Origin of the sequence: Thermosulfurimonas sp. F29, assembly GCF_019688735.1 — a bacterium.
Taxonomy (GTDB): domain Bacteria; phylum Desulfobacterota; class Thermodesulfobacteria; order Thermodesulfobacteriales; family Thermodesulfobacteriaceae; genus Thermosulfurimonas_A.
Genome location: NZ_JAIFYA010000001.1, coordinates 282,199 through 336,775 on the forward strand (window position 1 = coordinate 282,199; position 54,577 = coordinate 336,775).

60 protein-coding genes and 1 riboswitch (2 of these 61 running past the window's edge) are annotated in these 54,577 nt (G+C 60.6%); of the genes, 23 read left to right on the top strand and 37 right to left on the bottom strand.

Annotated features, from left to right (window positions below):
* Positions 1 to 27 carry the 3' portion of a haloacid dehalogenase type II gene (locus K3767_RS01395; protein ID WP_221171779.1) on the top strand. The gene continues 666 nt to the left of window position 1, outside the view, so 27 of the gene's 693 nt are visible here — the last part of the coding sequence; its start codon lies off the left edge, out of view; it ends in the stop codon at positions 25 to 27.
* Here the strand turns inward: K3767_RS01395 and K3767_RS01400 are convergent.
* Both K3767_RS01400 and K3767_RS01405 read right to left on the bottom strand, forming a co-directional pair.
* The gene (locus K3767_RS01400; protein ID WP_221171780.1) at positions 5 to 799 is read right to left on the bottom strand and encodes an ABC transporter permease; all 795 of its coding nucleotides are present in this window, start codon (positions 797 to 799) and stop codon (positions 5 to 7) included. The two genes, K3767_RS01395 and K3767_RS01400, sit on opposite strands and share 23 nt — an antisense overlap.
* Positions 792 to 1,532, bottom strand: coding sequence for an ABC transporter ATP-binding protein (locus tag K3767_RS01405; protein WP_221171781.1), 741 nt, complete (start codon positions 1,530 to 1,532; stop codon positions 792 to 794). Before K3767_RS01405 ends, K3767_RS01400 begins: the two co-directional genes overlap by 8 nt.
* A 125-nt stretch (positions 1,533 to 1,657) precedes the next feature.
* Here K3767_RS01405 and K3767_RS01410 point away from each other — a divergent pair, with 125 nt between their 5' ends.
* Together K3767_RS01410 and K3767_RS01415 are read left to right on the top strand one after the other, a co-directional pair.
* On the top strand, positions 1,658 to 2,308 hold the full coding sequence (locus K3767_RS01410; RefSeq protein ID WP_221171782.1) for a MarC family protein: 651 nt from the start codon (positions 1,658 to 1,660) through the stop codon (positions 2,306 to 2,308).
* 3 nt (positions 2,309 to 2,311) lie between these two features.
* Entirely contained in the window at positions 2,312 to 2,569 is a 258-nt protein-coding gene (locus K3767_RS01415) for an amphi-Trp domain-containing protein (protein ID WP_221171783.1), read from the top strand.
* A 14-nt stretch (positions 2,570 to 2,583) separates the two neighbouring features.
* Here the strand turns inward: K3767_RS01415 and K3767_RS01420 are convergent, their stop codons facing one another.
* From K3767_RS01420 to K3767_RS01450, 7 genes are all read right to left on the bottom strand, one after another.
* Positions 2,584 to 4,044: a carbohydrate porin gene (locus K3767_RS01420; protein ID WP_221171784.1), complete on the bottom strand. Its 1,461-nt coding sequence runs from the start codon at positions 4,042 to 4,044 to the stop codon at positions 2,584 to 2,586.
* Between the two features lie 50 nt (positions 4,045 to 4,094).
* Entirely contained in the window at positions 4,095 to 4,808 is a 714-nt protein-coding gene (cobI, locus tag K3767_RS01425) for a precorrin-2 C(20)-methyltransferase (protein WP_221171785.1), read from the bottom strand.
* Between the two features lie 12 nt (positions 4,809 to 4,820).
* A complete protein-coding gene (locus K3767_RS01430; RefSeq protein ID WP_221171786.1) occupies positions 4,821 to 5,768 on the bottom strand; it encodes a sirohydrochlorin cobaltochelatase in 948 nt (315 codons plus the stop codon).
* Positions 5,769 to 5,856: 88 nt separating this feature from the next.
* Positions 5,857 to 6,173, bottom strand: a riboswitch (cobalamin riboswitch).
* A gap of 41 nt (positions 6,174 to 6,214) precedes the next feature.
* Complete coding sequence (locus K3767_RS01435) at positions 6,215 to 7,510, bottom strand: IMP cyclohydrolase (RefSeq protein WP_221171787.1); 1,296 nt, start codon at positions 7,508 to 7,510, stop codon at positions 6,215 to 6,217.
* 65 nt (positions 7,511 to 7,575) lie between these two features.
* Positions 7,576 to 8,865 (bottom strand): DEAD/DEAH box helicase, encoded by a 1,290-nt coding sequence (locus tag K3767_RS01440; RefSeq protein WP_221171788.1) that lies wholly within the window; start codon positions 8,863 to 8,865, stop codon positions 7,576 to 7,578.
* 157 nt (positions 8,866 to 9,022) lie between these two features.
* Entirely contained in the window at positions 9,023 to 9,223 is a 201-nt protein-coding gene (locus tag K3767_RS01445) for a hypothetical protein (protein WP_221171789.1), read from the bottom strand.
* Complete coding sequence (locus K3767_RS01450) at positions 9,207 to 10,019, bottom strand: TlyA family RNA methyltransferase (protein ID WP_221171790.1); 813 nt, start codon at positions 10,017 to 10,019, stop codon at positions 9,207 to 9,209. The genes K3767_RS01445 and K3767_RS01450 overlap by 17 nt, the downstream gene beginning before the upstream one ends.
* A gap of 59 nt (positions 10,020 to 10,078) precedes the next feature.
* Here K3767_RS01450 and nadD point away from each other — a divergent pair, with 59 nt between their 5' ends.
* The 8 genes from nadD to ptsP are packed head-to-tail and all read left to right on the top strand — an operon-like array spanning position 10,079 to position 19,551.
* A complete protein-coding gene (nadD, locus tag K3767_RS01455; protein WP_221171791.1) occupies positions 10,079 to 10,672 on the top strand; it encodes a nicotinate-nucleotide adenylyltransferase in 594 nt (197 codons plus the stop codon).
* A gap of 33 nt (positions 10,673 to 10,705) precedes the next feature.
* Entirely contained in the window at positions 10,706 to 13,297 is a 2,592-nt protein-coding gene (gene mutS / locus K3767_RS01460) for a DNA mismatch repair protein MutS (protein ID WP_221171792.1), read from the top strand.
* The gene (locus tag K3767_RS01465; protein WP_221171793.1) at positions 13,294 to 14,970 is read left to right on the top strand and encodes an N-acetylmuramoyl-L-alanine amidase; all 1,677 of its coding nucleotides are present in this window, start codon (positions 13,294 to 13,296) and stop codon (positions 14,968 to 14,970) included. Before mutS ends, K3767_RS01465 begins: the two co-directional genes overlap by 4 nt.
* The gene (locus K3767_RS01470) at positions 14,967 to 16,145 is read left to right on the top strand and encodes an exo-beta-N-acetylmuramidase NamZ domain-containing protein (protein ID WP_221171794.1); all 1,179 of its coding nucleotides are present in this window, start codon (positions 14,967 to 14,969) and stop codon (positions 16,143 to 16,145) included. The genes K3767_RS01465 and K3767_RS01470 overlap by 4 nt, the downstream gene beginning before the upstream one ends.
* 3 nt (positions 16,146 to 16,148) lie before the next feature.
* On the top strand, positions 16,149 to 17,198 hold the full coding sequence (locus K3767_RS01475; RefSeq protein ID WP_221171795.1) for a bifunctional oligoribonuclease/PAP phosphatase NrnA: 1,050 nt from the start codon (positions 16,149 to 16,151) through the stop codon (positions 17,196 to 17,198).
* Entirely contained in the window at positions 17,185 to 17,562 is a 378-nt protein-coding gene (locus K3767_RS01480; protein ID WP_221171796.1) for a zinc ribbon domain-containing protein, read from the top strand. Before K3767_RS01475 ends, K3767_RS01480 begins: the two co-directional genes overlap by 14 nt.
* Positions 17,531 to 17,812 (top strand): HPr family phosphocarrier protein, encoded by a 282-nt coding sequence (locus K3767_RS01485; protein WP_221171797.1) that lies wholly within the window; start codon positions 17,531 to 17,533, stop codon positions 17,810 to 17,812. Before K3767_RS01480 ends, K3767_RS01485 begins: the two co-directional genes overlap by 32 nt.
* Positions 17,809 to 19,551, top strand: a complete 1,743-nt coding sequence (ptsP, locus tag K3767_RS01490) for a phosphoenolpyruvate--protein phosphotransferase (RefSeq protein WP_221171798.1) — start codon at positions 17,809 to 17,811, stop codon at positions 19,549 to 19,551. Before K3767_RS01485 ends, ptsP begins: the two co-directional genes overlap by 4 nt.
* Here ptsP and K3767_RS01495 read toward each other — a convergent pair.
* The 4 genes from K3767_RS01495 to selA are packed head-to-tail and all read right to left on the bottom strand — an operon-like array spanning position 19,529 to position 23,380.
* A complete protein-coding gene (locus tag K3767_RS01495) occupies positions 19,529 to 19,738 on the bottom strand; it encodes a hypothetical protein (protein WP_221171799.1) in 210 nt (69 codons plus the stop codon). The two genes, ptsP and K3767_RS01495, sit on opposite strands and share 23 nt — an antisense overlap.
* 3 nt (positions 19,739 to 19,741) lie before the next feature.
* Positions 19,742 to 20,503 carry an MBL fold metallo-hydrolase gene (locus K3767_RS01500; protein WP_221171800.1) on the bottom strand — a complete coding sequence of 254 codons (762 nt, stop codon included), beginning with the start codon at positions 20,501 to 20,503 and terminating at the stop codon, positions 19,742 to 19,744.
* Positions 20,494 to 21,990 (bottom strand): lipopolysaccharide assembly protein LapB, encoded by a 1,497-nt coding sequence (locus tag K3767_RS01505; RefSeq protein ID WP_221171801.1) that lies wholly within the window; start codon positions 21,988 to 21,990, stop codon positions 20,494 to 20,496. Before K3767_RS01505 ends, K3767_RS01500 begins: the two co-directional genes overlap by 10 nt.
* On the bottom strand, positions 21,983 to 23,380 hold the full coding sequence (selA, locus tag K3767_RS01510; protein WP_221171802.1) for an L-seryl-tRNA(Sec) selenium transferase: 1,398 nt from the start codon (positions 23,378 to 23,380) through the stop codon (positions 21,983 to 21,985). The genes K3767_RS01505 and selA overlap by 8 nt, the downstream gene beginning before the upstream one ends.
* A gap of 19 nt (positions 23,381 to 23,399) precedes the next feature.
* On the opposite strand from selA, the gene K3767_RS01515 reads away from it, so the two are divergent.
* The 4 genes from K3767_RS01515 (at position 23,400) to K3767_RS01530 (ending at position 26,641) form a co-directional block, all read left to right on the top strand.
* Positions 23,400 to 23,873, top strand: a complete 474-nt coding sequence (locus K3767_RS01515) for a 23S rRNA (pseudouridine(1915)-N(3))-methyltransferase RlmH (RefSeq protein ID WP_221171803.1) — start codon at positions 23,400 to 23,402, stop codon at positions 23,871 to 23,873.
* Positions 23,874 to 23,943: 70 nt separating this feature from the next.
* Entirely contained in the window at positions 23,944 to 24,423 is a 480-nt protein-coding gene (locus K3767_RS01520; RefSeq protein ID WP_221171804.1) for a hypothetical protein, read from the top strand.
* Positions 24,424 to 25,611 (top strand): bifunctional phosphopantothenoylcysteine decarboxylase/phosphopantothenate--cysteine ligase CoaBC, encoded by a 1,188-nt coding sequence (gene coaBC, locus K3767_RS01525; protein ID WP_221171805.1) that lies wholly within the window; start codon positions 24,424 to 24,426, stop codon positions 25,609 to 25,611. It begins immediately after the preceding gene.
* Positions 25,601 to 26,641: a Xaa-Pro peptidase family protein gene (locus K3767_RS01530; RefSeq protein ID WP_221171806.1), complete on the top strand. Its 1,041-nt coding sequence runs from the start codon at positions 25,601 to 25,603 to the stop codon at positions 26,639 to 26,641. Before coaBC ends, K3767_RS01530 begins: the two co-directional genes overlap by 11 nt.
* Here the strand turns inward: K3767_RS01530 and K3767_RS01535 are convergent.
* Complete coding sequence (locus K3767_RS01535) at positions 26,638 to 27,564, bottom strand: HDOD domain-containing protein (RefSeq protein ID WP_221171807.1); 927 nt, start codon at positions 27,562 to 27,564, stop codon at positions 26,638 to 26,640. The two genes, K3767_RS01530 and K3767_RS01535, sit on opposite strands and share 4 nt — an antisense overlap.
* A 78-nt stretch (positions 27,565 to 27,642) precedes the next feature.
* On the opposite strand from K3767_RS01535, the gene K3767_RS01540 reads away from it, so the two are divergent.
* On the top strand, positions 27,643 to 28,323 hold the full coding sequence (locus K3767_RS01540; RefSeq protein WP_221171808.1) for an HPP family protein: 681 nt from the start codon (positions 27,643 to 27,645) through the stop codon (positions 28,321 to 28,323).
* A 4-nt stretch (positions 28,324 to 28,327) separates the two neighbouring features.
* Here the strand turns inward: K3767_RS01540 and dnaK are convergent, their stop codons facing one another.
* From dnaK to hrcA, 3 genes are read right to left on the bottom strand one after another with little or no spacing between them, the layout of a single operon-like run.
* On the bottom strand, positions 28,328 to 30,262 hold the full coding sequence (gene dnaK / locus K3767_RS01545; protein WP_221171809.1) for a molecular chaperone DnaK: 1,935 nt from the start codon (positions 30,260 to 30,262) through the stop codon (positions 28,328 to 28,330).
* On the bottom strand, positions 30,252 to 30,851 hold the full coding sequence (gene grpE, locus K3767_RS01550) for a nucleotide exchange factor GrpE (protein ID WP_221171810.1): 600 nt from the start codon (positions 30,849 to 30,851) through the stop codon (positions 30,252 to 30,254). The genes dnaK and grpE overlap by 11 nt, the downstream gene beginning before the upstream one ends.
* 53 nt (positions 30,852 to 30,904) lie before the next feature.
* A complete protein-coding gene (gene hrcA / locus K3767_RS01555) occupies positions 30,905 to 31,930 on the bottom strand; it encodes a heat-inducible transcriptional repressor HrcA (RefSeq protein ID WP_221171811.1) in 1,026 nt (341 codons plus the stop codon).
* 156 nt (positions 31,931 to 32,086) lie between these two features.
* On the opposite strand from hrcA, the gene htpX reads away from it, so the two are divergent.
* From htpX to K3767_RS01570, 3 genes are read left to right on the top strand one after another with little or no spacing between them, the layout of a single operon-like run.
* Entirely contained in the window at positions 32,087 to 32,959 is an 873-nt protein-coding gene (gene htpX, locus K3767_RS01560; RefSeq protein ID WP_221171812.1) for a zinc metalloprotease HtpX, read from the top strand.
* Positions 32,956 to 33,942 carry a M48 family metalloprotease gene (locus tag K3767_RS01565; RefSeq protein WP_221171813.1) on the top strand — a complete coding sequence of 329 codons (987 nt, stop codon included), beginning with the start codon at positions 32,956 to 32,958 and terminating at the stop codon, positions 33,940 to 33,942. The genes htpX and K3767_RS01565 overlap by 4 nt, the downstream gene beginning before the upstream one ends.
* Position 33,943: 1 nt before the next feature.
* Positions 33,944 to 35,668: an ABC transporter ATP-binding protein gene (locus tag K3767_RS01570; protein WP_221171814.1), complete on the top strand. Its 1,725-nt coding sequence runs from the start codon at positions 33,944 to 33,946 to the stop codon at positions 35,666 to 35,668.
* 6 nt (positions 35,669 to 35,674) lie between these two features.
* Here the strand turns inward: K3767_RS01570 and katG are convergent, their stop codons facing one another.
* The 12 genes from katG to K3767_RS01630 form a co-directional block, all read right to left on the bottom strand.
* Entirely contained in the window at positions 35,675 to 37,861 is a 2,187-nt protein-coding gene (gene katG, locus K3767_RS01575; RefSeq protein ID WP_221171815.1) for a catalase/peroxidase HPI, read from the bottom strand.
* Between the two features lie 125 nt (positions 37,862 to 37,986).
* A complete protein-coding gene (locus tag K3767_RS01580) occupies positions 37,987 to 38,718 on the bottom strand; it encodes a 16S rRNA (uracil(1498)-N(3))-methyltransferase (RefSeq protein ID WP_221171816.1) in 732 nt (243 codons plus the stop codon).
* Complete coding sequence (locus tag K3767_RS01585) at positions 38,715 to 39,455, bottom strand: DUF364 domain-containing protein (protein WP_221171817.1); 741 nt, start codon at positions 39,453 to 39,455, stop codon at positions 38,715 to 38,717. Before K3767_RS01585 ends, K3767_RS01580 begins: the two co-directional genes overlap by 4 nt.
* A complete protein-coding gene (locus K3767_RS01590) occupies positions 39,452 to 40,501 on the bottom strand; it encodes an Mrp/NBP35 family ATP-binding protein (RefSeq protein ID WP_221171818.1) in 1,050 nt (349 codons plus the stop codon). Before K3767_RS01590 ends, K3767_RS01585 begins: the two co-directional genes overlap by 4 nt.
* Complete coding sequence (locus tag K3767_RS01595; protein ID WP_221171819.1) at positions 40,482 to 40,691, bottom strand: nucleotidyltransferase domain-containing protein; 210 nt, start codon at positions 40,689 to 40,691, stop codon at positions 40,482 to 40,484. The genes K3767_RS01590 and K3767_RS01595 overlap by 20 nt, the downstream gene beginning before the upstream one ends.
* Positions 40,681 to 40,836 (bottom strand): hypothetical protein, encoded by a 156-nt coding sequence (locus K3767_RS01600; protein WP_221171820.1) that lies wholly within the window; start codon positions 40,834 to 40,836, stop codon positions 40,681 to 40,683. Before K3767_RS01600 ends, K3767_RS01595 begins: the two co-directional genes overlap by 11 nt.
* A 79-nt stretch (positions 40,837 to 40,915) precedes the next feature.
* Entirely contained in the window at positions 40,916 to 41,167 is a 252-nt protein-coding gene (locus K3767_RS01605; RefSeq protein ID WP_221171821.1) for a DUF2283 domain-containing protein, read from the bottom strand.
* Positions 41,164 to 41,391 (bottom strand): DUF4258 domain-containing protein, encoded by a 228-nt coding sequence (locus K3767_RS12230; RefSeq protein WP_221171822.1) that lies wholly within the window; start codon positions 41,389 to 41,391, stop codon positions 41,164 to 41,166. Before K3767_RS12230 ends, K3767_RS01605 begins: the two co-directional genes overlap by 4 nt.
* A gap of 26 nt (positions 41,392 to 41,417) precedes the next feature.
* Entirely contained in the window at positions 41,418 to 42,224 is an 807-nt protein-coding gene (dapB, locus tag K3767_RS01615; RefSeq protein ID WP_221171823.1) for a 4-hydroxy-tetrahydrodipicolinate reductase, read from the bottom strand.
* A gap of 153 nt (positions 42,225 to 42,377) precedes the next feature.
* Positions 42,378 to 43,301 (bottom strand): 4-hydroxy-tetrahydrodipicolinate synthase, encoded by a 924-nt coding sequence (dapA, locus tag K3767_RS01620; protein WP_221171824.1) that lies wholly within the window; start codon positions 43,299 to 43,301, stop codon positions 42,378 to 42,380.
* Positions 43,302 to 43,319: 18 nt separating this feature from the next.
* On the bottom strand, positions 43,320 to 44,099 hold the full coding sequence (locus K3767_RS01625) for a glucose-1-phosphate thymidylyltransferase (RefSeq protein WP_370630426.1): 780 nt from the start codon (positions 44,097 to 44,099) through the stop codon (positions 43,320 to 43,322).
* Positions 44,096 to 44,956 carry a KaiC domain-containing protein gene (locus K3767_RS01630; protein ID WP_221171826.1) on the bottom strand — a complete coding sequence of 287 codons (861 nt, stop codon included), beginning with the start codon at positions 44,954 to 44,956 and terminating at the stop codon, positions 44,096 to 44,098. Before K3767_RS01630 ends, K3767_RS01625 begins: the two co-directional genes overlap by 4 nt.
* Before the next feature lie 76 nt (positions 44,957 to 45,032).
* On the opposite strand from K3767_RS01630, the gene K3767_RS01635 reads away from it, so the two are divergent.
* Positions 45,033 to 45,392 carry a PilZ domain-containing protein gene (locus tag K3767_RS01635; protein ID WP_221171827.1) on the top strand — a complete coding sequence of 120 codons (360 nt, stop codon included), beginning with the start codon at positions 45,033 to 45,035 and terminating at the stop codon, positions 45,390 to 45,392.
* Positions 45,389 to 46,153: an A24 family peptidase gene (locus K3767_RS01640; RefSeq protein ID WP_221171828.1), complete on the top strand. Its 765-nt coding sequence runs from the start codon at positions 45,389 to 45,391 to the stop codon at positions 46,151 to 46,153. Before K3767_RS01635 ends, K3767_RS01640 begins: the two co-directional genes overlap by 4 nt.
* Here the strand turns inward: K3767_RS01640 and K3767_RS01645 are convergent.
* The 8 genes from K3767_RS01645 to K3767_RS01680 form a co-directional block, all read right to left on the bottom strand.
* Positions 46,133 to 47,053 carry a diguanylate cyclase domain-containing protein gene (locus K3767_RS01645; protein ID WP_221171829.1) on the bottom strand — a complete coding sequence of 307 codons (921 nt, stop codon included), beginning with the start codon at positions 47,051 to 47,053 and terminating at the stop codon, positions 46,133 to 46,135. The two genes, K3767_RS01640 and K3767_RS01645, sit on opposite strands and share 21 nt — an antisense overlap.
* Positions 47,031 to 47,906, bottom strand: a complete 876-nt coding sequence (locus K3767_RS01650) for an HDOD domain-containing protein (protein WP_221171830.1) — start codon at positions 47,904 to 47,906, stop codon at positions 47,031 to 47,033. Before K3767_RS01650 ends, K3767_RS01645 begins: the two co-directional genes overlap by 23 nt.
* Positions 47,899 to 48,216 carry a hypothetical protein gene (locus tag K3767_RS01655; protein ID WP_221171831.1) on the bottom strand — a complete coding sequence of 106 codons (318 nt, stop codon included), beginning with the start codon at positions 48,214 to 48,216 and terminating at the stop codon, positions 47,899 to 47,901. Before K3767_RS01655 ends, K3767_RS01650 begins: the two co-directional genes overlap by 8 nt.
* Before the next feature lie 6 nt (positions 48,217 to 48,222).
* Positions 48,223 to 49,671, bottom strand: coding sequence for an Asp-tRNA(Asn)/Glu-tRNA(Gln) amidotransferase subunit GatA (gene gatA, locus K3767_RS01660; RefSeq protein ID WP_221171832.1), 1,449 nt, complete (start codon positions 49,669 to 49,671; stop codon positions 48,223 to 48,225).
* Between the two features lie 13 nt (positions 49,672 to 49,684).
* Positions 49,685 to 49,975: an Asp-tRNA(Asn)/Glu-tRNA(Gln) amidotransferase subunit GatC gene (gene gatC, locus K3767_RS01665; RefSeq protein ID WP_221171833.1), complete on the bottom strand. Its 291-nt coding sequence runs from the start codon at positions 49,973 to 49,975 to the stop codon at positions 49,685 to 49,687.
* Between the two features lie 70 nt (positions 49,976 to 50,045).
* A complete protein-coding gene (locus K3767_RS01670) occupies positions 50,046 to 51,362 on the bottom strand; it encodes a thiamine-phosphate synthase family protein (protein ID WP_221171834.1) in 1,317 nt (438 codons plus the stop codon).
* On the bottom strand, positions 51,359 to 52,519 hold the full coding sequence (locus K3767_RS01675; RefSeq protein ID WP_221171835.1) for a hypothetical protein: 1,161 nt from the start codon (positions 52,517 to 52,519) through the stop codon (positions 51,359 to 51,361). The genes K3767_RS01670 and K3767_RS01675 overlap by 4 nt, the downstream gene beginning before the upstream one ends.
* 1 nt (position 52,520) lies before the next feature.
* Positions 52,521 to 53,567: a DNA methyltransferase gene (locus tag K3767_RS01680; protein WP_221171836.1), complete on the bottom strand. Its 1,047-nt coding sequence runs from the start codon at positions 53,565 to 53,567 to the stop codon at positions 52,521 to 52,523.
* Positions 53,568 to 53,949: 382 nt separating this feature from the next.
* Here K3767_RS01680 and K3767_RS01685 point away from each other — a divergent pair, with 382 nt between their 5' ends.
* On the top strand, positions 53,950 to 54,198 hold the full coding sequence (locus K3767_RS01685) for a sulfurtransferase TusA family protein (RefSeq protein ID WP_221171837.1): 249 nt from the start codon (positions 53,950 to 53,952) through the stop codon (positions 54,196 to 54,198).
* Positions 54,199 to 54,200: 2 nt separating this feature from the next.
* Positions 54,201 to 54,577: the 5' portion of a hydrogenase iron-sulfur subunit gene (locus K3767_RS01690; protein ID WP_221171838.1), read on the top strand. It continues 10 nt past the right edge of the window; only the first 377 of its 387 coding nucleotides appear in the window; it begins with the start codon at positions 54,201 to 54,203; the stop codon falls past the right edge of the window.

A 54,577-nucleotide genomic window follows, 5' to 3' on the forward strand; every position in this document is an offset into this window, starting at 1 on the left:
CTTCTCACTCTCCTATCTTCGGGATGAGACCGTTTCTTCGGGCGTATTCGTACTGGCGGTAAAGAAACCAGATCCCGAAGGCGAGATAGACGACATTGAGACCCGCCGCCCAGAGGAGGTGTTTGGCCGGAAAGGTCCCCCGGGTGACGACCTCCCGCATCCCCTCAAAGACATGGGCCGAGGGAGTGAACCAGGCCCACTTCTGAAGGAAGTCCGGAAGCACCTCCAGGGGATAGAAAACCGCCGAAAGCGGTAGAAAAACGAAGATAAGGGCCCAGGCCAGGATCTCGGCCTCCTGGCCGAAGCGGAAAATGAGGCCCATGGTCACGAAACCGATACTCCATCCCAGGGCGAGAAGACTCAGGACGAAGGGAACGAGGCTCAGGCCCAGTCTGAAGAGATTGAAGCCGTAGAAAAGTCCGGCCAGCCCGCTCATGATCCCGAAGGCGAGACTCACCTTAATCAGGCTTACCAGGACGAGTCCGAGCACATATTCGGCCAGCGAGAGGGGAGCTACCATGACATTGAGAAGGTTCCGCGACCAGATGTCCTCCAGAAAGGAGACCGAGACCGCCAGCTGGGAACGGTAGAGGAGGTGCCAGAGGATAAGGGCCCCGAGGAAAAAGGAGACGAACCGGGGAGGCTGAAAGGAACCCCGCTCCAGGTAAAGGGTAAGGAATCCCCAGAGCAGGATGTCCATGGTGGGCCAGTAAAAGAGGTCCAGGATCCGGCTGAAACTTCGCCGGTAGAGGAATGCCTGGCGCGCTACCACTCCGAGAATACGCCTGAAACTAACCATGAGGATCCTCTTTCCGGTGAAGGGCTTTAAAGAAGACCTCCTCGAGATCCCGGCCCCCGAACCTGCGACAGAGATCCTCGGGGGAGCCCTCGGTGAGAATCTGGCCCTCGTTGAGAAGGATAACTCGATCCGAAAGGTCTTCCATCTCGCGAAGGTTGTGAGAGGTGAAGATGACCGAAAGTCCCCGTTTTCGCTGATATTCCCGGATAAGGCGGCGCACCTTTTCCGCCATTTCCGGATCGAGTCCGGCGGTGGGTTCGTCGAGGAGAAGGACCTCCGGATCGTTTATCAGGGCCTTGGCCAGACAGAGGCGCATCATCTGTCCCGAAGAAAGGTGACGGGTCTTCTGATCCCGCATTTCCCAGAGATCCAGAAGCCTGAGCAGTTGCTCGGCCCGGGTCCTTATTCCCGGGACCCCGTAGAGCAGACCGTAAACCAGGAGATTTTCAAAGACCGTGAGGGAAAGAGGGAGCCCCACATAATTTGAGGCGAAGTTGATGCGGGAGAGGATGTGCGTCCGGTGTTTCTCCAGCTCGAGGCCGAAAAATCGGATCTCCCCCTCCGTGGGAGTCACCAGGCCGAGGAGGCAGTTGAGGAGCGTGGTCTTTCCGGCTCCGTTCGGGCCGATAATTCCCAGGAACTCTCCCCGCCTCAGGCGGAAACTCAGGCCCGAAAGGGCCCGCTTTTCCGCAAATTCCTTGGAGAGACCTTTGACCTCGAGGACCACCTCCATGACCTTCCGGGAAGATAAGGAATGTATCGAACGATGCAAGATTTCCGGTTCGTCACCGATCCCACGGAAACGGAAATTTTTTAGTCCTTCTCAAAGTGGCGCGGAAGACTTACAATTTGGAGTTGATGGGAAAGGATCATTTCCTGGTCTTCACGCTGCAGGCCCTGGTGAGTTTTCTCGCCATCATGAATCCCGTGGGCAACACTCCCATTTTTCTTTCCCTCGTGGACGAATTTCCCGAGGAGGAGAGGATCAAGATCGCCCGCACCGCCACCCTCTGGGCCTTCTTCATCGTCACGATATTTACCCTGGGAGGCAACTTCATCTTTCGTCTATTCGGGATCACCCTTCCGGCCTTTCGGATAGCCGGAGGAATTCTGGTCTTCATGATTGCCTATCATCTGGTACGGGCCAAACGATCTCATCAGCATCATCCCACGGAGGAAGAGGCCGAGTCCGCGGAGGACATAGCGGTGACCCCCCTGGCCACGCCCATTCTGGCCGGGCCGGGGACCATCACCACCGCCCTTTCCCTGGTGGGGAGACAGACGGACCTCGTTCGAATCTTCACGATCATCGGTATTTTCGGACTGGTGTGCCTGGCCACCTACCTCTGTTTCGTTTACGGAGAAATCCTCACCAAGCGTCTGCGCCCTTACTGGATCGGGGTGATGACCCGTCTCATGGGGCTCATCCTGGCGGTGGTGGCGGTGCAGATGGTCCTGGAAGGGTTAACCGAGGTGGTCTCCCAGATAATCGTAAAAGGAGGAGGTTAAAGCATGAGCGAAAAGAAGGTCCTTTTCAAAAGCGAGGAACCCAGAACGCGGGAGGAGGTGGCGACCTTTTTCCGGGAGCTGGCCGACCGCGTAGCTTCCGGCACGGTAACCTTAAAGAGAGATTCGCAGGAGACCACCCTGACTCTCCCGGAAAATCTGATTCTTGAAATCAAGGCCGAAACCAAGACCAAACCGGGAAAGACCAAGTATGCACTGGAAGTGGAGATCGAGTGGCGCGAGGGGGAAAAAGAGGGGGCCTGAGCCCCCTCTCGAATTCAGTACTCCCACACTCCCCGGAGGGTGAAGACCCAGAAGCCGTCGTCGCGAAGACCGGCCGGGTTCCAGGTGTACTGAAGGTCCGGGGTCAGGGCCAGATGCTCCGCCGCCTTCAGACGATAATAGACCTCCAGGTGCCACTCGTCCCGGGCCTCGTGCCGGTGCATGTGCGGATCAAACCCCAGCCGCGCCGCATATACCCCCTTCGCCTCCCAGTAGTCCTCGTAATCGTCCGAAATCCCGAACCAGGCCACACCAAGCCCCAGCTCGTCCCCCTCGCGTCCCCATAACCTTCCGGAAACCGATATTCCTGCGCTCGCCGCCTGCTCAAACCCGTAGGAAAAGTCCAGATCCGTAAGATCCCCGTTCCAGTAGCCCGCAAGATCTCCACCCCGCCATCCGTAGCGCAAAAACACCCCCACGCCCTCGGCCACCTCCTGATCAAAGGACAACCCGAATCCCCAGGCCGCCTTGTCGTTTTCCGGGCTCCGGGCCCCACCGGAGGCAAAATAGTCCTCAAGCTCGTCCCACTCGAGGTGCTTCTCCCCCTGATACCACACATAGAACCGATAATTTCCCGGCCGACCCAGAAATTCAGTGCTTACCGCAAGCTGCCCCACCAGAAAGGGATAGTCAAAGAGGTTGTCCCAGCTCGAATCCGCGTCCTCGTAGCCCAGGGTAAGGGCCCACCTCTCCGTCTCGTAACTGGCCACCATCCCGAAGCTGTAGGAGGCCCACTCCACCGCGGCGTTGTTCACGAAGACCGGACTCATGAACTGCCCGTTCTCGTCGTTGGCGTAGGCGTTCTGGTCCACCTCCGTGGTGATGTCGATCTTCCCGAACCGGAACCTGAACCTCCCGCTCCCGAAGGCCCACTCCCTCTCGTACCAGGCCTCGCTCACCCGCACATCCCCGTCCTCGGTCTCCACCGGCACCATGGAAAGGGCCTCGTCCACGATCCCCGAAAACGACGGCACCTCGGAGTCCGGATTCTTACCCGAGCCCATCTCAAGGAGCACATAGGCCCTATCCCTTTCCGAAAATTCCGCGGAAAGCTCCAGATCCACCGCCGCGGCCCCGTAGGCCTTGTCCTCGTCGGTTATGACCGGCCCTATGTTCCCGGCCGGCTCCCGTCCGCCGTGGGCGTGAAGGTTGGCCGCCTCCCTGTCCACGCCCACCACCCCCTGCACCAGACCGGCCACCGAAAGCCCCACCTCCACCCTCTCGTACCAGGGTCTCTCGGCCCCGGTGGCCGCGGTCTCCGCCACCGGACTGCGCTCCCTCTCGTAGGCCGCAAGCCTGCGCTCAAGCTCCGAGACCCGCTCGGCAAGCCTCCGGTTCTCCTCCATCACCTGCCGGAGCATCCTCTTCAGCTCCTCCACCTCCGGATCCGCGGCCAGGGCCGCCCCTAAACTCAGCACCACCCAGAAAAGAATCCCCAGCAAAACCACTCTCCTCATAAAAACCCCCTTCCGGAAATTTTGTGTCACATTTTATAAATAAGTGTTACTCAGTCAAGGGACTCTCCGCCTACCAGGAGGAGGGTAAAGTAGGGTGGGGTTGAGGTGAGGAGATCCCGGGGGTCGGCGTAAACCTTTTCCTCCGGGAAGCCGCAGAAGGAAACGGCCCGGGTCTCGTCCAGGCGTCCCAGGTCTTCGATTATCCGGAGCACCTCCCCGGCCCGGCGATAAACCTTGTAGAGGGCGAAGGCGGGGAACTCCGTGGCCAATTTCCTGAGGGTAGCTTCCTCGGCCAGGGCGCTGGCGATGGCAAAGGCCCCCTCTCCTTCGGCCAGCAGGATCCTGAGGCGCGCCGCCGCCGCCTGAGCCGCGGTGATGCCCGGCACCATCTCTATCTCCGCCTCGGGGAGAATCTCCCTGACCCTGCGGGCCAGATGACCGAAGGTGGAAAAAAGGGCCGGATCCCCCATGGTGAGAAAAACCACCGGTTCCCGGCAGGAAAGGACCTCCGCCACACGACGGGCGTTTGTCTCCCAGGCCTCCTCCAGGAGACGACGCTCGCGGGTCATGGGAAAGGAAAGACGCTCCACCGGCACCCCTTTCTTCAGATGAGCCTCCGCCACCCGGAGGGCCAGCGAATGGTCGTTCCGGCTGGAGGAAGCCACGAAGACATGGGCCGCTTCCCCGAGCACTCTCACCGCTTTGAGGGTCAGGAGTTCGGGATCCCCCGGCCCCACCCCCACCCCGTAAAGCCTCGGGCGCATCCCCTCCCTCCCTCAGTACTTCTCCAGGATCTCCAGAGAACGCTTGATCTGGCGCACGAAAAACTCCTGCACCTCGGGATACATGCCCAGGCCCTTGTAGTAGGTTTTACCGTTCACCCTGGTGGTCACACACTCGGCCACCTTTCCGGCCTCCTCCACCACCTCGCGCCAGCTCTTCTCCTCTCCCTCGCCGCGACCCATGATGTCGTGCATGATGTGATCGCCGGCTACGAACATGAAGGGAATGAAGCGGACCCGTTTCCCGGGATACTTTACGGCTTCCCGGAGGACGCTCTCGGCATCAGGCACCCCCTCCACGGTGCCCACCAGCACATTGGACCAGTGATGACGCACCAGCCAGTCCAGCCCCAGATAGGTGATGTTGGCCCCGTTTATGGTCACATCCGTGCCGTGGGCCACCAGAATGTTCACCCCCTCCCCCGGGGGCAGGAACTCCCTGGAGAGCGCCTCCAGCACCTCCCTCACATATTCCCAGCGAAATAGAAGGGGCTCTCCCACTACGATCCGGAGATCGGGAAAACGATCGCAGATCTCCACCACATTTTCGTATTCCAGACCGGGGAAGATGTGGAGCGGTTGCACCACCACCCGCCGGTAGCCCTCGGCATGAAGTGCCGCCAGAACCTCCTGAAGACTGTGGAGTCTTCTATCGAGGCCCCGTTTGGCATAAATTCGATTCATCTTTTCCCGGATGACCTCCGAGGTAAAGGCCCACCGGATTTCGTAGCCGGGAAGTTCCCGCCGGACCCGTTTTTCCAGGAGATCAAAGGTGACCTGCGCCTTGGTGGAGGTTCCGAAGGCACACAGCACGATGGCCGGTTTCTCCCGGAGCTTCTGATGCCGGATCTGGGTGTAGGATATGGCCCCGGCCCGAATTGAGCTCACCATAGACATGAGAAAACACACCCCCATACCCAGTATCAACCAGAGGTTTTTCATAATAGCACCCCCTTTTTTGATTTTTCAGGGGGGCACGCGAGGAGGGACCGCTTCGTCGGCGGTCGGGTCGGAGTCCTCGCCGTACCCCGCCGCTCCTGCGGCCCCGGGCCGGTCTCCCGGCTTCCGGATCGTCCTACTCGCCGCGCCTTCCCGGGCGACCTACGGACCCTCCGGGCCCGTGGCCCACCCAGTGGCCTGTCACGGCCGGAGGCTTGCCCTCCGACCGCCCACCCGGAAACCCTCGGGGCCTTCGCCCCTTGAGCGCCCGGGCGAGGAGGCCGGGTAGCCGGCCTCCCAGCGGCTTTCGTCCCCGGTCACGGTTGCGGGCCAGCGCCGGATTCTCACCGGCTTCCCGTTTACCCCCGAGCCTTCCAGGCCCGAGGCACCCGGGACTCGACACCAAACTATCTTATTCAGTCCGCAATTGTCAACCTAAAATGTTCGTTTTAGTGCTTGAACACCCTCTGACCGGTAAAGACCATGGCCACCGGAGGATCGGCCTCATTACAGGCCTCGATGGACTCCCAGTCCCTTAGCGAACCCCCGGGCTGAATGATGGCCGAGATGCCCTCTCTTATGGCCACATCCACCGCGTCCCGAAAGGGGAAAAAGGCGTCGGAGACCATCACCGAGCCGGGAAGCCCCGCCCGAGCGGCCCTGGTCTCCTCGTCGATTTCTATCTTCTGGCTCTCCGGACGCTCTCCTCTGCGGATCTCCAATTCCAGTTGCTTGTAGGAAATTCCGTAGCGATCGTAACACAATAGATCGGCGTACTTGGTATAGGCCTTGAAAATAGCGATCTCGGTAACCCCCACCCGATCCTGTTCCCCGGTTCCGATGGCCACAGTGCACCGGTCCTTCACGAAGAGCACGGAGTTGGAGGTTACCCCCATTTCCACCGCCCAGCCGAAGATCATGTCCTCGATCTCGCGTTTGGTGGGTTCGCGTTTGCAGCGCACCTCAGTCCCGTCGGGCTTCGTGGCCAATGCGGGCCTGAGGTCCTCCGGTCCTCTGACCCTGTTGATCTGGGATTGCTGGATGATGATGCCCCCGTCCATGAGACTCTTGAACTCCACCACCGGAAGTCCCCAGTACTCCTCGAGACGATCCATGCGCTTTATCCGGATGATGCGCAGGTTGGGCCGTTTTTTCAGGATCTCCACCGCACCCTCTTCGTACTCCGGAGCGGCCACCACCTCGAAGTATTGCTCGCTTATGGCCTCGGCGCAGGCCTTGTCCACCGGACGGTTAAGGGCTATGGCCCCGCCGAAGGCCGCGATTCGATCCGCCCGAAAGGCCCGCACAAAGGCCTCAGCAATGCTATCCCCGTAAGCCACCCCGCAGGGATTATTGTGCTTCACGATCACGCAACAGGGATGACGGCTCAAATAACGCAACACATTGAGGGCATTGTCCACATCGGTAAGGTTGGTCTTGCTGGGGTGTTTCCCGAACTGCAGCATGTCCTCCTCGCGGAGGCTCGAGACCAGCCCCCGTCCCGGAGAGATGAACTCGCACTCCCCCAGCACCAGGTTTCCGTTTACCAGCTCGTAGAGAGCGGCCTCCTGGTCGGGGTTTTCTCCGTAGCGCAGACCCCGTTCCTCCACCACTCCCGGTTCCACCTCGATCTTCCAGGTCCTCTTCCGATAGACCAGCGTCTGATCGCCAAAGGTGATCCGGATCTCCGGAGGAAAATGATCTCCCCTGATGGTGCGATACATCTTCTTGAGATCTTCAGACACGACCGCACCCCCTCTCTGGTTTTTTGTCAAGGATAGCTCAGAAGGAGGGACTCCGTCAAATATTCCTAACGACGGCTGCGGGGACGAAATTTTCCCCGTCTGACCCGCGGAGCCCTCGCCGGGGGACGACCGGAGCCACCCAGTTCCTCCCGCACCTCCGCCGGGGAGATCAGCCATTCCTCCTCAGGCTCGGGGAAGATTACCCTCATGCGCTTTCCGATGAGTTCCTCAATGCCTTCCAGGAAAAAGGCCCCGGTTTCGTCGCAGAGCGAGACGATCTCCCCGGGGGCCTTACGCACGCGGGCCGCTCTCTGGAGAAAGTCGCTGGGGATCTCCGGAAGGTCGTAGTTTATGACCAGGTCGAGCTCCGGATCCTGTATGAAACGACACCCGGCATCGGTGGCCACCATGATGCGGGCCTCTCCACGGGCAAAGAGTTTCAGGAAGTTTAGCCGCAGTGGAAGCGGAAGTTCAGGCTTGAGAAAGACGGCCTTGAGGCCCAGAGCCTTGAGATCGTCGGTGAGCTTCTGCGCCTCGCTTTTTTCATTGACAAAAATAAGGGCCCGAGGCCAGCCCCTTCGCCTTAGCAATCCCAGAAGAAGAGAAAACTTCTCCTCCTTCGAGATATGAATCACCGAAAGATCCACCGAGGAAAAGTCCAGCCGCCCTTCCTCCACATAGATTTCCTCCGGTTCCCGGGTAATCTCCGCAGCCACCTCCAGGGCCGGATAGGTCAGATCCTCCATGAGAACCAGAGTCTGGCGCCTTTCCGGGGGAGGCAATTTTTGAAGAAGCTGCCTGGTGAAAGTAAGGCTTCGGGCCACCATCTTCTCAAGCTCGTCCACAATGAGGAGTTTTAATCCGTGAAGCTTGAGGAGGTGCCACTTCAGGGCCCGGTTGAGTCCGTCAGGGGTGATGATGAGAAGGTCTCCTATGTTTTCCAGAGCGCGGAGGTCCTCATCGGTTAGACGGTCCTCCGAGGAAAGTGCGGTAATCTCAATCTCTAGTCCCTCGCTAAGTCGCCGGGCCCATTCCCTCAGGAAGACAACCCTGGCTGCCTCCGGGGCAAGGATAAGAGCCCGGGGAAAGAATTCCCGATCCCCGTTTCCCCCGGAAAGACGATTGAGTGCAGCCACCACCACGAAGAGCCCCTTACCGCTTCCCCGACGGGCCTTGAGAATGAGATCCCGCCCCTTCAGCACCTCGGTGAGGGCCAGGTCCTGGAGGATGGTAGTGCGTTGAAGCCCGGTTTTTCCCAGATTCTCTTTGAGGCGCCTGGACAGGGGAAACCGATGCCACGGGCGTCCATGTAGACCTACGGTAAGCCCTACTGCACCGCCTGCACTGCCCTCCATGAAGAACCCCTCTTCCCCAAGTTAGCGAAAAGGAAGCGCCTCAAATCCGCTCCACCCGTTCTTTCATGCGGAGAAGGTAGGTAAATCCTAAAGGTTTGTCAAGTTACCAACTACCATGAAAAGGTTCAAAGATCTGACTAAAAAATTCTTCGCTTGGCTACTCCTCCTCCAGTTCGATTTCGGCAAAGGAATGCCCGCAATCGTAGCACTTTACATCCAGGATCTTTCCAAGCAGGGCCACATACACCTCGGAGGCCCCGCATTCAGGGCAGGGAGTCTCTATCTCTCCGCCTTCCACGATGTTTTTTATCTCCTCGCGCAGTTCCTCCGGCACCTCGGGATCAAACACGATCTTCACCGCCGACCTCCTCCTGGGACTTCTCCTGGCAAAATACCAACCCCTTCGATCCTTGTAAAGGAGAATTATCAAACAAAATGAAAAATTCCCGGTTTCCCGCCGGCCCCGGCACCGGGCTTTCGGCCACGCCCAGGGCCTTGAGCCCCAGTTCGTCCTCCCCGAAACGCCAGATTTCCTCGACGACCCGACGGTGTTTGGCGTGATCCCTGACCACGCCTCCGCGCCCAACCTCCCGCGGACCCACCTCGAACTGAGGTTTTACGAGGGCCAGGATGAACCCCCCGGGTTTCAGAATCCGTACCGCGGCGGGAAGAACCTTTCTCAGGGAAATGAAGGAGACATCGATGGTGACGAGGTCCATCCTCTCCGGGAGGTCCCCCGGGGAGAGGTAGCGGGCGTTAACCCCCTCGAGGGAGATCACCCGCGGATCCCGGCGCAATCTCTCGTGAAGCTGACCCCGCCCCACATCCACGGCGTACACCCTGGCCGCCCCGTGCCGCAGCAGACAGTCCGTAAATCCCCCGGTGGAGGCCCCCAGGTCCGCACAGACGAAACCCTTCACCGAAAGACCGAAGACCCGCAGGGCCCCCTCAAGCTTGAGCCCCCCGCGGGAGACATAAGGCAACCCCCGGCCCCGAATCTCGATCCCGGCCTCGACCGGCACCCTGGTACCGGCCTTGTCCACCCGCCGTCCGTCCACCCAGACGGCCCCGGACATGATGAGGGCCCGGGCCTTCTCCCGGCTCTCGCAAAACCCCCTCTGCACCAGCAATCGATCCAGCCTTTCCTTCTTCATCGTTGACTTTTGGGAACCAGCCCCTATTCTATTCGTAATCTCCGGAACGGAAAACGCAAATGCGCGTGGGACTTCTGGGCGGGACCTTTGATCCGATTCACCTGGGCCACCTGCGGGTGGCCGAGGAGGTGCGGGAGAAGCTCGACCTTTCCGAGGTCTGGTTCATCCCGGCCGGAGTCCCCCCTCACAAGCGATCGGAACCGCATCTTCCCTTCGAGGAACGCCTGAGGCTGGTTAGGCTTGCCGTGGAGGAACATCCGGCCTTCCGGGTCCTGGATCTAGAGGGACGGCGTTCCGGCCCCTCCTACACCGTGGACACCCTGGAAGAGTTGCGCCGCAGGCATCCCGACCACGACTACTTCTTCATCCTGGGACTCGACGCCTTTGTCGAGATCGAGACCTGGCACGAATTCCGGCGACTGCCGGAGCTGGCCACCTTGGTGGTGGTGAACCGGGGAGACCTCGACCTCGAATCAGCCCGGAACCTCAGTAAAAGACTCTTCCCGGGCCGGGAGGTCCTTTTTCTCCAGGTGCGGCGCCTGGACATATCCTCCACGGAGATCCGGCGTCTGCGGCGGTCCGGAAGGTCCATCCGGTATCTGGTTCCCGAGGCCGTACGACGACGGATCGAGGAACGCGGCCACTATCTTTAAGTAAGACCCGGTTTCAGGGTAAAGTTTAAGATCATGCGGACCAGACTCACCCCCATGTTCCGGCAGTACTTCGAGGTCAAGAACCGTTATCCGGATTGCATCCTCTTTTTCCGGCTGGGGGACTTTTACGAGATGTTCTTCGAGGACGCCGAGGAGGCCTCGCGGATCCTGGACATTGCGCTGACCTCCAGGGAGGCCGGAGGGGGGCAACGGGCGCCCATGTGCGGAGTCCCGGTGGCCAACGCCGCCCCTTACATCCGCAGGTTGATCGAAGCCGGAAAGAAGGTGGCCATCTGCGAGCAGGTGGAGGATCCCCGGGAGGCCCGGGGTCTGGTGCGCCGGGAGGTGGTGCGGGTAATCACCCCGGGCCTTTTCGTGGACCCGGAGGGGCTCTCCGACAAGGAAAGTCACTATCTATGCGCCCTGCGTCCGGGTAAACGCTGGGGGCTGGCCGTGCTGGAACTGTCCGCCGGCCAGTTCCGGGCCGCGATCTTCGAGGACCGCCGCGAACTCGTAAACGAGGTGTTCCGGCTCGAGCCCCGGGAACTGCTCCTTCCCGAAAACGCCCCCGAGGACCTGCGCCGGGAGCTTAGGGAGGGGCTCCCGGGCCTGGCCTTCACCCCGCTTCCGGCCGCGGCCTTTTCCGAGGCCAGGGCCCGGGAGCTTCTCTCCGAGCACTTCGGCGTGGAGGATCCGGCCGGCCTCGGCTTTGCGGAAATACCCGAAGCCCTTTCCGCCGTGGGGGCGGTTCTGGAATACCTCCTCGAAAACGAACGGGAGGCCCTGGGACGGATCTCTCCCCCCCGTCCCTACTTCCCCGGGGATTACCTCGTGCTGGACGAGGCCACCAAGAGGAACCTCGAACTCACGCGCAACCAGTTCGACGGTTCGGTGCGTCATTCTTTACTCTGGGTGCTCGACCGCACCCGCACCGCCATGGGAGGCCGCACCCTGCGCCACTGGCTCCTCTATCCCCTGAAGGATATTGCCGCCATCCGATCCCGTCAGGAGGCGATAACGACTCTTCTTGAGGACGCGACCCTGCGGGAGGGCCTGGCCGGCGCCCTTTCCCGCATCCCGGACCTAGAGAGGCTGGCCACCCGCTGCGCCCTGCGTCTGGCCGGCCCCCGGGATCTCGTCGCCCTCAGGGAGGCGCTGGCCGCTCTTCCCGAGGTCCGGGACCTCCTTGCCGGAAAAGAAGGGCTCATTTCCGAAATACGGGAACGGCTCTCCGACTTTTCTCACCTGGAGGAACGCCTCCGGAGGACCCTTCTCGACGAGGTACCGGCCACGGCCCGGGAGGGAGGGCTGGTGCGCCCCGGGGTGCATCCCGAGCTCGACGAACTGCGGGATCTCAAGGAGAACGCCCTGAGGTATCTCGCCGAAATCGAGGAACGGGAGCGCCGGCGCACCGGCATCCCCAACCTCAAGGTGGGCTACAACCGCGTCTTCGGTTACTACCTCGAGGTCACCAAGAGCCACCTTTCCCGCGTACCCAAGGACTACATTCGCAAGCAGACGCTCACCAACGCCGAGCGTTTCATCACCCCGGAGCTGAAGGAATTCGAGGCCAGAGTGCTTTCCGCGGACGAGAGGATCCGGGAGCTCGAGTACGAGATCTTTCTCGGGTTGAGGGAGGCCGTAAGCGGTGAGGCCGAGAGACTCCGGCAGGCGGCCCGGGCCCTGGGTGAGCTGGACGCCCTGGTTTCGCTGGCCGAGGTGGCCGAGGAGAACCGCTATGTCCGTCCCGAGGTGGTTCCCGAGCCCGGTATCGAGATCGTGGAGGGGCGACATCCGGTGCTGGAAAGGGTGCTTCCGGCGGGAAGTTTCGTGCCCAACACGGTGAGGCTCGATCCGGAGGAGGCCCGGCTCGTCCTCATCACCGGTCCCAACATGGCGGGAAAGTCCACCGTCCTGCGCCAGACCGCCCTCATCGTGCTTATGGCGCACACGGGGGCCTTCGTTCCCGCGGAATCCGCTCGCATCGGCCTCTGCGACCGCATATTCAGCCGGATCGGGGCCTCGGACGAGCTATCCCGGGGACGCTCCACCTTCATGGTGGAGATGGCCGAGTGCGCCAACATCCTCCACAACGCCACGGAGAGGAGCCTGGTCATCCTCGACGAGATCGGACGCGGCACCAGCACCTACGACGGGCTGGCCATCGCCTGGGCGGTGGCGGAATACCTCCACGAAAAGGGGGCCCTCACCCTCTTTGCCACCCACTATCACGAACTCACCGAACTGGCCCGGGAGCTCCCGGCAGCCAGGAACTACAATGTGGCGGTTAAGACCTGGGAGGACCGGATTATCTTTCTTTACCGGCTACAACCCGGACCGGCCAGCGAATCCTACGGAGTGCAGGTAGCGGCCCTGGCGGGGCTTCCCCGGGAGGTGGTGGAAAGGGCCCGGGAAATCCTTTCGGCCCTGGAAAGAAAGGCCGCGGCGGAACCTCCCCCTCGCCCCCCCGCCGGAAGGGATCATCCGCGCCAGCTTTCCCTTTTCGATCCCTATCTCCCCCTCAGGGAAAAACTCCTGGCGGTGGACCCCGAGGAACTCACCCCCAGGCAGGCCCTGAACCTGATTTTCGAACTGCGGGATCTTTTAGTAAAATCGGGGCTATGAGAGTCCTCCTTTCGGCCCTCCGGGCCTTTCTCTTCCTGTGGTTTATGGTCCTCTCCCTTTCCGCTCAGGCCCTGACCCCTTCGGAAAAGGCCTTTCTTTCGGCCAGGAAGGCCCTGGAGGAGTTCAGTCGCTCACCGAAGAAACAGCACTATCGCCGCTACTGGATCCGCGTGATCAATCGTTTCCGGCGGGTGTACCTGCGCTATCCCGAAAGCCCCGAGGCCCCAAAGGCCCTGATCTGGGCCGCCCGCCTCTATCGCAACCTTTACGGCTACTCCCACCTTCGCCGGGACCTCGAGGAGGCCCTGCGCCGTTACCGGATGATCTGGGAGCACTATCCCCGGAGCAATCTCGCCGACGACGCGCTCTTCGAGGCCGCCGAGATCTACGAGAAACTTCTCGGGGATCGGGTCACCGCCGAATACCTGCGGCGTCTCATCCTGAAGCGCTACCCCTCCGGCGACATGGCCGCTCGAATCGCTCCCCCGAAAAGGTCCCCTCCCGGAAAGACCCCCTCGAAAAACACCGCTCCCCCGGACAAGGCCTCCCCCCCGAAGGAAACCGCCACGGTGAAAAGGATCCGGCACTGGTCCGGCGAGGACTACAGCCGGGTGGTGGTGGACCTTTCCTCCCGGGTAACCTTTAAGGACCACGCCCTGAAGGCCTTCGCCGGAAGACCTCCCCGGGTCTATGTGGACCTCTCTCCGGCCCGGCTCTCTCCCTACCTCAAACCGGAAATCCCCATCGAGGACGGACTCCTCACCCGGGTCCGGGTGGGACAGTATCGCCCCGGCACCGTACGGGTGGTGCTGGACCTGAAGAGCCTCACCTCCTATCGGGTCTTTTACCTGGGAGATCCCCCCCGGGTGGTCATAGATCTCCTGGGGGAAAGCCCTCCACGCAGTGCCCCGAAAAAAGAAACCGAACGGGAGATCCCCCTTAAACCTCCGTCCCCGAACCATTATTCCCTGGCTCAACAGCTCGGACTCAAAATAAGACGCATCGTGATCGATCCCGGTCACGGGGGACACGACCCGGGGGCCCTCGGCCTTTACGGACTAAAGGAAAAGGACATTACCCTCAGGGTCTCGCGGTACCTGGCCGAGGAGTTACGGCGCTGTCTGGGCTGCCAGGTCATCCTGACCCGGGATCGCGATGTCTTCATTCCTCTTCTCAAACGCGCGGCCATCGCCAATCTCAAGAAGGCGGATCTTTTCGTCTCCATCCATGTAAACGCCGCCCCCAACCGGCGCTCCCGTGGCATCGAAACCTATTACCTCAGCTTCACCACCGACCCCGAGGCCATGCGGGTGGCGGCCATGGAAAACGCCATCTCTCGCCTCTCCCTGTCGGAGCTTCAGGATCTGCTGAAAAGGATCCTCCGGAACGCCAAAGTCGAGGAGTCCCGGCGCCTGGCCGAGGAGATCCAGAGACATCTGGTGAAGCGTCTTTCCCGGAGATACCGGGGGGTGCGCGATCTCGGAGTCAAGAAGGCCCCCTTCGTGGTCCTGGTGGGAACGCGCATGCCCGCGGTGCTGGTGGAGATCTCCTTCATCACCAATCCCACCGAGGCCCGACGATTGCGCTCGGAAAAATACCTCCGGGAAATCGCCCGGGGCATCGCCGAAGGAATAAAGGCCTATGTGAACGAGATCCAGGTGGCCCGGCCATGAGGGTAAGGGTAGGGCTCGAGGTGCTTCTCAGCGATCCACCCCGCTGGCTTCGCGGGCGCCGGGTGGGGCTACTCTCCCACCAGGCCGCCACCACCGCGGATCTCCGCCCCGCCCACCTCGTGCTCCGGGAAGCCCTGGGGAAAAACCTGGTGCGTCTCTTCGCCCCCCAGCACGGGTTCTACGGAACCGCCCAGGCCAACATGATCCCCGGCGAGGACCACCGGGACCCCCTGACCGGAGTCCCGGTGGTGAGCCTCTACGGGCCGCGCCTCAAGCCCTCCCCGGAACACCTCGCGGACCTGGACCTCCTCCTGGTGGATCTCGTGGATGTGGGGTGCCGGGTTTATACCTACCTCTGGACCCTCTTCCTCACCCTTGAGGCCGCGGAGAAGGCCGGAGTGGAGGTGGTCGTCCTGGATCGTCCCAATCCCCTGGGAGGGTGGCTCGAGGGGCCCGTGCTCTCTCCGGACCTCTTTTCCTTCGTGGGCCTCTGCGAGATGCCCCTGCGCCACGGACTCACCCCGGCAGAAGCGGCCCTCCTCTTCAGGAAACGCCGGGGGCTCTCCCTTACCCTGAGGGTGGTAAGGGCCGAGGGCTGGAGACGAGATCAGCTCTTCGGGGAGACCGGCCTGCCGTGGGTGCCCCCCTCGCCGAACATGCCCTCCTTCGAAACGGCCCTGGTCTATCCGGGGCAGGTCCTCCTCGAGGGCACCAACCTTTCCGAGGGTCGGGGCACCACCCGCCCCTTCGAACTCTTCGGAGCCCCCTGGCTGCGACCCGAGCGGGTGCTTTCCGCCCTGGAAGAGAAACCACCCGGGGTTGTCCTGCGACCCACGGCCTTCCGCCCCGCCTTCGACAAGTGGAAGGACCGGACCTGCTTCGGTTTCCAGCTCCATGTGCTCGACCCCCGCATCTTCCGCCCCGTTCGCACCACCCTTCTCCTCCTCCGAGCCATAGCCCGCACCCACGAAGAATTCGCTTTTCGTCCTTCTCCGTACGAATTCGAAGAAAAGAAGTTGCCTATTGAGATAATCTTCGGTCATAGAGATATAGTGTATTTTATCGTCGGTAAAAGGGAATGGGGGGATCTTGATTTTTGGGAGAAAGGGGGCTTAACTTATTACGCAAACGAAACGGCCTCCCTGGCGCTTTACGAGGGAGGCTTTTTTTTGTAAATCATGGGCTCAAATCATTCTAACGGAAGGCGTCCCCGCTTTCGCTCCAACAGAGAGCGGCTTAAGGCCCTTCTTTCCCTTTTCAGCAGGGAGGATCGGGTCCTCATTCTTATATGGGCCGATCCGGACGCTCTGGCCAGTGCCCTGGCCCTCAGGCGCCTCCTGGCCCAGCGGGTCTCCCAGGTGGTAATCGCGCACATAAACGAGATTCGCCGCATCAACAACCAGCTCATGATAAAGCTCCTGCGGATACCGCTGGTGAAAAAGAGCCAGGTCTCCCTCGACGACTTCACCAAGAAGGTTCTGGTGGACGCCCAGCCCACGCACAACGCCACCTTCAAGGAAATTCGTTTCGATGTGGTGATCGATCACCATCCCGAGACCGACGGCTGGGAGGCCGACTTCGTGGACATCCGTCCCGAATACGGAGCCACCTCCACCATCCTTTCGGAGTACCTGCGCAGCGCCGGAATCAGGCCCTCGGTGGCGCTGGCCACGGCCCTGGTCTACGGCATAAAGACCGACACCGACAACTTTGAGAAGCACTGCAGCCTGCAGGATGTAATCTGTTTTCACCACCTCTTCAAACACATGAACCGGCACCTTCTCCACAAGATCGAGTCCGCGGACATCCGCCGTTCGGAGCTCAAGTACATGAAGCTGGCCCTGGAGAACATGAAGTTCCGCAAGCAGCGGCTCTTCACCCATGTGGGGCGGGTGCCCAATCCCGACATCCTGGTGGTAATCGCGGACTTCCTGAACCATGTCCAGGAGGCGGGATGGGTCTTCGTATCCGGAGAATACCGTCAGAAACTGGTCATCATCATCCGGTGCGACGGGTACCGGAAGGACGCCGGAAGGCTGGCCTCCCGGGCCTTCGGACACCTGGGTTTTGCCGGGGGGCACCGGGAAAAGGCCCGGGCCGAAATCCCCCTCAGCAACCTGAACGGAAACCGCAATCAACCCATCGACACTCTTTTCATCATTCGTCTCCTCAAAAAATACTTCCGGGATCTCCGGGAGGCACGGAGGGTAAGGCATGCCTCTTTATGAGTATCTGTGCCTTGAATGCCGGAGGATCTCGGAACACCTGGTCTTCCGGGAGGAGGACTTTGAACCCTACTGCCGGCGGTGCGGCTCCCGTCGGGTGAAGAAGCTGGTCTCCCGGGTGCGGGTGCGGCTCTCGCTGGACACCCGACTGGAACGAATGACGGATCCGGCCCTCTGGGAGGGGCTGGACGAAGAGGACCCCCGTAGCGTGAAGCGCCTCATGGACAGGATGGGGGCGGAATTCGGGGACGAACTGGGGGACGAGTTCGAAGAGGTCATGAGCGAGGCCGAGGAGGAGATGGAGAAGGAGCTTTCCGGAGAGAAAAAGGACGAGGATGGAGACGGCGGAGGAGACGAAGAGGATTGAGGCGGAGGTGGAAATCCGGGGGGCACTGGGTCTTCACGCGCGTCCGGCGGCGCGACTGGCCCGGGCTCTCGCTCCTCTCCGGGCCCGGGTGTGGCTGGCCCAGGGGGAGACCCTGGTGGACGCCCGGAGCATTCTGGATGTCCTGACGCTGGCGGCCCGGACCGGAACCAGACTTAAAGTGGTGGCCGAGGGAGAGGAAGCGGAAGCCGCCCTGGAAACGGTAAAACGGATTCTCGAGGCTGAATCATGAAGACGCTTCGCGGAGTGGGAGTTTCGGCCGGGGTAGCGGTAGGGCCGGCCCATGTAATCTTTCCCGGGCACATCAAGGTCACCCGCACCCGCATCCCCCCCGGCGAAATCGAGGCCGAGGTGGAGCGACTCTCCCGGGCCATCCGGGAGGTGTCCGGAGAGATCCGCGCCCTTCAGGAAAAATTGCCGGAAAACCTGGGGGAAGTCCGGGCCATTCTCGAGGCCCAGCGCTTTCTGGTGGAGGATCCCTCCCTTTTTTCCGAGGCCTCCGGGATAATTCGTCAGGGTTTCAACGCCGAATGGGCCCTCCTCAAGGTACTCCGTCGTTACGAAAAAATCTTTTCCGAGCTTCCCGACGAATACTTCCGGGAGCGTTTTCGAGATCTGGAAGGGATAGTGGAAATGATCGTCGCCTCTCTCCGGGGTGATTCCCGTCTTTCGGCCCCGGAGCGGGCCGTAATCGTGGCCCGGGACCTCTCCCCCGCCGACACCGTAAACCTCAAACCGGAAAACACCCTGGCCTTCGTCACGGAAGCCGGAAGTCGCACCTCGCACACCGCCATCGTGGCCCGAAGCCTGGGTATTCCGGCGGTGGTGGCGGCCAAGGGGGTGCTGGAGGAGGTCTCCCCCGGAGACCTCGTGGCCGTGGACGGCACCACCGGGGAGATCTTCGTAAACCCCGCCGAGGAGGTCATCCGGGAGTTTGAGGACCGGAGCCGGCGCTTCCGCAAACTCAAGGCCCGGCTCCACCAGGTAGCTCATCTCCCCGCGGTGACCCGCGACGGGCGCCGAATCGCCCTGCGGGCCAACCTGGATCTCCCGGAGGAAATCCCCTATGCCCGGGAATACGGGGCCGAGGGCATCGGTCTCCTTCGCACCGAGTACCTCTATGTATCCCGCCGGGAGCTCCCCCCCGAGGACCTCCTCTACGAGACCTATCGCCGGGTGGTGGAGGCCATGGCTCCCCATCCGGTAACCATTCGCACCCTAGATCTGGGGGGAGACAAGTTCGCCTCGGTGCTGGATCTGCCGGAGGAGATCAATCCGGCCCTGGGGCTGCGGGCCATCCGGCTCTGTCTCCGGGAGGAGTCCCTCTTCCGGACCCAGTTAAGGGCCATCCTGCGGGCCAGTGCCCACGGACGGGTCAAGATCATGTTCCCCATGATCTCCGGAGTGACCGAGTTTCTCCGGGCCCGCAACCTGGTGGAAAGAATCAAACAGGAACTGGCCGCCGAAGGCCTTTCCTTCGATCCCGAGGTGCCAGTGGGGGCCATGATCGAGGTGCCTTCGGCGGTGGCCGTGGCCGATCTCCTGGCCAGGGAGGCCGACTTCTTCAGTATAGGAACCAACGACCTCATCCAGTACACGCTGGCCATAGACCGGGGCAATCAGGAGGTGGCAGAACTTTACGAACCCCTGCATCCGGCGGTCCTGAGATTTATCAGGACCACGGTGGAAGCCGCCCATCGGGCCGGAATCCCGGTGGCCATGTGCGGAGAGATGGCCGGCGAACTCCTCTATGTCCCGGTGCTGGTGGGAATGGGGCTCGACGAACTCAGCATGAATCCGCAGAGCCTCCCGGAGGTGAAACTCTTCATCCGGGAGCTCTCCTTTGAACGCTGCCGGGAGGTGACCAACCGGCTCCTCCTCCTCACCTGCCAGGACGAGGTGCGCGAGGCCCTGGCCGAGGCCTTCGGAAAGCTTCTCTCCCGTTTCACTAGATCCCTTTGGTTTGAATGACCGAGAGTCGTTTGCGCATCTTCTCCATGAGAAGATTGAGCTCGCTCTTCAGTTCCGCAAGAGTCTGGTGCTTGCGACGGTAAACCCTTTCCAGCTCCGAGAGCCAGTATTCCAGGACCTCTCTTTCCCGGTTGACCAGTTCCTGCTGAACCTTCCGTTTGAGGTTCTCGAGAAGCCGGGGATCCATGGGCTAAATTGTAATCCGCATCAGGTCGCGGGCCAAGAGGATCTCCCCGGAGAAGAACTTTCGGGCCGGGGTGAGGAGGTCGGCCTCGTCGCAGGGGGGATAGAAGTGGGTAAGGAGGAGCCGTTTTGCCCCGGCCTCCGCGGCCATGCGAGCGGCCTGAGAGGGGGTGGAATGGCCGGGCACGGGGTTTTCCTCCGGCGAGGCGCACTCGGCCACCAACAGGTCCGCCTCCCGGGCCAGCTCCGCCACCTCCGGGCTGTATTCCGTGTCCCCGGTGTAGGCCAGGATCTTCCCCCCGGCCTCGATCCTCACCGCGAGACTCTCCGGATTGTGCCGGGCCGGAGCGGTCTCCAGAACCAGATCCGGAAGGACCAGGCGGCTCTTCTTTCCCCGCGGCCGTTCCAGGATCTCGAAGAGTCCCTCCGGGGGGTCAATCCAGGACCCGAAGGCCCCCTTCAGGGCCTCGTAAAAGGCCCGGAATCCCCGGGCGGAGATGAGACGCACCGGTCGCTCGCGGGTAAAACCCAGGCGGTAGCGGGTGGCGAAAAGGTAGGGCACCAGGTCCGCGACATGATCCGGATGCCAGTGGGAGACGAAGAGGTAGTCCGGATCGTTCAGGTCGTAGCCGGCCTCGGTGAGACGGCGCAGGGTCCCCGGGCCGAGGTCGAGAAGAAACACCCCGGCCCCCGTGCGGAGCAGATACCCCGCGGCATTTCGTTCCCGTCGGGGCCAGCCGGTCCCCGAACCCAGAACGATCAGTTCCACCTCTCCTCGACCTCCCTGAAGAGTTCCGCGATCTCCCTTCCGCCCCGGCGCAGGGCCTCCCGGGCCAGTACCTCAGCGGCCTCGGGTTCACCCTTGTAATGGCGATAAAGAAGGGAGAGGTAAGCCAGGGCCCGGGCCGGAGCCTCGCGGGAGCGAGCCACCTCCCGCAGGACCGCAAAGGCCTCCTGAAAATCCCCGGAACGATAGAGCACCTCCCCGTAGAGGGTTTTACCGGAGAGGGAAAGCCCGGAGCGGCCGCTCAGAACCTCCCGGGCCTCTTCGATCCGGCCGGAGAGGAGGAGTTCCCGGGCCAGGGCCTCGGCGAAAAGAGAGCGGCGCCCGGAAAGCTCCCAGGCCCGACGCAAAAGGGTCAGGGCCTCCTTCCTTTCGCCCCGTTCGGAAAGGACTTCCCCCAGGTTGTAATGGATCAGGGGATCGTCCGGGGACAGACGCAGGGCCTCCCGCAGGACCTCTTCGGCCCGATCCGGAAAACCCAGCGAGCGGCAGACCAGGGCGAGACTGTTCAGGAGATCGGCCGGCTGACGGGTCCCCTCCCGGGCCCGTTCGTAGGCCGCAAGCGCGGCCCCGAGATCGCCCCAGTCGGCGTAAAGATCCCCGAGCACATGGTAGGTAAAGAGATCGAAGGAGACCAGACCACCCCCGGCCCGACGGGCGTGTTCGCAGGCCGCGTACGCCATGGCCAGCGGCGGACCCTTCGGTTCCCCGGAGTAAAGCCCCCCGCAGAGTCCCCCTCCCCGGCCGAGGATCCGTCGCGCGGAGGCCCCGTACCGAAAGAGAAAAAAATCCCCCAGCAAAAGCCCCCTCAGCCCCCGGGGGGGTTCCCTGAGACGCAAAAGGGCCAGAGGACCTCCCCTCCGGAGGAATCGCTTTATACGCGAAAGGTCCGCCAGGAAAGGAGCGAGGTCTTTTTCCGCCCTGGGAGAAAGATAGGTCAAACCGAAGAGACGGGCCAATTCCAGTTTTCTTCGGGCCGTCTCCAGATCGTCCATCGCCGTTAGCTTCACCGGCACGGCCCGGAAAGCCCGGCGTCCACGCCAGAGTTCGCGCACGAAACCGCGCCCGTCCGTAACGCCGTCGGGAAGAAGGTACTCATCCCCGGAGAGCTTCAGGGCCCCGGCAGGAGGTTCAAGCCCCCGGCCCTTTATCAGGAGACCCCGCACCCCTCCTCTCGAAAGAAGCCGGGCCAGGACCCTCTCCCCGGGATAACCGTCGCAGGCCGAGGAAAGAACCAGGTTCTCTACCAGAAGACGGGCCAGCTCCTTAAGGGTCGGAAACCAGCGTTTGGCCTCGGGAAGGGGGGACCTTTCGGAAAAGAAGAGCGCGGCCGGCACTCGACCGAAAATAAGGATGTTCCCCTCCTCGGGACGCAACCTGGGAGAACCGTGCGGAGCAATACGCCGGAGTTCCTCCTCCGCCTCGGCCAGATACAGATCCAGATATTTCTCCCAGCCTCGGGGTTCAGGCACCCTGAGCAAACCTCCTGAAGGCTTCCACCACCAGGGGGAACTCCTCCGGAAAGACGGTGCGCACCTCGAGAAGAAATCGACCCTCCTCAACCCGGCCTACCACCGGGGGGCTACCGGTGCGCAGGTGCTCGTGCAGCTCCTCGGCGGAAAGGTCCCGGGCCTCCACCGCCACCGCCCAGGAGGGCAAATCCGCCACCGGAAGCGCTCCCCCACCGGTCCGACACACGGTGGGCACCACTTTAAAGGAAAAACCCGGAAGTCCGACCCGATCGAGGAGGCGTTTAAGTCTTCGGGCCTCCCGACGAACCTCTTCGGCGGGCTTCAAAATCATGCGAAGCACCGGAATCCTCTCCACGGCCAGCCTCTCGTCGAGATAGAGCCTCAGCGTGGCCTCAAGTCCGGCCAGCGTCAGTTTGTCTATCCTGAGGGCCCGATTCAGGGGGTTCTGCCGGATCCTTTCCACCAGCTCCCTCCGCCCCACGATGATCCCGGCCTGGGGGGCCCCCAGGAGCTTGTCCCCGGAAAAGGTCACCACATCCACGCCGGTCCTTACTATCTCCTGGACCGTGGGTTCCCGGCGCAGGCCGTAACGGGAAAAGTCCACCAGACAGCCGCTTCCCAGGTCCTCCACCACCGGGATCCCGTAACGCCGGCCCAGGGCCACCAGTTCCGCCCCGGAGACCTCCCGGGTGAAACCCACGATGGCGTAATTGCTCTTGTGGACCTTCATGAGAAGGGCGGTGTTCTCGTTGATGGCCTCCTCGTAATCCCGGAGGTGCGTGCGGTTGGTGGTGCCCACCTCCCGCAGCACGCATCCGGCCCAGGCCATGACCGCGGGCATCCGGAAGGACCCGCCTATCTCCACCAGTTCCCCCCTGGAGACGATCACCTCCCGCCCCCGGGCAAGGGTGTTGAGGGTGATGAGCACCGCGGCGGCGTTGTTGTTCACCACCAGGGCCTCCTCGGCCCCGGTTAGTTCCCTAAGAAGACCGGCCACATGCTCGTAACGGCTGCCCCTCCGACCCTCGGCCAGACGATACTCCAGATTGGAGTAACCACGAGCCACGGAGAATATCTCCTCCAGGGCCTCCCGGCAAAGCGGCGCCCGCCCCAGATTGGTGTGCACCACCACCCCCGTAGCGTTCACCACCGGACGGAGATGAGGAGAGGCCTCCCGCAAAAGGACCTCCCCGGCCAGAGCCAGGACCTCCCCCCTATCGAGGTGATCCCGACGGCCCTTAAGGATCTCCCCCCGCAGAAGATCCGCGGTCTTCCGGGCGGCACGGGTGTAAAAGACCTCCGGATAACCCGGATGTCTGCGGGAGAGCTCCTCGGCCAGAAGGTGAACCGCCGGTATCCTGGAAAGTAGAGCCTTCTCTTTTTCCTTCATCCCGGATACCCTTTATACCATGCGTTTCCCGGTTCGTCTCCTCCTTCTGGCTCCCGGTCCCCTGCGTTACCCCTTCGTAAAGGAAGGGCTTTCCTTTTACCGGGAAAGATTGCGTCCCTTCCTGGACTTTCGGGAGGTATTCCCCCGGGTCCGGGGGAAGGGGAGTCCGGAGGCTCGCCTCCGTGAGGAGGGAGAGGTTCTGAAAAGGCACCTTCCTCAGGGGGCCTATGTGGTGGCCCTCGACGAAAGGGGACGGGTGCTCGGAACGCGGGAATTTTCCGCCTGGCTCTCCCGGGTCTTTCTCGAAAAACGCGAGATAGCGGTGGTGTGCGGTGGACCGGAGGGGCTCTACCCGGAGATCCTGGAAAGAGCCGATTTCCGGCTGAGCCTTTCTCCCCTCACCCTCAACCACGAACTGGCCCTGCTGGTCTTTTGTGAAGCCCTCTACCGGGCCCTCACCCTCCTTTCCGGACACCCCTATCACCGGGAATAATCCGGTTTTCTTTGACAAGCCCCGGGGCCGAGGCTTAAAATGTAAACTAAACTGGTATAGGGGGGATTAGATGAGAAGAAGAATACTGATCGTTCCCCTGATAATCCTATTTCTTGCCGGCTGTGCGATCCAGGGCAGAGGGGCTAAGGTTAAGGCCCCGGTCTCCCCGGCCCCGCCGGCCAGACCGGTCCTTCAGTCCACGGATCTCCCGGATCTTGTTCTCCCCCGCGAGCTCAAGATCGTTCAAGAGAAGACCCTTCTCGTTCGTACCCCCTCCTATGTAGGGGGGCTCATCACCGCCCGGGGAAGAGTCACCCGGGATTCTCTGGTGACCTTTTTCCGCAAGCAGCTCTCCGCCCGGGGATGGAAGGAGATGGGCTACATAAAGTACAAGAATGTGCTTCTGGCCTTCAGGCGCCCCAACGGGAGCTGTTTCATCTACATCACCTCCTCGGGACTCGGGGGGCTTGAAGTCAGAATCTGGGCCAGCGAGAGTCTCCGGGAGACGGCTCCCTCCGCCGGAGGGGCCCCTCTTCCCTCCTATCCGTAGATGATCCTTTCCGGGCGCAGGATCCTTCTCGGAGTCTGCGGAGGGATAGCGGCCTACAAGGCCGCGGAACTGGTGCGCGTTCTGCGCCGCCGTGGCGCGGAGGTACAGGTAGTCCTCACCACCGGAGCCGAGGCCTTCGTTACCCCCCTTCTCTTTGAGGCCCTTTCCCGGAAAAGGTGCTTTACCCAGCGGGACTTCCTGAGCCCCCAGGGGGGATTCATTCCCCACACGGAGCTGGCGGCCTGGGCGGAGGTCATCGTGGTGGCTCCGGCCACGGCCTCCTTCTTGGCCAAACTGGCCCGGGGGGAACCGTCCGATCTCCTCACGGCCATCATCATGGCCTCTCGGGCACCGGTGCTTCTGGCTCCGGCCATGAACGCCAACATGTGGCGGCACCCGGCCACCCGGGAAAATGTGGAACGCCTGCGCGGCTTCGGGTACCGAATCCTTGAGCCCGAAAGCGGGGAGCTGGCCTGCGGGGCCGAGGGGCCGGGCCGGCTGGCCTCCCCAGAACGACTGCTCCTTTACGCGGAGTCCCTTCTCACCGAAAGGAAACTCTCCGGAAGGAGGGTGCTCGTCACCGGAGGGCCCACCCGGGAGCCGCTCGACGCGGTGCGCTTTCTCTCCAACCCTTCCTCCGGAAGGATGGCCGTGGCCCTGGCCCGGGCGGCCTGGCTTCTGGGAGCCGAGGTGCACCTGGTTCACGGGCCGCTTTCCGTCTCTCCGCCCCCCGAGGTCGGAACCTATCCGGTAAGGACGGCCGGAGAAATGCTCGAGGTGGCCGGAGGGCTTTTCCGGGAGAGCGATCTCGCCGTCTTTGCCGCCGCGGTCTGCGATGTGCGCCCGGAAACCCCCCTTACCGGAAAAACACCCAAGGAAAAACTTCCCCGAAACCTTCCCCTGGAACCCACTCCGGACATCGCCGCGGAACTGAATTCGCGCAAACGCCCCGGACAGGTCTCGCTGGGATTCGCCCTGGAGGAGCCGGAGAACCTCCTGGCCCGGGCCCGGGAGAAACTCGAACGCAAGAACTTCGACTTCGTCGCCGCCAATCCCCTCTCGGCCTTCGAGGAGGAGGAAACGGAGGTCTTTCTCCTGTCGCGGGAGTCTGAGGGGCCCCGGCACTTTCTAGGTCCCAAGGAGGAGGTGGCTCTGAGGATCCTCGAGGAGGTGGCCCGTGCCCTATGAGGCCCGTCTGGCCCGGGTTCGGCGGTGGCTCAGACGCCGCGGGGGCGGGGCCCTTCTGGTTTCCTCACCGGAAAATCGCCGGTATCTTTCGGGGTTCAGCCCCGGGGATGTGAGCCTCTGGGAGTCCTCGGGTTTCCTCCTCATTACCCTCCGGGAGGCCTTTGTCCTTACGGATCCCCGGTATGTAGAGGAGGCCCGGGAGAACCCCCTATTTGAGGCGATTATCTATCGCCGGGGGCTGGCCCGCACCCTGGCCCGTCTCCTCGGCAAACTCGGGATTCGCCGGCTCTTCTACGAGGAGGAGTACCTTTCCTGCGGACGACTCAAGGTCCTCAAAAAGGCTCTCCCCCGGGTGCGCCTTTCCGGGGTTTCCGGGGTGGTGGAGAGGTGGAGGGAGACCAAGGACCCGGAGGAGGTGGAACTCATCCGGGAGGCCGAGGCCCGGGCCCGGGAGATCCTCCGAATCCTTGAGAAAGAAATCCGCCCGGGACTTACGGAAAAGGAGATCGCCTGGCGCATCCTGGAACTCTGCCACCGCCTGGGAGAAGGGCCATCGTTTCCGCCCATCGTGGCCGGTGGTCCCAACGCGGCCCGCCCCCACGCCGAGCCCACGGAGCGTCCCCTCCGGGAGGGCGAGGCGGTAATCGTGGACCTGGGGGTGCGTTTCCGGGGCTACTGCTCCGACCTCACCCGGACCTTCTTTCTCGGTCCGGTTCCGGACAGACTCCGGGAGGCCCGGGCCCTGGTGAACGAGGCCCGGCGCCGGGCCCGTTCCCTTTATCGGGCGGGGCGTCCCGTCTGCGAGGCCGATCGGGTGGTGCGGAGGTTCTTCCGGGAAAAGGGCGTACTCTCCCATTACCTTCACTCCCTGGGACACGGCCTGGGGCTTGAGGTGCACGAGGCCCCCTCGGTCTCCTACCGGAGCCGGCGCAGGTTCCGCCCCGGGCAGGTGGTCACCTTGGAGCCGGGCCTTTACTTTCCGGAGCTGGGCGGGGTGCGCGAGGAGGAAATGATCTACATCACCGACTAGAGGCCGGCCTTAAGGGCCTCCACCACCTCCAGCGGAGGCCGCACCTCCACCCCCAGACAGGAAGCGATTTCCTCGAAGTTTTCCAGGATTCTTTCCGCGGCGGCGGCGATGGTGGCCGGAGAGAATCGCAGAAGCGGGGCCTCGGAGAGGAGCCCCGTGGCCCTGGTGGGAGCGCTCACCGAGGGAAGCCTGGAGGCCAGGGCCACCACCCCCACCGGCCCCTCCAGAAACCCGATCTCCGCTATCTCGGTAAGGGATCGGGTGTGAAGCCCCACGCAGCAGACCAGCACATCCGGAAGCTTCCAGTTGCGAAGCACCCAGGCCCCGGCCTGGGCGTGATCCCAGGAAAGGATCTCCCTTTCCACCTCGTGGAGGGGTCGGCCGCGATCCTCCTGCCAGGCCTCATAAACCCTTCGGTATCCCTCGTACCAGTCGGTAAGCAGCACCGGTAGGGCCACATCCGCAAGCAGCGCCCCGGCAAAGGCTTCCTCGGCGTCGAACTTCCTTTCCCGGGCCAGCTCCCGGGCAAAAAGGGCCCGAAAAAGAGAATCCGTCCAGAAGACCGCAAGGTCAAAGCCCTCTATTTTGGGATCCTTAAGGGTCCTTACCACTCCATAGGAGAGCACGAGAGTTTTTATTTGTTGTAACCCCAGAAGGGTGGTGGCCTCCCGGATGTTGGTGATGTTTCGGGAAAGACCGAAGAAGGCCGAATTGACCAGTTTGAGCACCTGGGTGGCCAGCGCCGGATCCTTTTCTATGAGAGGAGCTATGTCCGCCGGCGTGGTGTCGGCTTGAGCAATCCGGTCCAGGATGCGAAGCACCACCTGCGGCAGCGGCGGAGGGGAAAACTCCTTAAAGATTTTGGCAAAGTCTCCGGTAAGAAGGGTAGCGTACTGGGAGAACTTCTTTAGAAACCTGAGCACCGCCCTGGCACTCCTTTCCGATCTCTGCTACCCTATTCATAACAAAAAAGCGGGGACTTTGCAAAACCGGACCCGGGAATGTCGGAATTTCTGTGGCGCATAGCCCGTGTGGCCCGGTTGCGGTTCTTTTACCAGGCCGCAAGGGGCCGCACCTCCGTGGTTACGGCCCTCTATGTCCTGGTGGCGGGATTTATAAGCCTTTCCACCCTGGGCGTGGCCGCCTATGTGCTGGACTGGCCTCTGATTTTTCCGGTCCTGGGGCCCACGGCCTTTCTCATCTTCTACTCCCCGGCCCGCACCATGGCCTGGCCCCGAAACTGCATCCTGGGACACCTCACCGCCCTCCTGTGCGGGGTCCTCATACACCTGATTCTGGTTTATTTCTTTCCCGGCGCACTTTTCGGGGGCAAGCTCACCCTGGTCGAGGTAATAGGGGCCAGTGCCGCCATGGCCCTCTCCGCCCTGATCATGGTCTTTGCTCGCATACTCCATCCCCCTGCCGCCTCCACCGCCATGATGGCCGCCACCGGCTACTTCACCTCCGTGGATCGGGTTCTGGGGCTCGCCCTATCCCTGGTGGTCCTTTCCCTGGAAGGGGTGTTGCTTCACCGGATCGCCGGCGTGGAATACCCCTGGTGGAGGGAACCCAACGAGGAAGAGGATCTTCCCATCCGCACCAAACTGGGGGAACTGACCCCGCCCCCGGCGGAAGACCCCTACCGGCGGATGGCCCACCGCCTGGCCACCCGCCGGGATTGATTTTCTACTTCATCTCCTCGAAGTCGGCGTCAATGACCTCGTCCCCTCCGCCCTTTTTCTCCTCCCCGGAGGACCCGGTCTCCGCCGCACCGGAGGCCCCGCCGGCCTGAGATCCGGTTTGCTTGTAAACCATCTCCGCCAGGCGATAGGACACCCTGGTCAGCTCGTCCGTGGCCCGACGAATGGCCTCAGGATCGGTGCCCTCCATGGCCTTGCGGAGCTCGGCGATCTTCTCCTCCACCTGCTTGCGAAGATCCTCGGGCACCTTGTCCCCGAGGTCCTTAAGGGACTTTTCCGTGGAGTAGATGAGGCTGTCGGCCTGGTTGCGCGCCTCGGCCAGCTCCCTGCGCCGGCGGTCCTCCTCGGCATGGGCCTCGGCCTCCTTGATGATGCGCTGAATCTCCTCCTCGGAGAGCCCGGAGGAGGGCTTCACCACGATGGACTGCTCCTTACCGGTGCCCAGATCCTTGGCGGTCACATGGAGAATCCCGTCGGCGTCTATGTCAAAGGTGACCTCGATCTGAGGCACCCCCCGCGGAGCCGGCGGAATACCCACCAGCTCGAAACGGGCAATGCTCTTGTTGTCCGCGGCCATGGGGCGCTCGCCCTGCAATACATGGATGGTGACCGAGGTCTGGTTGTCCGCCGCGGTGGTAAAGATCTGGCTCTTGCGGGTGGGAATGGTGGTGCCCCGGGGGATGATCACCGTAAAGACCCCACCCAGGGTCTCGATCCCCAGGGAAAGCGGCGTCACATCCAGCAGCAGCACATCCTTCACCTCGCCCTTGAGCACCCCGGCCTGGATGGCCGCCCCCATGGCCACCACCTCGTCGGGGTTGACCCCCTTGACCGGTTCCTTGCCGAAGATCTCCTTGACCTTCTGCTGCACCCGGGGCATCCGGGTCATGCCCCCCACCAGGATCACCTCGTCGATGTCCTGCGGGGTCACCCCGGCATCCTTCATGGCGATCCGGCAGGGCTCCTCGAGTCGGTCAATGAGGTCCTCCACCAGGGCCTCGAGTTTGGCCCGGGTGAGCTTCATCACCAGGTGTTTCGGACCGGAGGCGTCCGCGGTGATGAAGGGGAGATTGATCTCGGTCTCGGTCACGGTGGAAAGCTCGATCTTGGCCTTCTCCGCGGCCTCCTTGAGCCGCTGGAGGGCCATGCGGTCCTGGCGCAGGTCGATCCCGTGTTCCTTTTTGAATTCCTCGGCAATGTAGTCCACGATGCGCATGTCGAAGTCCTCACCGCCGAGGAAGGTGTCCCCGGAGGTGGCCTTTACCTCGAAGACCCCCTCGCCGATCTCCAGGATGGAGATGTCGAAGGTTCCGCCTCCCAGGTCGAACACCGCCACCGTGCCCTCTTTCTTCTTGTCCAGCCCGTAGGCCAGGCAGGCCGCCGTGGGCTCGTTGATGATCCGGAGCACATTGAGGCCGGCGATACGGCCGGCATCCTTGGTGGCCTGGCGCTGGGTGTCGTCAAAGTAGGCCGGAACGGTGATGACCACATCCTTGACCGGCTGCCCCAGGTACTCCTCCAGGTCCTCCTTGATCTTGCGGAGAACCATGGCCGAGATCTCCGGCGGACTGTAGCGCTTGCCCCGCACCTCCACATGCGCGTCTCCGTTGGGCGCCTTAACGATCTTATAGGGCACCTTTTTCATCCACTCCTGCACCACGGGATCCTCGTACTTGCGCCCCATCAGGCGCTTGATGCCGAAGATGGTGTTCTCGGCGTTGGTGATGGCCTGCCGCTTGGCCAGCATCCCCACCAGGATCTCCCCGCTCTCCTGAAAGGCCACCACCGAGGGCGTGGTCCGGGTGCCTTCCCGGTTGGGGATTACCTCCGGCTCCCCACCCTTGAGGATGGCCACGCAGGAATTGGTGGTGCCGAGGTCGATTCCCACTATGGGTCCGGTCGCCTTTTCCTTATCCGCCATTTTCCTTTACCTCCTCCCCGGAATTATTCTCTTGTCTGGTCGCCGGGCGCTTGGCCACCGCCACCAGGGCCGGCCTGAGCACCCGGTCGTGAAGCCTGTATCCCTTCTGATAGACCCTCACCACCGTGCCCTCCGGATGTTCCTCGGTCTCCTCCACATGGAGGGCCTCGTGGTGGTGAGGATTGAAGGCCTCACCCAGAGCCACCTCGAACTGGGTGAGCCCGAACTTCTCCATGGCGGAGATGAGACCCTTGAGCGTCAGCGCCACCCCCTCCACCAGACTCCTGGCCTCGCCGGACTTCTCCGCCGCCTCAAGCGCCCGCTCCAGGTTGTCCACCGAGGGCAAAAGCTCCCGAAACACATTTTCCAGGGCGTACCGGTAAAACTCCTCCTTCTCCCGCTTGAAGGTCTTCTTCAGATTCTCCACCTCCGCCGCGTAGCGCAGGGCCCGCTCCTTCCAGGTCTTCACCTCCTCCTGAAGCCGCTCCCACTCCTCCCGCGGGACCTCGATCTTTTCCTCGCGTACGCCTTCTTCCGGAGTTTTTTCCGCGGTTTCCGTCTTTTCGGGCTTTTCTTCCACCGGTATCATGACTTCTCCTCACCTGAAACGAACTTTTTGTTTCGGCTAGGGGAAAGTTAAGTTCAGGAGGAGAGCTTGTCCAGTCTCCGGGAGAGTTCCCGGGCGGCGAAGTCCACGAGAGGAATGAGGCGGGCGTAGGCCATCCGCACGGGGCCCACTATGGCCACCCCTCCCACCGGCACCTCGCGATAGGTGTAGGAGGCCACGATGGCCCCGCACTTCCTGAAGGGACAGCGCGGACCGGGTTCTCCGATGAGAACCTGGGGGGTACGGGCCTCGAGACAGCGGTCAATGAGTTGAAGGAGTAGCCTCTTTTCCTCAAAGGCGTGAAGGATCTCCCGCAGACGATCAAGGTCCTGGAATTCCGGAAGGTCCAGCAGCCTCCCCAGACCCTCTACCACCGGTTCCTCGGAACTTTCCGAAAGCATCCGGAAGAGTTCCTCGAGCACGCCTTTCTCGTATTCCAGCTCCGAGGAAAGGACCTCCCGGAGCTCCCGAAGGGTAAGCCCGGGAAGTCTCTGATTGAGAAGTCCGGCCAGGGCCTCCAGTCTGCGCACCGGAAAGTCCCCCGGGACCCTGAAGACCCGGTGAATGACCATGCCCGAGGCGCTCACCGCCACCGCGAGCACCACCCCCTCGGAAAGGGGCACGAAGTCGATCTTCACCAGTTTCTCAAACTCGAGTTTGGGCGTGGTGACGATCACCGGAAACCCGGAGAGGTCCGAGAGGATGTTGCTCACGGTGCGCAGGAGCATTTCCCAGCTCTCGGTCTCCGCTTCCCGGGAGAGACGACTTTCAATGAGGAGGGCGGTCTCCTCGGGGAGGGGTTCCGGTTCGAGGAGGTGTTCCACATAGTAGCGGAAACCCTCCTCGGTGGGGATGCGTCCGGCCGAGGTGTGGGGCTGGGTGAGGAGCCCGAGATCCTCGAGATCGGCCATGACATTGCGAATGGTGGCCGGGGAAAGCGGGGGACGAAAGCGTTTAGCCACGGTGCGGGAACCCACCGGGGCCGCGGTCTCTATGTACTCCTCCGTTACCAGGGAGAGGACCTTCTCGTGGCGCTCGGAAAGACCGTAGGCCGCCTTCATCGCTTCCACTATGGCGCAGAGGTTCTGCCCGGTCAAGGTCTGGCGACAGCCGTCATCCTTTTTATAATTTTAAAACGAATTGTAAGGGATTGGACCCCGGGCCCTCCCGCGGGGGAAGGTCCGGGGATATCCTTACAGAAGGAGGTGATCGGAAACATGAGTACCAATACGCTTAAGACCTTCGTATTGCTGGCCGCGCTCACCGCCCTTTTCGTGGTGGTGGGTGATCTGATAGGGGGCCGTTCCGGGGCCACGGTGGCTCTCTTCATGGCCTTCTTCATGAACTTCTTCGCCTACTGGTTCTCGGACAAGGTGGCACTGGCCATGAGCGGGGCCCGACCCGTGGCCGAACACGAGGACCCGGAACTTCACGCCCTGGTGGCGGATCTGGCCCGACGGGCGGGTCTCCCCAAGCCCAGGGTCTACATGATCCCTACCGAAACCCCCAACGCCTTCGCCACCGGGCGCAACCCCTCGAACGCCGCCGTGGCGGTCACCGCGGGAATAAGAAGGCTCCTTTCCCGGGACGAACTGGAGGGGGTTCTGGCCCACGAGCTCGCCCACATCCGCAACCGGGACATCCTCATCTCCTCCATCGCCGCGGTGATAGCCGGAGCCATTTCCTACCTGGCCTACATGGGACAGTGGGCCCTCTTCTGGGGCGGGCTGGGGGGTGACGACGAGGATCGGGGGAATCCGCTGGCGCTGATCGGGGCGCTGCTGGCCATTATTCTGGCCCCTCTGGCCGCCACGCTGATCCAGCTCGCCATAAGTCGCAGCCGGGAGTACCTGGCCGACGCCACCGGCGCCCGGATCTGTCGCTGTCCCCTCTCCCTGGCCCGGGCCCTGGAGAAGCTCGAGGCCTGGAATCGGCAACTTCCCATGCAGGTCAATCCGGCCCAGGCCCAGATGTTCATCGTAAATCCCCTCTCCGGAGACACCCTGGTGCGGCTCTTCTCCACCCACCCGCCCATTGAAGATCGGGTAGCCCGACTCAAAGAAATGGCCCTGAGGAGTGAATACTATTGAAAAAACATCTGATTCTGGGCCTTCTGGCCCTCATTCTTTCGGCCTGTGCGGTACAGACCGGACCCCCGGTAGCCCGGGAGGAGCTCTCCCGGGCCCGGGAGGAGATTTGGCTGGTAAAGCTCAGGGAATACCTGCGCTGTGAAAGACGGGTGGGGACCGTCCTGGTGCGTCTCCTCCCCGTAACCGAACACCGGGCCCCCCATCCGTGGTTTCTGGTCAAGGTCATCGACCTGGGACACTCTCCTCCGGAGCTCGATCGCGCCCTTTCCCGAATTTACCGGGAAAACCTTCCGGAACGGGGCTACCTGGTGACCTTCGTGCATCCGGAAATAGCCCGCCAGGGACTGAGCCCCGGAATGATCATCCGGCGCCTGGAAACGCGCCGTCTGACCCTCGGCCGTCCGGTAAACCTCGTCCTCTCCGACGGACAGAACCTGGCCCTGGTGCCCCCGGTGGTCAACACCGACCCGGTGGACTTCCGCATCGTGGACGCCACCGAACCCAACGCCTGGGTGACCCCGGAGAACCGCATGTATGTGACCACGGCGCTCTGTCGGGTGCTTCCGGACGACGCGGAACTGGCCGCGGTGGTGGGACACGAACTGGCCCACCTCAAACGCGGACACCTCCGTAAAAAAATGATCCTTCTCAGCCTTCGCAATCTCCTGGGAATCGGAGTCCAGGCCCTGGGAGGTCCAACGGCCAGTGACATATACCGTCTGGGGGCGAACTTCGCCCTTCTCAAGTTTTCCCGGGATCAGGAACGGGAGGCCGACTTTTACGGCCTTTGGTATGTCTACAGGGCCGGTTACGACCTGGATCGGGCCGCACGGGTCTGGGTGCACCTGGCCGCGGTGCTCCCCCAGGGGCCTCCCTCCATTCTCTCCGATCACCCCTCCACCGCCGAGCGCCTGGCCCGGATCCGGAAGATCGTGGCGGCCATAAAGTCCGGAAAAACCTTCGAGGAACTCAAGGACCGTTGAGGTGACCTCTCCCTTTGCCTTCCTCACCAGGGTTCTGCGCTTCCTGAAACCTTACTGGTCCTATGTGGCCCTGGCTCTCCTTTTCTCCCTGCTGGCCTCCCTCACCTCCGGCGGGATCGCCTGGCTGGTCAAACCGGTGATGGACGAGGTCTTCATCGCCAAAAACTACCTCTACCTCAGGCTTTTACCCCTGGGGGTGATCGCGTTCTTCGGGGTTCGGGGAGTGGCCTCCCTGCTTCAGGCCTACTTCATGCGAGCGGCTTCCCTGCGCATGGTAAACGATCTGCGCGTGGAACTTTACCGGAAACTCATCCACCTGCCCCTGGCCCACTTCGAGCGGGACGGTTCCGGACGCAACCTCTCCCGCGTCCTCAACGACACCCTGGTCATAGAACCCATCCTGAGCAATGTTTTTCAGGTCTTCCTTCTCGAAGGGTTCAACGCCCTGGTGCTCCTTGCGGTGGCCTTTTCCCGGAGTCTTAAGCTCACCTTGGTTTCGCTTCTGGTGCTCCCGGCCATTGCTTACGGGGGGCAGTATCTTTCCCGGAAGGTGCGACGCCACCGCCGACGGGCCCAGCGGACCATAGGCGAACTCACCCATCGTCTCACCGAAACCTTTACCGGGCTCCGGGAGGTCAAGGTTTACGGACGGGAGTCCGGAGTCCTCAAGCTCTTTCGTCGGGAGATCGACCGCTACGCCGGTTTTCTTCTGAAGATCACCAAGTACCGGGAGGGTTCCAAGAGCCTGGTGGATGTGATGACCGGGGTCGGCGGGGCGATGATCATCGCCCTGGGGGGGTATCTCATCGTGAGGGGCGAGCTCAGCCCGGGGGCCTTTTTCTCGGTCCTTACCGCCATACTCATGCTTTTCACCCCCATTCGGAAGATGGCCCGGGCCTACACCGGTCTTTCCGATGCCCAGGCGGCCTGGGAGCGGCTGGAGGAGGTCCTGCGACTTCCCGAGGAAAGAGGCGGAACGCACCGGGCCCGACCTCTCCGGGAGGGAATCCGGTTCGAGGGGGTCTCCTTTCGTTATCCCGGGGCCGCGGAGTGGGCCCTTAAGGACCTCGATCTGGAAATACCCGTGGGGCGGGTCACGGCCCTGGTGGGTCCCAGCGGGGCCGGAAAGTCAACGCTGGCCGCCCTCATCCCCCGGTTTTACGATCCCACCGAGGGCCGCATACTGTGGGACGGGATGGATCTGCGGGAGTTCGACCTGGAGTCCCTGCGCGGTCACATAGGACTGGTATCCCAGGAGATCGTGATCTTCAACGCCACGGTGGCGGAGAACATCGCCTTCGGCGACCCGGGGGCCTCCCGCACGGCCATAGAAGAAGCCGCCCGTCTGGCCAACGCCCACGAATTCATCGAAAAACTCCCGCAGGGCTACGACACCCTTCTCGGGGAGGGCGGGGTATCCCTTTCCGGGGGGCAGAAACAGCGCCTGGCCATCGCCCGGGCCATCCTGAGAAATCCCTCCCTCCTGATCCTGGACGAGGCCACCAGCCAGCTCGATCCCCTTTCCGAGCGACTGGTTCAGGAAGCCCTTTCCCGTCTCATGCGGGGGCGCACCACCCTGGTGATCGCCCACCGGATCTCCACCATTACCGGGGCGGACAAGATCGTGGTGCTGGAGCGGGGAAGGAAGGTGGCCGAGGGACGCCATCAGGAGCTCCTCGCCACCTCCCCCCTTTACCGGAAATTGTACCGACTCTTTCAGGGATAACTTCCGCTACCACCACCTTAGATCGAAACGATCCAGGTTCATGACCTTGGTCCAGGCGGACACGAAGTCGTGCACGAACTTCTCCGCCGCGTCGTCGGCGGCGTAGACCTCCGCTATGGCCCGCAGTTGAGGGTGGTACCCGAAGACCAGATCCGCCCGGGTGGCCTCCCACTTCTTCTCTCCCGAGCGTCGATCTCGCCCCTCAAAGAGCGTGGCCTCCTCGTTAACCGGTAGCCATTCCGTGTTCGGATCGAGCAGGTTCACGAAAAATTCGTTGGTGAGGGTCCCGGGGCTCTTCGTGAAAACACCGTAGGGGGTCTCTCCCCAGTTGGCGTTAAGGACCCTGAGTCCGCCCACCAGAACGGTCATTTCCCGCGCGGAAAGGGCCAGCTGGGCCGCCTTTTCCACCAGCCATTCCTCGGTGGCCAGATCCGTGGGGTCGCGATCCAGAGCGTGATAGTTGCGGAACCCGTCGGCCACCGGTTCGATGAGGGTGTAGAACTGGACATCTATCTGGTCTTCCCGGGCGTCGGTGCGACCGGGATAAAAAGGTACCTCCACCTCGAATCCCGCGCGGCGGGCCGCCTCCTCCACCGCGGCCGAGCCTCCGAGAACGATAAGATCCGCGAGGGAGATTCGTTTCCCGTCCCTGCGGCCGGTGTTGAAGTCCCGCTGGATCTCCTCCAGCACCCCGAGCACCCGATCCAGCCTCTCGGGCATGTTGACCTCCCACTTCCGCTGAGGGGCGAATCTTATTCGGGCCCCGTTGGCTCCGCCCCGATAGTCGAAGACCCGAAAGGTGGAGGCCGAGGCCCAGGCCACATAAACCAGATCCGTCAGGGAAAGTCCCGAGCCCAGGAGTCGTTCCTTCAGCACCTCGAGGTCCTCCCTTTCCACGAGATCGTGATCCACCGGGGGCACGGGATCCTGCCACACAAATTCCTCCTCCGGGACCTCTGGCCCCAGGTACCGCGTGCGCGGACCCATGTCCCGGTGGGTGAGCTTGAACCAGGCCCGGGCGAAGGCCTCCTGAAATTCCTCGGGATTTTCGAGAAAACGGCGGGCGATGCGAGCGTAGTCCGGATCGAACTTGAGGGCCAGATCCGTGGTGAGCATCCCGGGGCGATGTTTCCTTTCGGGATCGTAGGCGTCGGGCACGGTCTCCGGGGCGTCCTTGGCCACCCACTGATGGGCCCCGGCCGGACTGCGGGTGAGCTCGTATTCGTAGGTGAAGAGGTTTTTCAGAAAAAGCATGGTGAACTTTACCGGTTGCTGGGTCCAGGTCAGCTCGAGACCGCTGGTGAAGGTGTCCGGGCCTTTACCCTCTCCGCAGGAGTTCTTCCAGCCCAGCCCCTGTTCCTCCAGGGAAGCCCCGCTGGGCGAAGGCCCCAGACAATCCGGTCGGCCCTTTCCGTGACACTTGCCCACCGTGTGTCCCCCGGCGATGAGGGCCACGGTTTCCTCGTCGTTCATACCCATGAGACCGAAGACCATGCGGATCTCTCTGGCCGCGGCCAGGGGGTCGGGGTTCCCTCCCGGTCCCTCGGGATTTACATAGATGAGCCCCATCTGGGAGGCAGCCAGGAACCCCTGAATTCCTCCGGTGTCGGTGCGTCTTCGGTCCTCGAGCCAGACCTCCTCCGGTCCCCAGTCGGTGTAGTCGTCCGGCTCGTAGGCGTCCACGCGCCCCCCACCGAATCCCAGCAGCTTGAATCCCATGGACTCCAGGGCCACATTGCCCGCCAGGATCAGAAGGTCGGCCCAGGAGAGCCGTCGTCCGTACTTCCTCTTTACGGGCCACAGAAGGCGAATGGCCTTGTCCAGGTTCACATTGTCAGGCCAGTCTATCCGCGGGGGAAGCCTCAGAAGCCCCCGATTGGCCCCTCCCCTTCCGTCTCGAAGACGATAGGATCCCGCGCTGTGCCAGGCCAGCCTCACGAAAAGCGGGCCGTAGTGCCCGAAGTCCGCCGGCCACCATTCCTGAGAACGGATCATGAGCTCCCGGAGATCCCTCTTAACCGCCTCGTAATCCAGCTTCTCAAACTCGGCCCGATAGTCGAATTCCGGCCCGTAAGGATTCTCCTCCGGAGGAAAAGCCCGCAATACCCGCAGATCCACCTGCTGCGGGAACATCTCCTTGAAGTACCGAACCCTCTTCCTGGGCCTTCTTACCTCGATCTCCTTCTTCCCCATGTGCTTCTCCTTTAAGTTAGATTAATTTTAATTTAAAAAAAATTCTGCCTCATGACACGACCGCTGTCAAGCTTGAAATATGCTGCGACGAAAAATTGTTCAAATTAAAGGAAGGTTATGCAAATTTAGGGGCGGAAATCTTCTCTTATCAGGCTGTGATAGCGCCATATACTCATGAGGAAGAGGGCCGCGGTCTCCGCCCTCAGGATGTAGGGGCCCAGGGTGAGGGGCAGGAAGTCGAAAGTCTCGAGCAGGGCGGCCTCCTCCGGCGAGAAGCCTCCCTCCGGCCCCACGGCCAGGGCCAGGTCTCCCGGGGGAGGCTCAAAGGCCCGGTGGAGAGGGGCTCCCCCCTTCTCGTAGGCGAAGAAGCGTCCCGAGGCCCCGGTCTTCGGAAGGAGTTCCTCCAGCGGAGCCGGGGCTTCCAGGAGGGGGAGCCAGAGCCTTCCGCACTGCTTCAGGGCCTGGATGGAGCGACGATAAAGTCTTTCCAGGGTGCGGGGAGAGGGTCGGGCCACGGCACGACGGCTTACGAAGGGGAATATCCTGGACACCCCCAGTTCGGTGGCCTTCTCCACCAGGAACTCCGTACGTCCCCCCTTTAGAAGAGGGACGAACATCTCCAGTCGCGGCGAGGGCGCGGGTTCCTCTCTGAGAAGCCCCATGGTAAGGACACGCACTCCGGTCCGGCTGACCTCCACCACCTCGGCCTCGAATTCGCGTCCCCGCCCGTCGATCAGCCGTACCCTTTCCCCCCGGCGAATGCGCAGCACATCCCGCAGGTGATGGGCCTCCTCGGGGGCGAGCTCGAGAAGGTCTCCGGGGCGGGCCTCCGGGGCGAAGAACCGGGGCAAGCTCATACCCGCACATTTACTTTTTCCACGAAGGCCTTTAACCCCGGAAACCCCCGGGCCTCGGCCACGGCCCGAAAGACCCCTTCGGAATCCCGGACCCTCACCCCCGAGAGAAGACTCACCGGAAGATCCCGGAAGACCTCCGGGGCAAGCGGCGTGCTCGGCCCGAGGAGAACCACCTCCCGGGCTCTTTCGATTCGGGAAAGGATGTCCTCAAGAGTGCGGTTGATGAGGGTTACCGAGGTGACGAAGACCAGACTGGCCCGGGGCAAAAACTCCGGCATCTCCGCCTCGGAAAGAAGCCCCGGCCCCAGACGCTCTCCCTTCTCAAAGACCCAGAGGTTTTTCACCCTGCCCGAAAGTTTCCGGTAGAGGGGCTCGAAGTAGCCCACTATGGCCACCTCGTCCTCCGGCTGGGGCCGTACCAGATCCAGTACATCCCCCGGCACCACGGGCAGTTCCCGATGATTGAGAAGGGCGTTGGCCACGGCGAGGGCCACGGTCCTTTCCAGGGGATGGGGCGAAAGAAGCCCCCTCAGGACCAGGTCCGCGGGACGGCCGTGAAGGACCACCTCCCGGGGAAGATACTCGCAGCAGCCCGCCTCAAACAGGGTGTAAGCCAGCCCCGCAAGCCCACCCGTGAGTTCCACCGCCGTGTAGCCCAGACCGACGAACACCCGTTCCAGGAGCCTGCCCCGGGCCGAAGGCAACGCCATCTCCATCAATCGGGCGTAGAGGTTCATGAGCCGAAGACCGCGGTGATCAGCTTCTCGGCCAGTTCCTCGAAGGCCCTTCCGGCTTCGCTTTCGGGACTTAGCACCACCGGCTCCCCCCGCCGATTTATCTCCGGCTCCAGGGGGATGCGGGAAAGAAGCGGCACCGAGAGCTCCCGGGAAAGCCTTTCCCCACCTCCCTCACCGAAGACCGGGATGGTCTGCCCCTCCACCCGCAGGTAGGCCATGTTTTCCACCAGTCCCAGAATGGGCACTCCCAGGTCCTCGAACATCTTGGCACAGCGGCGCACATCGGCCACCGAAAGCTCCTGCGGAGTGGTTACCAGGATGACCCCTCTGGGCTGATAGGTGTGACAGACCGAAAGGGGGGCGTCGCCGGTGCCGGGGGGAAGGTCCACCAGGAGGAAGTCAAGCGGCCCCCACTCCACCACCTCGGCCATCTCCCGCAGGGCTTTTCCCACCAGCGGCCCGCGCCAGATGAAGGGCTGGCCCGGCGGGGCCAGAAAGGCGAAACTCATCACCTTGACCCCGTGACGCACCGGGGGCTGGATCTTCCCCGCCACCACCTCCGGTCGCTCCTCCTCGAGAAATCCCATGAGAAGGGGGATGTTGGGGCCGTAGAGATCCGCGTCCATGATCCCGGACTTGAAGCCCCTCCGGGTGAGCGCCACCGCCAGGTTCACCGTGACCGTGCTCTTGCCCACCCCGCCCTTGCCGCTGGCCACCGCCAGCACGAATCGCACATCCCGGATCCCCAGGTGTTCCTTTTTGGGCCTGGTCCCGAAAATTCTGGCCCTCTCCTCGGGGGTCATTACGGAAAGCTCCACCTCCACCCCGGAGACCCCCTCCACCGCGTCCACCGCCCGTTTCACCTCCTCGGCGATCTGCCGCTTCAGCGGACACCCTCCGGTGGTAAGGGCCACCACCATCCTGACCCTGCCCTCCGGGGAGACCTCCACCTCCCGGATCATCCCCAGAGAGACCAGATCCCGGTTGAGCTCCGGGTCCTTTACCCGTTTGAGGGCCTCGAGCACCTTATCCCTGAGTTCCGACATAATCGGGCCTCCCTTTTAGCCACCTGATCTTCCAACGCAAGCGGCCTTTCATCCTCCGCCACTCCTCCAGGGAATATACCACGAGATCCACCGGCACCGGCAGATCCTCCGCCGGAAAGTCCCTCCGTCTCTCCGGGAAGGGACGCCCGGTCTCCCGTACCAGCACCACCACATCTAGGTCACTTCCCACACCCCATCGTCCCTCGGCCAGGGATCCGAAGTACTACCTCCGGTCGGCGGAGAAGAAGTTCCCCGGCCCGGATCCGCAGGGCCTCAAGGACCTCTTCCGGCTGTGGCCAGCGCATCACGGACGAACGCAAGGATCTCACCGGCATATCTTACGGCCTCCTCGGCCTGAAGCCGTCCGAAGTGTTTAAAAGGCGCTCCCTAATACCCAATTCCAGCGACCGGTAGTTATGCCGGCCGCTGGAGAGGTCTGTTAGACAGAATTTGCAACAAATCTTTCCGGCTTACAGACAAGGAGTAATTCAATATCGTTTTTAAATCTATTTTTTGAGAAGCATCCAAAATTTCTATCCCTACAATCTTGCCATCTTCCGTAGTGTCAAGATTTATTCCTTCTATAATTTCTATCACACCATCCGGTTTTTTATTACTTAATTTGATATAAAGAGTATCTACATCCTTATCGTAATAAATTTTCATCTTTTTCTCCTTTTCTTTAAGGGATAATTAGTGATTACTACTATCGTATCATTTTCTACACTGACTACAATTTTTAGGGGGAACTTTTGACCTGGCACTTCCTGGATGATTTCGTGCTTCCCCGGACATAAATTTTTCTTTTTCAGGATATTTTCAATTGTCGATAAAGAAATCCTGTATAATTTAGCTCTTCTCTTTGCATGACGAGAAAATTTTATTTTCATACTACAATGTCACAGAATCGGCCATGTCACTTAAGCCCCAGCACATCGTGCATGTCGTAAACCCCGGGAGCCCTGCCAACCACCCAGAGGGCGGCCCGCACCGCTCCCCGGGCAAAGGTGTCCCGGCTTGCCGCCCGGTGGGTGAGCTCAATCCGTTCCCCGGGCCCGGCAAAGAGCACCGTGTGTTCGCCCACGATCTCCCCGGCCCGGATGGTCTGAATGCCGATCTCCCTCCGGGGACGCTCGCCGATGATCCCCTCCCGGCAAAAACGAAAAGTGGAATCGTCCCAGCCCAGGGTCCGGGCGATAACCTCGGCCAGGGCCAGGGCCGTGCCGCTCGGGGCGTCCTTTTTCATGCGGTGGTGAGCCTCGACGATCTCGATGTCGAAGTCCTCGCCCAGGATCCTGGTGGCGATCTCCACCAGTTTGTAAAGCAGGTTTATGCCCAGGCTCATGTTGTAGGCCTGAACCAGAGGGAAACTTTTCCGGGCCAGCTCGTGGACCTCCGCCAGTTCCTCTTTGGTAAAGCCCGTGGTCCCGATCACCATGGCCTTTCCGTAGCGGGCATTGAGGCGGGCGTGCGCGAGCGAGGCCGTGTGAAAGGTGAAGTCTATGATCACATCTCCCTTCTCGATGACCTTTTCCAGGGAGTCCTCCACCACTATTCCGGTCTTTTCGGGGAGCCCGGCCACCTCGGCCACATCCTTTCCCACCGCCGGGCTTTCCGGACGCTCGAAGGCCGCGACCAGTTCGATACCCCCGGTCTTCACGATGTTGCGGATTATGGTGGATCCCATCCGTCCGGCCGCTCCGGCCACTATGGCTCTAACCATCTCCTTCCCTCCTCAATTTTTTCTTTCATAGATCACCCGAAAAGCAGGGCCCGCTTCACCCCGGGAAACCCCTCAAGGCTTGCCGCTATTCGGCGCAACTCCTCTTCCAGAATCTTCCGTCTTCGACGGGAAAGATCGGCCCGAAAAGGCATCTCAGCTTTCCACCAGCTTGTATTCCGCAAGCACGGTCCGGAGCTTTTCCACATTGGCCTCGCTCATGGGAGCCAGCGGCAGCCGTACCTCCGGGCTGGCGATGCGTCCCATGAGAGACAGCGCGGTCTTAGCCGGTACGGGATTGGTCTCAAGAAACATGGCCTTGAAGAGGGGATAGAGCTTGAAGTGCATCTTCCGGGCCTTGTCCCACTGCCCCTTGAGACAGGCCTCCATGAAACGGGACATCTCCCGGGGCACCACATTGGCCGCCACGGAGATGACCCCGTGCCCCCCCAGGGCCATGAGGCTGAAAGCCGTAAAGTCGTCCCCGGAAAGGATCCGGAACCTGTTTCCGGTAAGGCGCATGATTTCGGTGGCCTGCCTCATGCAACCGGTGGCCTCCTTGATCCCGACGATGTTCTTTATTTTGGCCAGCCGGGCCACCGTCTCCGGAGCGAGACTCACCGAGGTCCGGCCGGGGACATTGTAGAGGATGATGGGGATGTTTACCTCCCTGGCCACCGCTTCGTAGTGGCGATAAAGCCCCTCCTGGGTGGGCTTGTTGTAGTAAGGGGTCACCATGAGCACCGCGTCGGCCCCCATCTCCTTGGCCATCCTGGTGAGCTCAATGGAGGCGGCGGTGTTGTTGGTCCCCGTGCCCAGGATCACCGGGACTTTACCCTTGGCCTCCTCCAGGGCGATCTCAAAGAGCCGGGCCTTTTCCTCCTTGGTCAGGGTGGCCGACTCCCCGGTGGTGCCCACCACCACCAGACCGTGGGTCTTCTCCTTGAGGTGCCAGCGTACCAGCTCACGGAACCCCTCCTCGTCCACGGCCCCGTCGCGGAAAGGGGTTACGATGGCCACGATGGAACCCCTGATGTCCTCCGGCCCGAAGGTCTTACACCTTTTTCTACCACACGGCATGGGTGACCTCCTTATCGCTTATTTTCGCACGATGCTTCGCGGGGGAATCACTCCCGGCCCCGCGGTGACATTGGGGAGAATGTAGCTTCCCGGCCCCACCAGGGTGCCGGGGTTGGTGACGCTGTTGCATCCGGTCTGCACGCCGTCGCCGAGCACCGCCCCGAACTTGCGAAGCCCGGTGTCGTAGACCTCCCCCTCAAGACGCACCTTTATGTGGCCCCGGGCCAGTTTCAGGTTGGCCAGTTTGGTGCCGGCCCCCAGGTTCACCCCCCGGCCCAGGAGGCTGTCCCCCACATAGGCGAAGTGGCCGGCCTTGGCCCCGTCCAGGAAAACCGCCCGCTTCACCTCGGTGGTGTGTCCGATCACGCATCCCTCTCCGGCGAGCACCTCTCCCCGGACATAGGCCCCCTGGCGCACCTGGGTGTTCGGCCCGATCCAGCTCGGACCGTAAATGAGCGCCCCCGGTTCCACCACCACCCCGGGAGCCAGTTCCACCTCCCGGTCCATGAGGATGGCCCCGGCGTGAAGCACCGCCCCGCGGATCTCCTCCCCCCGGAGGTAAAACCTTCCCTCCACCGCCTCCACCTCGCTCAGGGGAATGACCTCGCCTTCGCAGAGGATCACCCCCCGGGGAAGCGGCTCCCGCAGGGGCACCCCGGAGGGAAGGGGCCTTATGTGTTCGCGAAGATAGGCCGGAAGGCGTTTCAGTACCTCCCAGACGAAGACGCACCCCTCAAAGAGAACCCGGTGCCTGGAAAGGGCCCCGATGTCAAAGAAGTCCTCCGGCCTCAAGTTCATTTTCTGAGAAACTCGGAAAGGGGTTTTCCTACTTTTACCAGACCCAGGTCGGTAATTTCAAGCACCCTTACGGAGGTGTCGTGCCCGCAGAGACGACAGCCGTCGATGCGGAAGAGCCTGAGAATCGAGCCCGGGGGGAGTCCGTAGGCAGAGGCACTGCGGGCCGAAAGGAGGAGTTCCTTCGAGAGAACCATGGTGCAGTCCACGATGTGGCCCACGGCGTATCCCCCGGCGGCCTCGGCGGAAAGTTCCTCGTGGGCGCTCCTTTTTTGAGAGACGAAAAGGGCGGTCTGGTGCCACTTCTTACAGAAGGTGTAAAGGGCCCGCACCACGCTCCGGGCCATCATCTCCCGGGCCTCGTAGAGTCCGGTGACCGAGTCTACCACCGTGCGATTCACCCTGTAGGTGCGATAGATGTGGGCCAGGGTGTCCATGAGGGTGGGGAGATCTTCCCGCAGGCGGTGATAACTCGCCGCATCCAGGAGCACGAGTCGATCCTCGAGCCCGGAAAAGTCAATCCCCATGGCCCGGGCCCTCTCCTCGAGTCCCTTCACCACGAAAGGGGCCGGTGTCTCCACGGTCACGAAACAGACCCTTTCCCCGAGAGCGGCCTGTTTTACCGCGAACTGTTCGGCCATGAGGCTCTTTCCGGTGTCGGGCATACCGGTGAGGTTCACCACCGCTCCCAGGGGAATGCCCCCCAGGGGTTTCCGCGCCGGCCGTCCCTCCTTCCATTCCACGCGAAAAAAAAGCTCGTCCAGCCCCTCAACCCCAGTGGGCACCCCCTTGAGAGGCGGGGCCTTGGTTGCGGCCTCGGAGGGGCGCAGAATGGCCTCGGAGATAATTTCCCTTTCCATCCCCCGATCCAAAAAATTTGACTTGTCGGATATCTTTAATGTATCATAGAGAAAAAAGATCACCAAGGAGAATTGATTGGCGGAAAAGAGGCGATATCCCCGATTTTATTTTGAATGTGTACGGGCTTATCTTCCGGGGAAAGCAGAGCCCCTGAGAGTAACCGATCTCTCCCTTCAGGGCTGTTTTATCGAAATGGAAGATCCTCCCCCTCCCGGTACGGTTCTGAGTTTTGAGATGGAGCTTCCCAACATCGGGCGCATTCCGGTAAGAGGAATGGTGCTTCATCAGGGTGGGCTCGAGCCCAAGGGGGCCGGTATTCTCTTTCTCGAGATAGAGGGAGAATTCCATCATGTTTACGCCAAGTTTCTCAAGGCCCTCCAGTTCATAGAAGAGGCCCGAAAGATCTACGAGAAGTTGCTTGCCTCCGAAGAGTGATAGGGATCTTCGCGCTCGTTTTGGGATTGATCCTCGGAAGTTTTCTCAATGTGGTTATTTATCGTCTTCCCCGAGGACTTTCACTGGTAAGACCTCGGTCCTTCTGTCCCCGATGTAAACATCAACTCCGGTGGTATGAAAATATTCCCCTCTTCTCCTATCTTCTCCAGAGAGGACGCTGTAGAAGCTGTGGGGCTCCCATAGATATTCGCTATCCTCTGGTGGAGACGCTCTCCGGTCTCCTCGCCTTTTATTTTGTTTCCAGATACGGCATTGCCCCGGCTGCGGTAGGATTCTATAGTTTTTCCTTTCTTCTTCTCGCCGCCGCTTTTATCGATCTGGAGCACCGTATTATCCCGGACGAGATCACCCTGGGCGGTATCCCCGCCGGTCTGATCTTCTCTCCCTGGAATCCTCTGGCAGGCCCCGGAGAGGCCCTGCTGGGGGCTCTCTGCGGGGCCGGAGCCTTCTACCTCCTGGGGGAATACTACCTGTGGATAAGAAAACGGGAGGGCCTAGGTGAGGGAGATTACAAGTTCCTGGCCATGATCGGGGCCTTCCTCGGCCCCGTGAACCTTATTCCGGTGATCTTTATGGCCTCCCTCTGGGGGGTTTTCGGGGTCTTAATTACCGGTCTTTTCAAGAAAGAGAAAATATCCGGCGGGTTAGCCCTTCCGTTCGGTCCCTTTCTTAGTCTTGGAGCCCTTTCCGTGGTGATGTTTCCTAAACTGACTGCATTCCTATTTCCGTCGATCCACTAAGTAAATACTTCCGGGAACTCTTTTGACATAATGTTTGAGCTGGGCCGCTATGGCCGCCACCTCCCCGTAGTGGTGAAATCGATCCTTCCACACCGGCACGATAGCAATGGATACCGAGGGCCAGGGCATCCGGCACAAAACACCCTGCCGATCCGTGGTAACTAGACAGCCCCTCTCCCTGTCTTCGGGATCCACAAAATTAATGATAAGCTGATCAAATTTCTGAATAATCTCCCTGGACATCTTTTCGGCTACCTCAAGAGGAACCACAAAAACGAAGTCGTCCCCTCCGATATGCCCCACGAAGCCCCGGGGGCCGGCGTAAAGGTCCACGGTGGTGACCAGGATCCGCGCCAGCATCCGGATGACCTCGTCACCGCGAGAAAATCCGTAAGCATCGTTGAAGGGTTTGAAGTTGTCCAGATCCACATATCCCACAGCCCAACTCTCTTCGGACCGGATAACCTCCTCAATCTTGCGGAGGATGGAGGTGTTCCCGGGAAGACCCGTGAGGGGATTGTTGTCCGCCAGACGCTCCGAACGCACGAAGGCCAGCTCCACCCTTGAGACCACCTCTTCCTCCGAGGCCCCCTCGCACAGAAAATCGTCCACGAAGTAGTTTTGCCACTGAATATGATGGAGTTTCTCCGGCTCGATAATCAGGATTACAGGAAGTGTGGCCAGGCTGAGATCACACTTGAGGGCAAAAACCAGGTCGTGGACCAGGTCGGGTTTTAAAGCCTCGGCCACCAGAAGAAGATCCGGAAGGTTGAAAAGTACTTTCTCACCGGCCTCCTCTATGGTGGAGAAGATCTCCACCGCATACCTTTTCCTTCGAAGGGCCTCAACCCATCGGGTATAAGGAAGGGTTTCCGGACTAAGTAGAAGCACTCTTCGCACTCAGGGCCTCCCTGATCTCCTCGGTAAAAAAACGCAGTTCGTAAAACCGGACCTCCAGTTCCGGCCAGAGGGCGGAGAGGTCCTCCCGGGAAAGCGGCACCAGCTTGAGGGTCTTCTCCTCCGGCTCCGGCACCCAGGGATCCCCGGCAAAACCGAACCCCCGGGCCCGCACCAGAAGATCGGCCATCTGCACCACCGCGGTCTCCACCGGAAAGTTCCTGGCCCTATGCACCTCGTGATGAAAACTTACCGGCTCGATGAGCCGTTCCGGAAGGTTCCAGCGGTTGAGGAGATACCCCCCCATCTCGGCGTGATCCATGTGCAGGATCTCGGCCTCGGCCTCGCGCCAGGGGATCTCCCTCTCGTTCACCATCTGCTGGATGTTCCTGTATTCCTCAAGAAGAGTGGCCCGTTCCACCACCTTGCCCAGATCGTGAAGCAGGCCCGCGGTGGCCACCTCCTCGGGCTGATCCAGCCCCAGGCGCCGGGCCAGCAACCCGGAAACCATGGCCACCCCCAGGGAATGCTCCCACAGGCCCACATCCCGGCTCTGCATCATCTCAAAGATGGAGGCGGTGATCACCAGGGTGCGGATCACATTGAACCCCAGAAGCACGATGGCGTTTGAGACCGTGGATATGCGGCGGGGAAAACCGTAAAAGGCCGAATTGACCAGTCGCAAAACCTTACTGGTCAGCACCTGATCCTTCTCGATCACCGCGGCTATCTGGGGAGCGGAGACGGTCTCGTCCCCGATCATCCGCGTAAGCTTGGCCACTATAGGGGGAAGGGTGGGAAGCCCCTCAAGCGTACGGAGTTTCTTCTTTACCTCGCGCCTTTTGTCGTCAAGCATGCTCCGCCTCGGCGGCCTGGGCCTTAAGAAAGGCCTCAAGCGTTTCTTTCACCGTCTTAAGGAAGGGATGCCGCGCCCGGGAGAACCGCTTCTCGAGTTCGGAAAGTTCCTCCTCAAGGGTCTTCTCCCAGGGAAACTCCACCGGTCGGCCCTTCACGGTAACGAAACGCACGCCCATCCGGTAGAATCTTTCCAAGAGATCCTCCGTGAGACGGGTTCCCTCCGGGCAGAGGACGCGGCCTTTTTCGTCCCTCACCTCCTGAGCCACTATCATACCCGGTTTTACATAGCTAAGGGGCAGTCTCTGCATTCCTCCTCACTCAAGCGGTGGGGTCAAATCCAGGGCCAGGGCCCTTTCCAGAGCGTGCCCGAAGGAGAGCACCCGGGCGTCGGCCAGTTGCGGCCCGATGATCTGAAGCCCCACCGGAAGTCTTTCCCCGGTAAATCCCACCGGAAGACTCAGTCCGGGAAGTCCGGCCAGGTTCACCGGGATGGTGTAGATGTCCGAAAGATACATCTTCAGGGGATCGTCGGTCTTCTCCCCCAGGCGGAAGGCCGGGGTGGGGCTGGCCGGCATCAGGATGAGGTCCACCCCGCGGAAGGCTTCCTCGAAGTCCCGCATGATGAGGGTGCGCACCTGGGAGGCCTTGCGATAAAAGGCCTCGTAATAGCCGGCCGAAAGGGCATAGGTGCCGAGCATGATCCTTCGTTTCACCTCCGGACCGAAGCCCTGCGAGCGGGTCTTCTTGTACATCTCGATAAGCCCTCCGGCCTCGGCCCGGAATCCGTACTTGACTCCGTCGTAACGGGCGAGGTTGGAGCTGGCCTCCGCCGGGGCGATGATGTAGTAGGCCGGAAGGGCGTATTCCAGATGGGGAAGGGAGATTTCCCTCACCCGGCAGCCCAGAGACTCCGCCGCCCGCACCGCCTCCTCGATCACCCGGCGAACCTCCTCGGAAAGCCCCTCGCCGAAGGCCTCCCGAGGAAGCCCCAGGGTCATCTCCCGGGGACTTTCCGTGAGGGCACCCAGGTAGTCGGGCTGAGGCTCGGGCCAGCAGGTGGAGTCCCGCCCGTCCGGCCCGCCGGTGACCTGAAGCAGAAGGGCCGCGTCGGCCACCGTTTTCGTGAGAGGTCCGATCTGATCCAGCGAGGAGGCGAAGGCCACCAGCCCGTAACGGGAGACCCTTCCGTAGGTGGGCTTGAACCCCACCACCCCGCAGAAGGAGGCCGGCTGTCGGATGGAGCCCCCGGTGTCCGAACCCAGGGCCCCGGCGCAGAGGTCCGCCGCCACCGCCGCCGCCGACCCCCCGGAAGACCCTCCCGGAACCCTCTCCAGATCCCAGGGATTGCGGGTGGGGAAAAAGGCCGAGTTCTCCGTGGACGAGCCCATGGCGAACTCGTCGAGATTGGTCTTGCCCAGGATGATCGCCCCCGCGGCCTTGAGCCTTTCCACCACCGTGGCGTCGTAGGGAGGCACGAAGTCCTCCAGGATCCTGGAGGCACAGGTGGTGCGCACCCCGCGGGTGCAGATGTTGTCCTTGACGGCCAGGGGGATCCCCAGCAGGGGAAGATCCTCGCCGGAAGCCCGGCGTCGGTCGGCCTCCTCCGCGGCCCGGCGGGCCTCCTCCGCGGTTACGGTGATGTAGGCCCGGATCCTTCCGTCAAGCCTCTCGATACGGGAAAGGAAGTGGTCCACCAGCTCCCGGGCGCTTAACTCCCCGCGACGCAGCCTTTCCCGCCACTCAAGAAGCGAAGACCTCTCCATCACCGCCTCCTTTTTATCCCTTGATTACCCGGGGCACCACGAAACTGGTTCCCTCCCGTTCGGGGGCGTTTTCCAGGATCTCCTCCGGCGGAAAGGATTCCCGGACTTCGTCGTCCCGAAAACGGTTTTCCAGACGCAGGGCGTTGTAGGTGGGTTCCACCCCGGAGGTGTCCACCTCCGAGAGTTTGGCCACATAGTCCAGGATGGAGGAGAGTTCCCGGGTGAAACGCTCCAGCTCTTCCCCGGAAAACTCGAGCCTGGCGAGATGGGCTACATGCTCCACCTCTTCGCGCGTTATGGCCATGGGAGACCCCCTCCTTTCGAGGGCTTTTTACTCTTTCTTTAGCATGTTCAAAGGAGCACTACAAGAGACGCTATTCCCAGAGGAGGTCCAGGACCGTATCCACTACCTCCCCGGGATTCCGGGCGAGCACGCGGATCATGGGTTCCTTGCCCAGGTCTCCTTCGTCGGCAATGATGTCCGGCACATAGCCCAGACGCCGGCAGACCGTGGTCACCGCCCAGGAAAGGGTACCTCCCTCGCGCCTTTTGACCTCCGGAGGCTCCTCGGAGCGGGAGAAGAAGGCCACGCGGAGACCCCTTCGGCGGGCCTTCTCAAGCAAGGCGGGATCGTAGCGGATGTTCATGGCCGCCCGGCGGGAGGGATCGAAGCGCATGGCCGAAAGCACGATGCGGGCCACATGGCTTGAGGCCCCGAAGCGTGGACAACCCACGATCCGGGCCGTCTCGCCGTAGGCCACGATGCGTCCGGGGAAGGCGGCCACCTCCGAGACCTCACGGGCGTAGGGAAGGGCGTAGGCCAGATTGCTCTGAACCTCGGGGATCAGGGGACGAACCGGATGGGAACAGAACCTTTCGGCCGCGGATACGAGTTCCTCGAGGACCCTCCGTCCCTCGGCCATCTTTTCCCAGAGGGATAGGGCCTCGATGTGAGGGGAGTTCCGGTGTCGGGCCGCCCGGAGGGCCATTTCCACCAGGGACTCGGCCCCGGTCACCGCCCCGGCGAGCTCCTCTCCCCGGGCCAGCAACCCGGCCACGACGCTGGAAAGAAAACATCCCGTGCCCCGGAAGGCCCCGGGAATCCTTTCCCGTTCGAAAACCAGCTCTCGGGTCCCGTCGAAGAAGAGGTCCCGGATCCTCTCCGCGTCCCCGTGCCCTCCCTTGAGGAGCACGGCCCGTGGGCCGAGGGCCCTCAGGGCCCGGAGGGCTTCGGCTTCCTCCCCGGGACGGATGGGCCGGCCCAGCATGGCCTCGGCCTCCGGAAGATTGGGGGTGAGGAGGGTCACCCGGGGAAGGAGGCCTTCCCTCAGGACCTCCACCAGGCCCGGTTCGGCCAGAGGAAGGCCGCTTGAGGCGGAAAGAACCGGATCGAGGACCACCGCGGCCCGGAATTGGGAAAGGGCCTCGGCCAGGAGGCGGGCGTTTTCCTTCGTGCCGAGCATTCCTATCTTTATCACCCCGGGGGAGAGTCCGGAGAGGGCGGCCCGAAGGGCCTCGGAAAAGAGCCCCGGAGGGACCGGCTCCCAGGAGAGGGCCCTTTCCGGGGTCTGCACCGTTAAGGCCGAGGGCACCGCGGTGGCGTGCACTCCCAGGAGCGCGAGCACCCGGAGGTCCATCTGAAGTCCCGCCGCCCCGCTGGGATCCGAACCGGCCACCACGAGGACTTTCATCTATTCTCTTCTCCTACACTTCTAAGAGTTTCGACCGTTTTTAACGGATCTTTCAAAAACTGATAGATTTTGGTGATAGGTTTGAAATGAGCTTTGTGGTAATAAATCGCATCCTGAATAATGTCCTCCAAAATATTGATAGAAAATAAAGCATATCTAGTTTCATTCAAATCACTTTCTTTTATTGATGATTTATATAACCCTGAATTATCGTCATAATAACTATCTATCAAGCTTAATAACTTTTTTACTTTATCTTCTAATTCTCTCAACTCATTTTCTTCAAAACTTGCGATTTTTGAATAAAGAAAGTCCAAAATATATGTTAGTTGACTTATTTCTTTGAGTTCAAGTTTGAGAGCTTTATTAATATAACTTAAAGCATAAATAAACCACAATTTGACATTTTCTGGGATTCTTTTTAAATGGTCCAATATAAAACATACCTCGAAGAATCCTTTTAATGTTTTGGGGAGAATTTTAACTAATCTTTCTTCATCAATCACTTTTTCCAACTTCTTCGATAGATGATTTTGCCATATGTTGATAAGTTCATGCTGAAAATTAAGAATGAAATTTTTGGCTTCTATTACTTGAATAATAGAGTGTAATGTTTTATCTTCCTTAAACAGCTTTTCAAATTTTTCTTTAGGAACTCTATAAGCTTGTCTACTACCCCATGCCGGAACAGAGTCTATCATCCCATTTTCTGCTATCCATTTTGGTTCAATAAGAGCATACTTGGCGGAAGGCTTGAGAACATAAAGAAAAAGCCTGTCAGAATATGGTTCTCTAATTTCTCCTCGCTTTTTACTTACTTTGGAAATTTTAAAATCAAAAAACTGTAAATCTTCTTTTTCAGCATACTGAAATTCTATAAATAATTGTTTCTTTTCTCCGACATATACTACAAAATCAGGCTCTCTGGTTATACCTCCTTTTCTTAAAAACCAAAGAAATTTATCTCCTCCATATTTTTCTACTTTTAGATCGGATCTTTTAAATTTTTCTTTTAGCTTGCTTTCTAGCCAATCCTTTATTTCTAACTCTGCTATTGCTTTCTTTTTCATATCTTTTCTATATTCCAGATATGTTCTGGCTTTTATATCACTCGATTGAGCATATATTAATTTTGGATCTTTTTTATCGCTCAACATTTTATAATAATCTTTGTTGGAAATTTTTAATACGAGTCACAGCTTCTTCGGCAATCTCTTTATTTATCTCATAGCCGATACCATTTCTTTTTAAATCTCTGGCCGCCACCAAAGTGGTGCCAGACCCCAAAAAAGGGTCCAAAACTGTCTCTCCTACATAACTGTAGGCTTTTATTAATCTATATGGCAATTCGTAAGGAAAAGGAGCGGGATGGTTACGATTATCTCCACTTTTTTCGGGTTTCATTAACCATACATCCGACTTTTTGATATCTATCCAGAACTCTTTATCAAGTTTAGAAGCCTCTTTCTGCTCCGTAGTCAAATGAGAATATTTCTTATAACCCTTAGGAGCCGGTTTCTCAAATTCTAAAATAAACTCGTGGGCATAGTTTATAAGAATGTTCCCGGGATATGGAAAAGTACCAAAATGGGCTTTTACAGAATTCGTTTTATGCCATATAATCTCTCGCCTAAAAATAAAACCTATATTTTCACAAATATCTATTGTTCTCCCAACAATATTCAAACTTCTAAATCCATCTTCTGTTCTTATTGGTAAATTCATAATGTTTATAAAAGCCTTTCTTCCAGGTTGAAGAACCCTATAAACCTCTCTCCATACTTTAGAAATTTCATTAAACCACTCATCTAAATCATGAATATTACCTAAATCTCCATCTAGTGGATTTTTAGAATAAAGTTTCGCATTAAAATAGGGAGGTGAAGTTATCATTAAGTGAACAGAATTATCACCTATCTCTTTCATTTCTCTGGCATCCTTAACATAAACAATCTGGACTGTATCGTTTACCGAAATTATATTTTGTTCGCTTATACCATTTTTATTATAAACATTTCTGGACAATTTAATCTTACCTTCTATTTGTTTGACATCATTCAAATCAAACCTATATTGACCACTAGCCGCTCTAAAGGCTCTAAGTTTTCCAATTTTGACTAAATGGTGCACTTGTCTAACCGTAATTCCTAAATATTTGGCAACTTCTATTGCTGATAGATATTTTCTCTTTTTGTAATCATCCATTTTTTATAACTCTCTATGCAGGTTTCCCCTCAGTAGTCCTCATTTTTTAAAACCAATTTTACACTGAATAGAAATGGTGAAAACAGATTTTTTGTCGGGCGTGTGAAATTTTGAGAGGAGTCCAACCGGATTCGCAAAGATATTTCGGACATATGCCCCCCCTCCCCCACATACCCCTTCCTTTCGGGAGGGGGCAAGGGGACAACCCCTCCCTTTGGCAAGGGTAATTGAAGCCGAAAAGTTAAGCCCGAAAGATAAAAGACCCCGCGAATTCGTTCTTCCTCTTCTATCCTTCACCTCTAGCTGGAAATTTAATTTGCCAAAAAATTGGAAATTTGTAATTCTATTACCTGAGGTATAGACCGGATGCGGGGGTGACATCATGGATCTCAGGGAGATAAAGGCCGACAAGGTGGTGGACGCCAGGGGAGTGGCCTGTCCGGGGCCTCTTCTTGAGGCCAAGCGGGCCATGGTGGAGGTGCCTCCCGGGGGGATCCTCGAGGTGCTCTCCTCGGACGAGGGCACCAAGGACGATCTCCCCCTCTGGGCCGAGAATGCTGGGCACGAGTTTCTGGGGGTAATAGAGGAAGCCGGATACTGGCGGCTTTTCGTGCGTAAGGCCGCGGAATAAAGATGGCCAGAATCCTGGTATTTTCCACGGAAACCATTTCCGATCCGGGAATAGATTTCGCCGGGACTTCCCGTCTTTCCTACCCTCCGGGCGTGGATGTCCTCAGCGTGCCCTGTTCCTCGGGTATCCATCCGGACTGGATCCTTGCCGCCCTTGAGAACGGCTACGACGGGGTCTTCATCGCCGCGGACGGGGAGGACTGCCCCTTTCTTCCGGACTGCACCGCCCGAACCGCGGAGGTGGTGAATCGTGCCCAGGATCTCCTCCGGGAAAGAGGACTTGATCCGAGACGGCTGCGCATGGCGGCCATCTGTTCTGTCTGTGGGGAGGCCTTCGTGAATCATATGCGCCAATTTGAACGGATTCTCGAGGAGTTGAA

Bases quoted from the DNA above. Each gene is read 5' to 3' on its own strand.
- K3767_RS01400 (WP_221171780.1), bottom strand. From the start codon at position 799: ATGGTTAGTTTCAGGCGTATTCTCGGAGTGGTAGCGCGCCAGGCATTC.
- K3767_RS01405 (WP_221171781.1), bottom strand. From the start codon at position 1,532: ATGGAGGTGGTCCTCGAGGTCAAAGGTCTCTCCAAGGAATTTGCGGAA.
- K3767_RS01410 (WP_221171782.1), top strand. From the start codon at position 1,658: ATGGGAAAGGATCATTTCCTGGTCTTCACGCTGCAGGCCCTGGTGAGT.
- K3767_RS01415 (WP_221171783.1), top strand. From the start codon at position 2,312: ATGAGCGAAAAGAAGGTCCTTTTCAAAAGCGAGGAACCCAGAACGCGG.
- K3767_RS01420 (WP_221171784.1), bottom strand. From the start codon at position 4,044: ATGAGGAGAGTGGTTTTGCTGGGGATTCTTTTCTGGGTGGTGCTGAGT.
- cobI (WP_221171785.1), bottom strand. From the start codon at position 4,808: ATGCGCCCGAGGCTTTACGGGGTGGGGGTGGGGCCGGGGGATCCCGAA.
- K3767_RS01430 (WP_221171786.1), bottom strand. From the start codon at position 5,768: ATGAAAAACCTCTGGTTGATACTGGGTATGGGGGTGTGTTTTCTCATG.
- K3767_RS01440 (WP_221171788.1), bottom strand. From the start codon at position 8,865: ATGGAGGGCAGTGCAGGCGGTGCAGTAGGGCTTACCGTAGGTCTACAT.
- K3767_RS01450 (WP_221171790.1), bottom strand. From the start codon at position 10,019: ATGAAGAAGGAAAGGCTGGATCGATTGCTGGTGCAGAGGGGGTTTTGC.
- nadD (WP_221171791.1), top strand. From the start codon at position 10,079: ATGCGCGTGGGACTTCTGGGCGGGACCTTTGATCCGATTCACCTGGGC.
- mutS (WP_221171792.1), top strand. From the start codon at position 10,706: ATGCGGACCAGACTCACCCCCATGTTCCGGCAGTACTTCGAGGTCAAG.
- K3767_RS01465 (WP_221171793.1), top strand. From the start codon at position 13,294: ATGAGAGTCCTCCTTTCGGCCCTCCGGGCCTTTCTCTTCCTGTGGTTT.
- K3767_RS01470 (WP_221171794.1), top strand. From the start codon at position 14,967: ATGAGGGTAAGGGTAGGGCTCGAGGTGCTTCTCAGCGATCCACCCCGC.
- K3767_RS01475 (WP_221171795.1), top strand. From the start codon at position 16,149: ATGGGCTCAAATCATTCTAACGGAAGGCGTCCCCGCTTTCGCTCCAAC.
- K3767_RS01480 (WP_221171796.1), top strand. From the start codon at position 17,185: ATGCCTCTTTATGAGTATCTGTGCCTTGAATGCCGGAGGATCTCGGAA.
- K3767_RS01485 (WP_221171797.1), top strand. From the start codon at position 17,531: ATGGAGACGGCGGAGGAGACGAAGAGGATTGAGGCGGAGGTGGAAATC.
- ptsP (WP_221171798.1), top strand. From the start codon at position 17,809: ATGAAGACGCTTCGCGGAGTGGGAGTTTCGGCCGGGGTAGCGGTAGGG.
- K3767_RS01495 (WP_221171799.1), bottom strand. From the start codon at position 19,738: ATGGATCCCCGGCTTCTCGAGAACCTCAAACGGAAGGTTCAGCAGGAA.
- selA (WP_221171802.1), bottom strand. From the start codon at position 23,380: ATGAAGGAAAAAGAGAAGGCTCTACTTTCCAGGATACCGGCGGTTCAC.
- K3767_RS01515 (WP_221171803.1), top strand. From the start codon at position 23,400: ATGCGTTTCCCGGTTCGTCTCCTCCTTCTGGCTCCCGGTCCCCTGCGT.
- K3767_RS01520 (WP_221171804.1), top strand. From the start codon at position 23,944: ATGAGAAGAAGAATACTGATCGTTCCCCTGATAATCCTATTTCTTGCC.
- coaBC (WP_221171805.1), top strand. From the start codon at position 24,424: ATGATCCTTTCCGGGCGCAGGATCCTTCTCGGAGTCTGCGGAGGGATA.
- K3767_RS01540 (WP_221171808.1), top strand. From the start codon at position 27,643: ATGTCGGAATTTCTGTGGCGCATAGCCCGTGTGGCCCGGTTGCGGTTC.
- dnaK (WP_221171809.1), bottom strand. From the start codon at position 30,262: ATGGCGGATAAGGAAAAGGCGACCGGACCCATAGTGGGAATCGACCTC.
- grpE (WP_221171810.1), bottom strand. From the start codon at position 30,851: ATGATACCGGTGGAAGAAAAGCCCGAAAAGACGGAAACCGCGGAAAAA.
- hrcA (WP_221171811.1), bottom strand. From the start codon at position 31,930: ATGAAGGCGGCCTACGGTCTTTCCGAGCGCCACGAGAAGGTCCTCTCC.
- htpX (WP_221171812.1), top strand. From the start codon at position 32,087: ATGAGTACCAATACGCTTAAGACCTTCGTATTGCTGGCCGCGCTCACC.
- katG (WP_221171815.1), bottom strand. From the start codon at position 37,861: ATGGGGAAGAAGGAGATCGAGGTAAGAAGGCCCAGGAAGAGGGTTCGG.
- K3767_RS01580 (WP_221171816.1), bottom strand. From the start codon at position 38,718: ATGAGCTTGCCCCGGTTCTTCGCCCCGGAGGCCCGCCCCGGAGACCTT.
- K3767_RS01585 (WP_221171817.1), bottom strand. From the start codon at position 39,455: ATGAACCTCTACGCCCGATTGATGGAGATGGCGTTGCCTTCGGCCCGG.
- K3767_RS01590 (WP_221171818.1), bottom strand. From the start codon at position 40,501: ATGTCGGAACTCAGGGATAAGGTGCTCGAGGCCCTCAAACGGGTAAAG.
- K3767_RS01600 (WP_221171820.1), bottom strand. From the start codon at position 40,836: ATGCCGGTGAGATCCTTGCGTTCGTCCGTGATGCGCTGGCCACAGCCG.
- K3767_RS01605 (WP_221171821.1), bottom strand. From the start codon at position 41,167: ATGAAAATTTATTACGATAAGGATGTAGATACTCTTTATATCAAATTA.
- K3767_RS12230 (WP_221171822.1), bottom strand. From the start codon at position 41,391: ATGAAAATAAAATTTTCTCGTCATGCAAAGAGAAGAGCTAAATTATAC.
- dapB (WP_221171823.1), bottom strand. From the start codon at position 42,224: ATGGTTAGAGCCATAGTGGCCGGAGCGGCCGGACGGATGGGATCCACC.
- dapA (WP_221171824.1), bottom strand. From the start codon at position 43,301: ATGCCGTGTGGTAGAAAAAGGTGTAAGACCTTCGGGCCGGAGGACATC.
- K3767_RS01625 (WP_370630426.1), bottom strand. From the start codon at position 44,099: ATGAACTTGAGGCCGGAGGACTTCTTTGACATCGGGGCCCTTTCCAGG.
- K3767_RS01630 (WP_221171826.1), bottom strand. From the start codon at position 44,956: ATGGAAAGGGAAATTATCTCCGAGGCCATTCTGCGCCCCTCCGAGGCC.
- K3767_RS01650 (WP_221171830.1), bottom strand. From the start codon at position 47,906: ATGCTTGACGACAAAAGGCGCGAGGTAAAGAAGAAACTCCGTACGCTT.
- K3767_RS01655 (WP_221171831.1), bottom strand. From the start codon at position 48,216: ATGCAGAGACTGCCCCTTAGCTATGTAAAACCGGGTATGATAGTGGCT.
- gatA (WP_221171832.1), bottom strand. From the start codon at position 49,671: ATGGAGAGGTCTTCGCTTCTTGAGTGGCGGGAAAGGCTGCGTCGCGGG.
- gatC (WP_221171833.1), bottom strand. From the start codon at position 49,975: ATGGCCATAACGCGCGAAGAGGTGGAGCATGTAGCCCATCTCGCCAGG.
- K3767_RS01670 (WP_221171834.1), bottom strand. From the start codon at position 51,362: ATGAAAGTCCTCGTGGTGGCCGGTTCGGATCCCAGCGGGGCGGCGGGA.
- K3767_RS01675 (WP_221171835.1), bottom strand. From the start codon at position 52,519: ATGTTGAGCGATAAAAAAGATCCAAAATTAATATATGCTCAATCGAGT.
- K3767_RS01680 (WP_221171836.1), bottom strand. From the start codon at position 53,567: ATGGATGATTACAAAAAGAGAAAATATCTATCAGCAATAGAAGTTGCC.
- K3767_RS01685 (WP_221171837.1), top strand. From the start codon at position 53,950: ATGGATCTCAGGGAGATAAAGGCCGACAAGGTGGTGGACGCCAGGGGA.